The following is a 56,984-nucleotide window of genomic DNA, read 5'->3' as shown; positions in this document are numbered from 1 at the left end:
TCCACGAGGTGCGGTGCCAGGCGGGCTTCGTGTTTCAGGATCCCGACGACCAGCTCTTCTGCCCGACGGTGGCCGAGGACATCGCCTTCGGCCCGCTCAATCTCGGCAAGAGCAAGGATGAGGCGCGTGCCATCGTCAATCGGGTGCTGGACCAGCTCGATCTTGCCTATCTGCGTGACCGGATCACCTACAAGCTGTTGGGCGGTGAAAAGCGGCTGGTTAGTCTGACCTCCGTTCTTGCCATGGATCCGCAGGTGCTGTTGCTCGACGAGCCGACCAATGCGCTGGACGAACGCAACGAGGCGCGCTTGCGGGAAATCCTGAAAGACCTGCCGCAGGCGATGGTCATCGTCTCGCACGATGCGGATTTCAGAGAGAACCTCGGCACCCGTGCCCTCCACATGACGGGCGGCGTTTTGCAGCCGATCGCCTGATGCGGGCCGCGGCCACCAAACAATTCCGGTCACAGGCCTTCTATGTGCATTCGTCGTTCAGGACTTCGACCAAAGCGTTGTGAAATGGCTCTTCTCTTATCCCATCTCAGGGGATAGGATAGCCATATGAAACACGCCACGCACGATGACATCGTCAAGCGCCTAAAACGGGCGTCCGGCCATCTGACCAAGACCATTGCGATGATCGAGGCGGAACGTCCTTGCGTCGACGTCGCCCAGCAGTTGCATGCGGTCTCGCGCGCCATCGAACAGGCCAAGCGCGCCTTCATCCACGATCACATCGACCATTGCCTTGAAGGCAGCGCCGGGGAGGGCGCGGATCGGGCCGATCTCGTGGCTGAATTCAAGGAAATCTCGAAGTATCTGTGAAGGTGGGGGAGGCTTATGGATCTGAGCGAAGCGATCACGCGCGGCAGCGCCAATCCGGTCTTGCTCTTCGCCATGGCGTTCGTGCTCGGCGCGCTGCACGGGCTAGAGCCGGACCATTCCAAGACCATGATGGCGGCCTACATCATCGCCATCAAGGGGACGGTGTCACAGGCCATGTTGCTCGGTCTCTTCACCGCGACCTCGCATGTCACCATCGTCTGCGTGCTGGCCATTCTCGGGCTGAAATACGGGAACGAGCTGATCGGCGAGGATCTGGAACCCGTGCTGATGATCGTATCCGGCGGGATCATCGTTGCGATCGGGGTGTGGGTGTTTACTCAGGCGTGGTGGCAACCGCGGGCGAAAGCCGAACTGCGCGCGCGGGATCATCACCATCACGGCCATTCTCATGGTCATGAACACGCGGCCGTCCATGCGCATGATCATGATCATGATCATGAGTACGCCGTCCCTCACAGTCATCACCATGATGCGCATGACCATCACATTTCCGGCGATGCGCATGCCCGCGCTCATGCGCGGGAACTCGAGGCGTGGGTCGGCGACGGTCGGACCTCAACTCTTCAGACCGTCTTTTTCGGATTGTCGGGTGGGTTGATCCCGTGTCCGGCGGCCATCACGGTGCTGCTGCTATGCCTGCAGCTCAAGAAGATGGCGCTCGGGCTGACGCTGGTGAGTGCGTTCAGCATCGGGCTGGCGGCGGTTCTGGTCGCCGTCGGTGTGGTTAGTGTGGTGGGGATCCGCTTTGCGACCCGTCGGGCGCCGTGGCTCGATGAGCTTCTTGCCAAGGCGCCATTTGCCTACTCGATCCTGATCGTGCTGCTGGGGCTCGTGATGATCTTCGCGGTTGCGGCACACATGCCCCACCAGTAGGTGGCAAGGGGAAAGCGCGGTTTCCCGCGCCTCCCGTGTTCGTCCGCTCGTCGATCAGTCCGGCTTGCGGAAGAGCTGGATGCTCCGGCAAGATTTCCGGCATCGGCCGCATCCACCCAGCTCTGGAGCCCGGCGGCCATCTTGTCGAGATACTCGGCTGATGCGCCTTCGCTGCGCAGCTTGTCGTAGTTCGACAGCAGTTCCTCGCGAACCCGGAAGTAGTGGGTGCCAAGCTGGCCGACCATGTCGCGCTGTTCCACCGTTTCAAAGCCCAGCGCCTCGGCGGCCTCGCGGTAGAAGCGCGGCGAGCCCAGGCTTTTGCCGGCTTTTCCGGAATGTCCTCGAAGACGCCGTGGACGACGCGGATCCTGTCGGCAAAGCCCTTCTGGCGGTTGCGGTGACGGTTGGTGTCGTTCTGAAACTTGGAGATGTTCAGGCAGACGGCCGAGCCGCCGTTCTCGCCGATCACCTTGCGCATGGCACCGCCATAGCCCGACCCGATGTCGAGGATGGTCGTGTCGTCACCGAGCTTCGGCAGCATCTTCACCATCTCATCGATGGTCAGATCGGAGGCCGTGCGGATGTCCTTCGTCGTGTCGTAGATGCCGACGTGGAGATCCTGACCGCCCCAGACGAGGCTGTAGAAGGTGTCAGCGTCGTCGCTGTCATAGTAGCTCTCGGCCAACTTCGCGGATATCGCTTTCGCCCTCCGCGGTCGTTCCTCCGCCCCAGCGCACCAGATGCAGGCTCGATTTCTCCGCGATGTGAATGAAAAAATCGGGATCTTCCTCTGCATAGGTTTCCTGGAAATGGCCATAGGTGCGTATGCGCTCGAAGCCTGCTTCGGAGAGAAGGCGGCGCATGTCGTTCTTGCGGATCGGGCACATATTGAGCGTGTACTCTGATCCGTCGGGAAAGCTGTATTTGAAGCGGGCGAAGCCTTCGTCGATGAATTCCGGCTCAGTGGTCACCTTGTCCACGGCATAGTAATATTTGTGCTTGGAGGAGAAGCCATGATCGAACATCGCATCGTAGTTGCGCTGGTCGATGATCAGGATGCCGTCATGCTTCAGTGCGGCGTAGAACTCCGCCAGCGCGCGGCGGCGGTCCTTTCCCTCGTGCAGGTGCGCGAAGGAATTGCTGAGGCAGATGATGGCGTCGTACTTACCTTGGATGTCGCGGTTCAGCCAGCGCCAGTCGGCCTGCACCGTCTTCAGAATCATGCCGCGCTTCTGACCGTTCTCGAAAGCCTTGGCGAGCAAGGTGGCGGACCCGTCGGCCGAGGTCACGTTGAAACCGGAACGGGTCAGGCGCACGGAATGGAAACCGGTGCCCGTGGCCACGTCGAGGACCGTCTCCTTGCCGCGCGCCCGCAACACGTCGACGAAGAACTGGCCTTCGCTTTCAGCGCGCGCGTCCCAGTCGATCAGTTCGTCCCACTTCTCCACGAAGGACATGATGTATTCGCCCCGGTAAAGGTCGATCTTTCAGTCGGCGGTCGGATCCTGGCCGTAGGTCTGTTCGTCCAGTTCCAGTTCAGCGTTTTGCGAGTGATACGCTGTGCGCATGTGGGAAGCCTCCTCTTTCGAACTTCGCTTTGCGCTTGACATCGGCGGGGAACACATGTCTCCCGCCCGCCGACGACGCCGGCGGATTGAACGGGGATGTCGTCCTGTTCGCGTCCGGCCGGTAAGGCGCCGTAATGCGCACGAAATCGCCCGAAAGCCGACGGACACGTCGACGGGGTGGACCGGACGGGATGGCGATGAGAGCACGCGGTGCGCGTTCGCAAGGGGTTGCGCGAAGCGCCCGGCCGACGCCGCTGGCCGACCCGTCAAGGCGCTGCTTCAAGATGAAGCTTTGGATGGACGCCTTGATCTGCTCTCTAGCCTAGGATGCGGTGGAGGGTAACAGCCGGAATCTCAAATTCAACAGCCGCTGCGACGAGATGTCATAAATCTTCCGTTGATATGTCCGTAACTGTATGAGTTATAAAGCTAAATTTAAAAGCCTGAAAAACTTGAGACAACTTCTCTTTCTTCGAAATAAAACATATAGATCAAGGCGATAAAACATAGAAATATATTTTTATATATTAATATTATTCCCGATCTGGAATCATTTATCGTCTTAATTGTACGCGGGGCTCCGCGCCCGGTAAGGCTGCCGTCAGCGGAGGGGTGGGGGCGTCTGGACCCGTCTTTCAAGGACCAAATGGGCGTCCGTTCTCTCAAGCAGTGGGCGTGCGGAAGTATATGGTCAGAAATGACGTTGCGTAAAAATTCTTTTAAATAAATGCTAGATACAAAAAGTGACCCAACGTCAATATTTGTGTTGCTCTACCCGGATGGCGGAATTCTGCCGTGTTTGACGTAACGCAACGGAATGTCGCAGAAGGGTCTTTTGCCCATGACCGAGAGTTATGATGGGCTCCTTGTCGCGCCGGTAGTCGAGACAGGCCCGCGACGAAGTTCCGTATCTGCCCGAGTTGGTATCCACCCGAGTCAGCATATGGCTTCGTGTTCGCTTCGTCGAAAGGGTGGCGGTAACGCCATGCCGACGCTGATACCAACGAACTATGGGAGGTCCAGCAATGAAGCGAGGGATAGCATGCGAGATGGCTGCCGAGGGACTCGGCACGTTCATCCTCGTACTGTTCGGTGTTGGATCCGTCGCCGTGTCGGTATGGACCGGATGGCTCAGCCTCTGGCCTGTTTCCATGATGTTTGCTCTGGGCGTCGCTTTCGGCGTCTATGTGTCGGCCAAGATGACCGGCGGGCCACATCAACCCCGCAGTGACCATCACGATGGCGGTCTTCATGGGGTTCCCCTGGTCGAAGGTTGCTCCCTACATCATCGCTCAGTTCATTTGCGCCATGCTGGCGGCTGCAGCGATCTACTGGTTCTACGCGGACATCATCGCGGTATTCGAGGCTGGCAAGGAGATCATTCGCGGTCAGTCCGGTAGTCAGCTTTCCGCCATGGGTTTCGGTACCTATGCGCCCAACCCCGCTTTCTTCGGATCAACACCGGAAGTGTTTGCCCAGGTCTCTCTGACGAAATGGTTCCTGTCGGAGGCCTTCACCACGGCAATTCTGGTGTTCGGCGTTCTCTATCTGACCGATCCCCACAATACGGCGGCCCCGTCGGCCAATCTGGTTCCGTTCTTCATCGGTCTTCTCGTTGCAGCTCTCGTGGCTTACGAGGCGCCGATCTCCATGACGGCGATGAACCCGGCACGCGACCTCGGTCCGCGGATCATGTCCTACTTGTTCGGCTGGGGGGAAATCGCGTTGCCCGGTCCGCGTGGTGGCTGGTGGATTCCCACCGTCTCCACGATCATCGGCGGCCTCGTCGCCGGTGCGTTCTATCACGGTTACTACAAGTCCGTGTTCGAAGCCTATGACGCGGGCGAAACGTCAGATTAGGAGAAGTGCAGATGAAAAAGCTCATCAATAACGCCGAGGACGTCGTCGTTGAACAATTGAAAGGGTTCGGAGCCGCTCATTCGGAGGTCGAGGTTCATTTCGATCCCAATTTCATGTCCGTGGCAGGCGGCATTTCGGGTCGCGTGGCGGTCATGTCGGGCGGTGGATCGGGCCACGAACCGCTGCACGGCGGGTTCGTCGGCTATGGCATGCTGGATGCTGCCTGCCCGGTATCGGTCTTCACCTCGCCCACACCCGATCAGATGTACGAGGCGGGTAAGGCGGTCAATGGCGGCAAGGGTATCCTGCAGATCGTCAAGAACTACACCGGCGATGTCATGAACTTCCAGATGGCCGCCGACATGTTGCGCGACGATGGCATCGAGGTCCACAACATCATCATCGACGACGACGTGGCGCTGAAGGATTCGCTCTACACGGCCGGGCGTCGCGGTCTGGGCACGACGGTGTTTGCGGAGAAAATCTGCGGCGGCGCATCGCTTGAAGGCTACGACCTCGACAAGCTCGCCGCCCTTTGCAAGAAGGTGAACATCCACGGCAAGTCCATGGGTATGGCGCTGACGCCCTGCACAACGCCGCAAAACGGTACGCCGAGCTTCGAACTCGCCGAAGACGAGATCGGCATCGGCATTCACGGCGAACCGGGGGTGGAGCGCACCAAGATCAAGTCGGCCGACGGGATCACCGAGACCCTGCGCAAGCACATTTTCGAGGACGAGGCCTATACGCGGCAATTGTCCAAATGGGATGTGGAAAAGGGCGACTGGGTGGACACCGAGGTCAAAGACATCACATTTGAAAAGGGCGATGAAATGATCGCTCTGGTGAATGGCATGGGCGGCACGCCCGTGTCGGAACTCTATACGGTGTACAACAAGCTGGCCGAATTGGCCGGGGGTCATGGCGTGAAGATCGTCCGCAATCTTGTCGGCAACTACATCACGTCGCTGGAAATGGCTGGCATGTCGATCACGTTTCTGAAGGTGGACGACGAACTGCTCCGTCTCTACGACGCTCCCGTCAACACGCCGGCGCTGCGTTGGGGAGTGTGAATTGATGACGGAAGTGCTTACCGGTGCCACCGTTCGCAAGTGGATCGAGAAGACGGCGGAAGTGATGGCCGAGAACCGCAGCTATCTGACGGAACTCGATTCAGCCATCGGTGATGCCGACCACGGCAACAACATGGACCGCGGCTACAAGGTTGTGGTCGAGAAGTTGCCCGAGGGCGATGACATCGGGGCGCTTTTGAAGGCGGTGTCGATGGCCTTGATTTCCAAGGTTGGTGCCGCCGCCGGTTCGCTCTACGGCACCATGTTCCTGCAGGCCTCTAAGCCTCTCATCGGTAAGAGCGAAATCGGCTTCGAGGAGACGGCGCAGTTCTTCGACGATGTGGTGGCCGGCGTGAAGTTGCGCGGCAAATCCGATGTAGGCCCGTGCCCATCGCGGCGGCAGGCGGCATCGACGGCCCGTACGCGCCGCTCGGCACCGATGCGATCCGCATCATGGATGCGATCCATGAGGTGATGAGCGATCAGGGCGTGCTGATCTTCACCGATCTCGGATCGGCCACGCTGAATGCGGAAATGGCGCTCGACCTGCTCGATGACGAAGAGCGGGAAAAGGTGCAGATCGCCGAGGCCCCGCTGGTCGAAGGCGTTCTCGCCGCCACAGTTCAGATTGCCTCTGGCGGCGACATGGCCGCAACGATTGCGAAGGCACGCGCGACCGCGCGTGCCTTCGTGGATGAGGCTGCCGGTGCCGGTGAACCTGCCGCAGAGGCGGGGGCGGATGAGGGCGCCACGCGCACCTTCCGCATCAAGACCGTGCACGGGTTTCACGCTCGCCCGACCGCGCTTTTCGTGCAAACCGTCAACTGTTTCGACGGGGCGGTGAGCCTCACCAACCTGACCAAGGCCAAACCGGCGGCGAACGCAAAATCCATCAATGGGGTCATGCTGTCGGAGGTTGGTGGCAACGACGTCATTCGCGTGACCGCCGATCCGTCCGTGGCCGAGGATCTCTTTTCTGTGATCAAAGACCTCGTCTCCTCCAACTTCGGCGAGGCAGAGCGCGCGCCCGATGTCCCGGACGAAGAGCCGGAAGCGGCCAGTGCAGCCGAACCCACGCCCGAGTCTGAAACGCTTACCAGCGGCACGTTGCAGGGCGTAACGATCGCCAAGGGCTTTGCGCATGGGCCGATCCGCCAGATCCGCCGCGCGTTGCCCGATGCAATTGAGGCGGTGCCGGTTGAGGACAAGGACGCCGAAATTGAACGGTTTCATGCCGCGCTGTTGGCGGCGGAAAGCGAACTTCGCGCGGCACTCGATGCCAAGGGTGACGGCATTGCCGCTTACGACCGCAAGATTTTCGATGCGCACATCGCGTTTCTTCAGGACCCCGCGCTTCTGGAGCCGGTGAAGACCGGCATTCGCGACCGCGGTGTTTCGGCCGCTGCACTCTGGCGCGATGCGGTGGAGGATCTGTCGAAGACCTATCGCGGGCTCGGCGATCCGATCCTGAAGGCGCGCGGCGAGGACGTGATCGACGTCGGGCTTCGCGTCCTGCGCCATCTCAATGGTGAGGCGGGCGAGGGAACGGATACGCAGGAAGCGACGATCCTGGCCTTTGACGATCTCAGGCCTTCGGATGTTCTGACGCTCGATCCGGATAAGGTGCTGGGCATCGCCTCGGTCTATGGCGGCAAGACCTCGCATGCGGGCATTCTGGCAAGTGGCCTGCCGATCCCGGTGGTCTTCGGTCTCGGGATCGATCTCACCGGCATTGCCGACGGCACGGATGTGCTCATCGACGGCGGCAAGGCGGAACTCACCGTCGCGCCTGATGCGGATCTTCTTGACAGGATCGAGGAAGAGCGCAAGCGGCTTGAGGCGCGCCGGGCCGAGGCCCAGGCCGTCAAGAACGATCCGGCGGTGAGGAAGGACGGCGAGCGCGTGTGCGCGGCCGCCAATCTCGCCTTGCTGGAAGAGCTGGAGACGGTCGCAAACAGCGGGGCGGAGGAAGTCGGGCTGTTACGCACCGAGTTCCTGTTCATGCGCCGCGAGACGGCGCCGTCGGAAGACGAGCAATGCGATATCTACCGGCAGATGGTGGAAGGACTGAACGGTGGCGCGCTCACGGTTCGTACCGTCGATATCGGCGGCGACAAGCCGGTTGCCTACATGGATCGGCCAGACGAGGAGAACCCCAATCTCGGCTGGCGAGGCATCCGCTATTCGCTGGACGAGCCGGATCTCTTCGAGAGCCAGTTGGCCGCAATCCTCAGGGCGAGCGCACACGGTCCGGTGCGGATCATGTTCCCGCTTGTCTCCACGCTTGCCGAAGTGACAGCCGGAAAGGCGGCGGTGAAGACGGTCAAGGCGAGGTTGAAGGAGCGTGGTCAGGCTTTCGATGAGGCAATAGAGGTCGACATCATGATCGAGGTGCCAGCGGCGGCCGAACGGGCCTCGCTGCTGGCTTCCCACGTCGATTTCTTCTCCATCGGCACCAACGATCTGACGCAATACGTGATGGCGTCGGACCGAGCCAATCCGAAGGTGCAGAAGCTCTGCGATCCCTTCGATCCGGCGGTGCTGGCGATGATCGACCGGTCGATCGGTGCGGCCCACAAGGCCGGTATCTGGATCGGCATGTGCAGCGCGATGGCGGGCGATCAGCTGGCCGTGCCCGTTCTGCTGGGGCTGGGGCTCGACGAGTTCTCCATGGCAGCGGCCGATGTCGCGGAATTCAAGCTGATGCTGAAGGGCTTGAGCCGGGCGGAGTGCGAGGCGCTGGCGAAGAAGGCGCTGACATAGGAAAGCGCTGCGGCGGTGCGGGAGCTTGCGGCCGAAGCTGTATGATCTGCGGCGCCGGGGGATTTGAAAGTCGTGGCCCATCCTTCGAGACGGCTCTTCGAGCCTCCTCAGGATGACGTTATCGTGTTGTTATTTCGGCGAAATCATCAACATTCACAACGTCATCCTGAGGAGCCGTCGCAACAAGACGGCGTCTCGAAGGATGGGCCGCCTCGTTTGAGCGCGCACGTCAGCGTAAATCCCTCCACCGTCATCCCCCGCCGAAGGCCGGGCAATGACGGCGGGAAAATGGGGGCGGAGTCATCAGACCCCGCTCCTACTCAGGTCATTTCATCACTTCGGTCCAGATCGCGGTGTAAATTTTCTGAACCTTCGGCGGGCAGGTCGGCAGGAACTGGCCCGTGCTTGCCAATTCTTCAAGCACGTTAATTTCCGGTGCTGTCTTCATTTCTTCGGGCATGAATTCCTGCGAACCGTCGATGCCGTTGGCGTAGCCTGCGAAGGTGGAGATCATCGCGGCGTTTTCCGGATCCATGATGAAGTTCATGAAAAGCTTGGCGTTTTCGACGTTCTTGGCGTCCTTGAGGATGGCCGCGGAATCCATCCTCACCGGATAGCCTTCCTGTGGTAGCCGTAGGCGACGTCCGGGTTCTTCAGGCGCACGCGGTAGCTCGAACCCGACCAGTTGACCGAGGTTAGAACGTCATTGTTCGACATCTTTTCGGTCATGCCGTAGTTCATCGACAGCCATTTCGGCTTCGCGGCGACCAGCAGGTTGCGCACCTTCTTCAGAACCGTCTTGTTTTCGGTGCAGACGCCGCCGCCTGCATACCAGACGGCCATCGCCATGACGTCCGACATTTCCGGGATCACGTTGACCTTGCCAACGAGTTCCTCCGGCGGATCCATGAATATGGCCGAGGTGTTGATGTCGCCGGAATAGGTTGTCTTGTTGACGGAAACGCCGGTGGTTCCCCATTGCCAGGGCGCGGAATAGTGGCGGTTCGGATCCCACGGCACGTCCTGCCAGCGCTTGGAGACGTTCTTGAAGTTCTCCATTTGGTCGGGGCGTGATTCCAGCAGCAGGTCCTTGCCGACGAAGATCGGGACGTAGTTGGCGGAGGGACGACGATGTCGAAGCCGTGTCCGCCCGCTGCCACCCTGGTCAGTGCGGTCGTGTTGGAATCGTAGTCCGTGATGGTGACCTTGACGTCGAACTTTTCCTCGAACTTCTTGATCAGGTCGGGGCTCGTGTAGTTGCCCCAGTTGTAGATGTTCAGTTCGCCCTCTGCATGGGCGAGGCTCGTTGCTGCGAGCAGGGCTTCGGCAGCGATCAGCAGGGAACGGTAACGCATTGTCTCTCTTCCTCCATTGGTGTGGGGGTCAGGTAGTCTTGTTTCGCTTGCGGGTCAGAATGAAGAACAATGTGAGCAGGGCGACGGTGATGGCGAGCAGCACCGTGGAGATCGCGTTGACTTCGGGTGTGATCGAGCGCCGCAACTGGCCGAACATGTAGGTGGGCAGGGTGTCCTGGCCCGCCGACTTGACGAATTCGGTGATGATCACGTCATCGAGCGAAAGCACGAAGGCGAGCATGGCGCCGGCTGCGATGCCCGGCGTCATCAGGGGCAGCATCACCCGTCGGGATGCCCGCCACGGCGTTGCGTAGAGATCGGCGGCTGCCACCTCCAGCACCGTGTCCATGCCCTCAAGACGCGCCCGGATTGGCAGATAGGCAAACGGCACGCAGAAGGCGGCGTGCGCCGCGATCAGGTAGCCAAGTCCCGAATAGCCGGTCGCGACCCGGATCATGGAAAAGAAGATCAGCAGCGCCACGGCCGTGACGATCTCCAGCACCGTCAGCGGCTGGTTGATCAGCAGGTAGATGGTCGTGATCAGTCATAGGGCTTCTCCCGCGACGTGACGCGCACGTAGAACATCAGGCCGATGCCGACGATGATGAGCAGCAGCATCGACAGCGATGCGCCGAGCGGCCAGTTGCGTCCCTGTCCGAACTGCAGCTCGATGAAGCTGCCGATCATCATGTGCTTGCCGCCGCCGAGCACGCGGGGCGTCACGTAGGCGCCGAGGGAGGGCATGAAGACGAGGATCGATCCGGCGATGATGCCCGGTTTGACGAGCGGCAGGATTTTACCTTGCGCAGAACCATCCATCGTCCCGCGTAAAGGTCGTACACCGCCTCCACGAGACGGAAGTCGAAGCGCTCTAGCGAGGCGTAGAGCGGCAGCACCATCAGCAGCAGGTAGACGTAGGCCATGCCGATGAGGACGGCGGTGTTGGAATAGAGGATCTGGATCGGCTCCGCGATGAGCCCCGCCTTCATCAGCACCGCGTTCATCAGGCCGTTGTTAAGGATCACTTCCATGATCGCGAAGGTGCGGATGAGGAGGCTGGTCCAGAACGGGATGGTGATCAGAAAGAGCCAGATCGCGCGCTGGCGCGTGGCGCGGGTGGCGATGAAATAGGCGGTCGGAAAGCCGAGCAGGAAGGTGATCAGCGTTGTCAGTAACGAGAGGCTCGCCGAGCGCCAGAAGATTGTGAGATGGGCGTCAGCAAGACCGAGCGTGTCGTCGAAGATATCCCGGGTGAATAGGATCTCGATCCATGCGTCGAATGTCGGGATCCATTTGACGCCGCTGTAGTCGCCGGGTGTGAGGAACGAATAGATCAGTACGATCGCCAGCGGGCCGGAGGCTGCAAACAACAGCAGGATCACGGCGGGCAGCGACAACAGCCAGTTGCGCTTCGTGCGCGCGGCGTTTGCCTGGGCCTCCTGATCCTCGGCGGCGGTGCCGGATATCTCGATCGCGCTCATGGCATCTCCCTCAGCACCTGCACCGAGCCCTCCCAGAACTGAACGCCGACGCGCGTGCCATTGGCGAATTCTTCCGAATGGGCGAGCGTTTTCTGGAACTGCGCGACGACTGTTTCTCCGTCATCGAGCAGGAGATGGGTGTGCGTGTCGGTGCCGAAATAGACCGTGTCGGTCACCGTTACGGGGATGGCGTTGGTCTCGGTCTCGTCCACGAGGCGGACCTGTTCCGGCCGGATCGCGACCGTCACCTTGCCGGAGCGTGGCCCGTCGGCGGGAAGCACGGCTTCCATGTCGAGCCTGCCGCCGATCAGAACGCGGGCGGTGTCCGCGACGGCGGAGGTGATCGCGGCGGTGAGGAAATTGGATTCGCCGATGAACCCGGCCACGAAGCGGTTTGCCGGGCGATCGTAGATCTCGCGCGGCGTGCCGACCTGCAACGGTTTGCCGGAACTCATCACCGCGATGCGGTCCGACATGGTCAGCGCTTCTTTCTGATCGTGGGTGACGAAGACGAAGGTGATCCAGGTCTCGATCTGCAGGCGCTTCAGCTCGCGCTGCATTTCTTTGCGCAACTTCAGGTAGAGTGCGGAAAGCGGTTCATCGAGGAGCAGAACCTTCGACCTCGGTGCAAGGGCGCGGGCAAGCGCCACGCGCTTTTGCTGGCCGCCGGAAATCTCGCTGGTCTTGTGGTGGGCCATCGTCTCCATGCGCACCATGGCGAGCATCTCGTTGACGGTCGCGGAGATTTCCGCCTTCGGCCTGTCGAACATTTTCAGCCCGAAGACGATGTCCTGGGCGACGGTGAGATGAGGAAAGAGCGCGTAGCTCTGGAAGACGGTGTTGACGGGCCGTCGATAGGGCGGCTCGTTCGATATGTCGTTGCCGTAGAGAAGAAGCTGACCGGATGTCGGCGCCTCGAAGCCCGCGATCAGCCGCAGCAACGTGGGCTTGCCGCAACCCGATGGCCCGAGGAGCGTGAAGAACTCGTTCTCGCGGATTTCCAGCGAGACCTCGTCGAGCACCCGGACTTCCCTGTCGCCGGACCCGAATATCTTGGAGATTTTTCTTGTTTCGATCGCTGCGGCTGGCACCAAAGCTCTTCTGAAACGGACCTTGCCGTATTCCGGTTCACATGGAGTGGTTGCGCTTTCTTGACCCTGTTGTGATGGGATTTTCAGGGTTTAACGTCTGATGTGATAGCGGACTTGCGGAGTATCTGTTCACGTGAACTGGAAGGTGTTCCGTTCCAACCTTTCTCGGTTGTTGTTCTGACGGATAAGCGCGCGCAGCCTTGCCGAGGCCCGACTACTAATTCCATCGTTATTTTTAGATATACTAGGCCAACTTAGCGTCAGAAGACCAGCCTATTATTCCGACGCTTTGCGATTAATGCGGAGGCACATTCCCGATGCAGGAAGGTTTCTTCCGAGACGCGCCGAACGTGCGATGTGGGAGACGCGTGGCAGGCAGTATTGGGAAGTCGTCATCTTCGCCAATTCCCGCTCGCTGTTACATGAATATATTGTTACGTTAAATAACAAAACGAAATTCCGCAAAGGAATACCTAAAAATACCCGGAGAAGGGAACGTTCGTGAATATGATCAACAGAATGATTCTGACTGCCGTTCTGGCGGCAGCCACCTCGCTCGGTGCGCTGACGATGGCATCTGCGGTCGAGCTTCATCTCGCCCATTGGGTGCCTGCGAGCCACCCGATCCAGAAATTCGGCATCGATCCGTGGGTGAAGGCGGTGGAGGAGGCGTCGAACGGGCGTATCCACATCACCATCTTCCCCGTCCAGCAGCTGGGGGCTGCGCCCGATCACTACGACATGACGCGCGACGGCATTGCCGATATCGGCTACGTCAATCCGGGCTACACGGCCGGACGATCCCCGATGGCCTCGCTGATCGAGATCCTGTTCCTTGCCAACAACGCCAAGGCCGGGGTCCATGCGATGCACGAGTGGTATCTCGACTACGTCGAAAAAGAGATGTCTGAGGTCAAGCTGTGCGTGATGAACCCGCACGATCCCGGCACGATCCATTCCCAGACGCCCGTGCACGTGCCTGCCGACGTGAAGGGCATGAACGTGCGCCCCGCCAACGCCACCATTGCCCGCTTTTCGTGCATCTTCTGGGCGGTGCGAGCGTGCAGGTCTCCGCACCGGAGGCGCGCGAGGCGCTGGCCAAAGGGACGGCGGATGCCATCACCTTTCCGTGGAACTCGATCTACATTTTCGGCATCGACAAGGAGACGACCCATCACCTCGACATACCGTTCTACGAGTCCCTGCAGACCCTGGTGATCAATCGCGGCATCTATGAGGGGCGCTTGCGCCGGAGGACAAGAAGGTCATCGACGAGCACTGCACGCCGGAATGGTCGGAGAAGTTCTCGATCGGCTGGGCCGATAACTAGGCGAGCGGCCGACAGAAGATGATCGAGTCCGAAGAGCACACGCTCTACAAGCCGAACGATGAAGAGGTCGCGCTCTGGAAGGCAACGGCTGCGCCGACGCTCGACGAGTGGAAAAAATCGGTGGCCTCCACCGGCATCGATGCCGACAAGGCCTATGCGGATTACATCGCCACGCTGAAGAAATACGACTCGCTCTTTCAGTAGGGGCCGGCAATCGAAAATCAGAGCCCGGGTCCGAGATAAGTGCTCGGGCCTTTTTCATTTTGAGGCAGAAGATGGTTGCGTGCGTTGCCCATCCTTTGAGATGGCCCTTACGGGCCTCATCAGGATGACGTTGTGTATGTTGATGGTTTCATAGACCCAACAACCCGATAACGTCATCCTGAGGAGGCTACGAAGCAGCCGTCTCGAAGGATGGGCAACACACGCTCTGGTAATACTGAGCCCGCCTCGTCACCTCCCTCAGGCCGTCGGGTGAATGAACGGCCAGGGCGGGATTTCCTCGGCCGAGTCGGCCATCATCTCGATCAGGGCCAGAGCATCGTTCGCGATGGCCTCGCGCAAGACCGGGCGCAGTTCTTCCGGAGACGAGATCTGGTGGCCTGCCATGCCGAAGGAATGTGCCAACTCCATGAAGTCCGGGTTCTCCAGCTTCGAGGCGATGTCGCGGCCTTCAAAGCCCGTCTGCTGGTCGCGCAGCACGTTGCCGTAGACGTTGTTGTTGAAGACGATGGTGACGACGCCGAGCCCGTATTGTTTTGCGGTGGCAAGCTCCTGCACGCCGAACAACAGGCCGCCGTCGCCGGTGACGGAGACGACCGGCCGGTCCGGATTGGCGGCCTTGGCGCCGAGCGCCGTCATGAAGCCGAAGCCTAGCGTGCCCTGGAACCCAGCCGAGATGAAACTGCGCGGCCGCAGCACTGGGAAGGCGAAATAGGAGGTGAAGCCCGCCTGGCACAGCTCCTCCACGAATATTCCCTCAAAGGGAAGTTCCTCGCGGATGACATGCAGATAGTCGACATGCGGGCGAATGCTCGCAGTTTCCGTCGCCGCGCTCAGCTTGCCGGAGGCGACGGCCTCCGGCACCGTGTGGGGCTTGTGACCGGAATGGCCCAGCGCCGTCAACAGCGCTTCCGTAGCTTCCTTGGCATCGTCGACAACGGCGGTGTGCGGCTTCAGCCGGTTCATTTCCGCCGGATTGATGTCGATGCGGATGAGGTGCGGCGGGGCCTCGGGGGCATCGATCAGCTTGCCCATGCCGGACCAGCGCATGTCGGGCATCTCAAGACGAGAACCGATGCCGATGAGGAGATCCGTCTCCGGCTAGTAGCGATAGGCGGCATAGGAGGAAAGCTCGAGCGGGCGATTCTCCGGTATGATGACCCGGCCGGAGCGCAAGGCTGCCACGGGCGTGCCGATTTCCTCGGCCAGTGCGCGTACGGTGGCGGCCGCGTGCTGGGCGCCGCCACCAACCATGATCATCGGCCGCTTGGCCCATTTGATCCGCTCCGCGGCCTCCGCGATGGCTTCGGCAAGCGGCGGGACGGGATCGTCCGGCTCAGTTCCGTCCATTGGGTAGACGCGCTCGCTGGAGGCCATCGTGTCCCAGGCCATTTCGACCGTGACCGGGCCGGGACGTCCGGACAGCATCTGCCGGAATGCCTCGTTGAGGATATGCGGCGCATCGGCGGGGCGCTTGATGCGGGTGGCCCATTTGACGATCGTGCGCAGCGTTCCGAGTTGGTCGGGCAACTCGTGCTGGTGACCGCGGCCGAGCCCGATGAAGGGCGTGGGAATTTGTCCCGTCACCATCAGTACCGGGGCGTTGCAGCCAGCGGCCGTGCACAGGGCACCCATGGTGTTGAACGCCCCGGGGCCGGGCACGACGAAGAAGACGCCGGGCTGTCCCGTTGAACGGGCGTGCCCGAAGGCCATGTAGGCGCAGGCCTGTTCATGCCGCGCGCCGACGGTGCGGATGCGATCGCTGTGTTTGTAGAGGGTATCGAAGAGCGGATACATCTGCGCGCCGGGCAGGCCGAAAACCGTGTCGACGCGGTTGGCAAGAAGCGCGGAAACGATCGCTTCGCCGCCGGTCATGATGCGTCCGTCAAGGGAATGGGTCACGGATGTTTCTCCCGGAAATGATTGGGCCGATTTGATCCGCCCGGGGCCAGTGTCGTCAATCCGCCGGATGTCACACGCGGGCGATGATGCGGACGGAGGGCGCGCGACGGGCGGCGTACCGTCATTCACTGCGAAATACCGAACAGGGCGCGGAATCGGTCAAGGTTCTCCTCGGACGGTTTCATTGGGTCCGTAGCCGGGTTCCGGCAGCGGCTGGACCAGGTCCCAATGTTCTCCGCCATCAGGCCGTCGGCGTTGAAGCGCATGAAGTCGGCGATGACGACCTGCGGTAGGAGCTTGTGCAGGGTGACGACATCGCCGCTGGCAAAGAGCTGGATCGCCCGCCACTCGCGCCAGCCGGGGCGCTTGTGGGCGATCTGCGTGATGTAGGCGCGGAGACCTTCGCGCCCATGTCCGATGCCTGGCGTGTGTTGGATGTAGTCCGGGGCCACCATCGTATCGATCAGGCTCAGATCTCCGCCGTGCATGCACTTGTCCATGAAGGTCAGCAGCGCATGCTCGTTGGCGGTGAGGTCGGTGCGTGCGAAGGGATCGTACGGGTTGGGATAGGCCATGGACGCTCCCGTCACGGTGCGATGATGGGCTGGGCGGCGAGCGTCGAGGGCACGGGCTCCACGTCGGTGAAGAGGCTTCCCTCCTCAAACCAGCTTCGCGGTGCCGGCGCTCCCCACAGGGTCTGGCGCTGCGGGTCCTTCAGGTCCCACTTGATCGGCTCCAGATCCGGATCAACCGTCTGATAGTTCGGAGCAATAGATCTCGATGCGGTGGCTGTCGGAATCTCGGACATAGAGGAAGAAGGCGTTGGAAATGTCGTGCCGCCCCGGTCCGCGCTCGATATTGGCGAGGTAACCGGTGGTCGACATCAGATCGAGCAGGTCGATGATGTTGAGCGGCGTGGGCACCCAGAAGGCGGTGTGATGGAGGCGGGGGCCGCGTCCGTTGGTGAAGGCGATGTCGTGCACGCCGCCCTTGCGGTGGGTCCAGGCGGCCCACAGTTTCTCCATCTCCTCGTCCTCGGTGTATTCGGTGACGCGGAAGCCGATCTTGTCGACATTCGGCGAGAAGGTGTTAAAGTGACCGATGCGCAGCGGCTTCACGCCCTTGTAGAGCACGTATTTCTGATGGATCGGTGGCAGACGATCCATCTGCACGTAGGATTCCAGCGGAATGCCGTGTGGATCTTAGGTGCGCAGCGTGCGCGACTGGAAGGGCCGTTCCACCCAGGTGACGGGAAGTCGCCGGTTGCGGAAGAAGGCTTCGGCCATGTCGAGATCCTGCTCACGGTAGAGCTTGAAATCCAGATGATCGGCGCGCGGGTCGTCGCCCTGCTTCAGGATGATGCAGTGGTGGCCGCGTTCCTCCATGGCGCGCAGGTAGATCTCGTCGTCGTCTTCATGGGTGACCTGAAGGCCGAGCGTGTCGACATAGAAGGCGCGCGAGGCGGCAAGGTCCGTGACGATGAATTCAACATGGCTGAGCCGCACGATGTTGAAGGGCGGATAGAGGTTCGGCGTGGGTATCGGCATCTGGTCCTCCCGGAGACGGCCTCTCCCCGCGGGCCGTCGCGATCTGTTTTTGGCGGGCCTTTGAAGAGGCCCGCTTCTGTTTCCAACTATGGGCAGATACGCGGATGTGACGTTGTGGAATATTAAAGGTGCAAGGTGAGGGCGGGCGCGATGACAAGGCGGGGTGGGCGGCAGGCTCAGCTTTCGTCGCGCAGGCGGGCGTGCATGGTGTTGCGACGCCAGCTCAACGGGCGGCCGATCTCTCGGATTTCAAGTGACAGGGCGAAATGTGGGGTCTTGAACAGCGGCTCCAGATAGGCCTCGACGGCGGCGAAAACCGCCTCGCCGATCGATTTCTGAATTTCTTCGGGGCGCAGAACCATGTCGAGGAAGGCATTCTGGGCCATGCCGTCGGCAATGGCGTAGACCTCGCACCGGATCGCGCGCACCCGGATCGCGCCGGGCTCGAAGATGCCCGTGGCCAGTATGGTCGTGCGAACCTCCTCGCACAAACCCACCAAATCGATGCGCCGATCCAGATTGGCGGAATATTCGATCGTGAAATGCGGCACGAAACGACCCTCCCAAATCGCCTCAACTTCTTCAGTTTCAACCCTACTGTAATATTAACAATATGCTTATGCCACTTACTGCGCACGACTATAGTCGTAACGCGGATCGACGGCCAGAATGCGATTGCCTTAGGGGAAGGATATCAGGCGTCTTCGTCCCTGACCAACGGCGTGCAGCTCATCGGGCGGGGAAAACTGCGCGCAGTGATGCGGTCGTAGCATTCGCAGTAGAAGCTTCTCAGCTTGGCGCGGTCGCTCACCGAGATCATGCCGCGCGAATAGCGGATCGCATCGTTCTTGAGAAGCTGCGAACAGGCGGCGCTGACAGTCGCCCGACGTAGGCCCAGAACCTGTGAGAGCGCTTCCTGCGTCAGGGGGAAGTCGGGCCCGTCCATGCGGTCGTCGGTATGCAGCAGCCACCGGCTGACGCGCTGGGTGGCGGAATGCAGGCTGTTGCAGGCCACCAGCTCCATCAACTGCGAGATCTGCGCCTTGGAATAGTAGAGCATCGCATCGCATCGCGGACGCAGACGAACGTGTCCATCGCCTCGTCGAGATCGCTCATGCGCAGGAAGGAGGCGTAGCCGTCGATCTGCACCACGGTCAGACCGATCGCTCCCATGCCGCCCATCAGGTAGGTGAAGCCCAGAAAGCCCTCGTTGCCGAGCGAGGCCTTTTCCACGGTGCGCCCGTCTTCCATCCTCGCCAGCAGGGAAATGACGCCGCGGTGGGGAAAAATCGCGTGGTCGAAGGACTGGTATTCTTCGTAAAGAACATCGCCTGCCGTCAACTCACGCATGGTGAACCTGGCGGCCAGAAATTCCTGAGCTTCCACTCTTGTTGAGAGGAGTACGCGATTGGTTGTCGGTAAACGCAGTTGTTCGGACATGTTTGTATCGTACCAACATATGCGCGGAACTTACATTGTCGCCATGGCCACACGGCGTTAATTTACAATTAGCTCCCCATAAGTACGTTTCCGTACATAAGGAAGATTACGAACCCGCGAGCGATATTCGTATTTCGGAGATGGTCGGGGAGTATCGGGACAAGTTTACCTGGGCGGACACTGCACCTGCGGCCGATAACAAAGCCTTACCAACGCTCAGATGCTGGGCAGAAGAGGCGATAAGAATGCAAGACGCAAGGTCTGCTGGATCTCAGGTTTGTCTCGATGGCGAGGGTCATGATGCCAAAGGTCATCATGATGCCAAAGGCCATGATGTCGCAGGTCAGGACGTTCGTGCGTCTTCGGTGAGCGAATCTCTCGAGCTTTTCTAGATGCTTGACTATGCGGATGTCTCCGATCCGGAAGAATTGCGCGACGCTCTGAGGGCGGAAATCGCGCGCCGGCGTCAGGCGGAAGCCTTGTTGTGGGATATTGTGGAAACATTGCCCGAGGGTATTGCCGCCTTTGACGGGGACGACCGCCTGCTTGTCTACAATTCCGCCTATCTCGACACGTTCCACGCTCTGGGAGATTTGGTCGAGGTTGGGGCCTCGTTCGAGGCGATCCTGAGAAACGCTGTGGAGTCGGTGGATTTCGTTCTGCCGTGCGAAGGCGAGGTCGATCGCGAGGCGTGGATCGAGCAGCGTCTGGAAGAGCATCGTACGCCGGGGCGGCTTTCGGTTTAGCAATTGAGCAGTGGGCGCTGGCATGAGGTTCAGGAACGCCGCTCGCGCTCCGGCTATGTCGTGGGCGTGCGTACGGATATCACGGCCCTGAAGGAGGCCGAAAAGCGCATCCGCACTCAGGCGGAGCGCGATCCGCTGACCGACCTTTTCAATCGCACCGTGCTGGTCGACCGGCTTGCCGAGCAGATGGAGAACCACAAGCGGTTCAACAAGAACGGTGCTCTGGTCCTGCTCAATCTGGTGAAGTTCAAGGAAATCAACGACACGCTCGGTCATGCCGCCGGCGATGCGCTTCTTGTGGAGGTGGCGTCGCGGTTGGTCGGATCGTTGTGTCGCGAGGACGGTGTGCTGCGTCTGGGCGGGGACGAATTTGCGCTGATCCTTCCCGGGTTGGATACGCCGGAAGCGGTCGAGCGCATTCTCTCGCGTTTACGGGATCGTCTGGGTGCGCCGTTTACGCTTCACGGGCGCACGATCCATCTCGAGGCCACCATGGGCGTTTGCCTGTAGCGAGGATGCGGCGGAACTTCTGAAATTCGCCGACAACACGCTCTATCAGGCCAAGCAGCGCGAGCGCGGACGGCACTGTTATTTCAACGCTTTACTGCGCGACGGCATGGAGCGGCGCGGGTCCATCGCCGATACGCTGCGCGAGGCGCTGGAGATCGGCGAGATCGGCATCACCCTGTAACCGCAATTCGCCATTGCCGACGGCACGCATATGGGATTTGAGGCGCTGGCGCGATGGTGGGGGAGGGATCCGGATATCTCCCCGGTCGATTTCATTCCCGTGGCCGAGGACACGGTGCTCATCGTTCCGCTCGGCCGCCATGTGCTTGACCGGTCACTGGCGACGGCCAAGCAATTGTGGGATGCGGGGTTGGAGCCGGGCGTCATGGCGGTCAATGTCGCCGCCGCTCAGCTCAAGAGCCCGTGCTTCGTTGATACTGTGGCGGGGCTGCTGAAAAAGCACGACCTGCCCCCGCGCATTCTGGAACTGGAGATAACGGAGAACATGCTGCTCGACCGCTCTTCGGAGCGGATCGAATGGTGTTTGCGTCATCTGCAGGAGAGGGGGGGGTGCGATCGCGCTGGACGATTTCGGCACGGGGCATGCCTCGCTCGCCCATCTCAAGCGCGTGCCGGTGGACCGGCTGAAGATCGATCGCTCCTTTGTTGCCGGGATCGGCGAGCGGCCGGAGGACGAGGTCATCGTGTGCACCGTCGTCAGCCTGGCACACAGGCTGGGCAAGTCGGTTGTGGCGGAAGGGGTTCAGACACAGGCACAACGCCGATTCCTTGCGGAACTGGCCTGCGACGTGGGGCAGGGCTTTCTGGTTTCCCGCCCCCTGCCGCCTGAGGAAACGGAAGCCTATCTGCGCGGTTGTACGGAAAGCTCCATTCTCAGGTTTGCCTAGAAACATCCGCTGCTGCGGATCCGACCCCAGTCGCGCGCACAATCCGCCGCAACTGTCGTGGTCTGATGGCGCGCCGAAACCCGTCTCAGGTCAAGACCAGTCTCTTTTCAGGTCCCGTCGTTGCTTCTATGTCGAAGAATATCTTTGGCGTAAGGTTCTATTTCACGCCGTAATGTTAGTATATATGTCGTATTGTCACATAATTTGTTTGTAAAGTTTCAATTTTACAGAATTTCCAGTGTGTTTATCGGCCATGTCTGGCCGTTTCGTCAGATTTCTCACAGTTGTATTCAGAATTTTTACATCAGTTTTATTTTTTCGGATCATAGACGCGATGTGCTTGCAAACTTTGCGGGATACCGGGCGACACGGGAGGACGTCGCCACAGGGGAGATAAGGAGCTTATTTTGAGAAATGATGATGTAAACGTCGCCCGGCGTTTAGCTTTTCACAAGCTGGGACCGGCCGAGGTGACAGTATTGCGCGACAACAAGGATGCGATCCTGAAGGCTGTCTCCACTGTGTTGGACACCTTTTACAAGCACGTCGGCTCCTTTCCTGAATCCGCGTTGTATTTCCGCGATTTCAACCATCGCGAAGTGGCGAAGGCCGCGCAACTTCGGCATTGGTCGCTTGTTGCGGAAGGCCGTTTCGATGAGGCCTATGTGGCGTCTGTGCGGGCGGTCGGCGAAACCCATATGCGGATCGGCCTCGATGTTGGCATCTATGTCGGCGGCTATTCCCTGCTGATCACCCTGCTCAATCAGCGCTTGCTGGAGCAGTGTCTCAAGGGACTGCCCGTGGCCAGGAAACGGCGCCAGCTTGCGGCGCTGCAGACGGCGTTCACCCGCGCGGCGATGCTCGATATGGATATCGCCATATCCGTCTATCTTGATGCGGGGCTGCGCGAGCGGCACGAGACGCTGGCCGATCTGGCGGGCAAGTTCCAGGACGGCATCGCCGATGTCATGAACAATGTTGCGCAGGATGCGGGCGGGTTGCAGGGCGTGTCGCGCAGCCTGTCGTCGGTAGCCGAGGAGGCCGTCCAGCAGACCGGCGCTGTCTCGGATGCTTCCGACAAGGCGGCGGCCAACGTCCAGGTGGTTGCGAGCGCGGCCAAAGAACTCGCCTCCTCGGTCAGCGAAATCGCGCGTCAGGTGGAAGAGGAGGGCCGCATCAATGCGGAAGCCGTCAGCGAAGCCGAACAGGTGACGCAGAAGGTGCACACGCTCGGTTCTGCGGCGCAAACGGTCGGTGAGGTCGTCCGGTTGGTCAACGACATTGCCGAGCAGACCAACCTGTTGGCGCTGAACGCCACGATCGAGGTCGCCCGGGCCGGAGAAGCCGGAAAGGGCTTCGCTGTGGTTGCCTCCGAGGTCAAGCAGCTCGCCAATCAGACGGCTTCGGCCACCTCGGAAATCGGCGATCAGATCGAGGCAATCCAGTCAGTGACCAAGGATGTGGTTGCAGCCATCGAACGGATCGCCGCCACGATCGAGGCCATGAACAACGTTTCCACGCAGATTGCCTCCGCCTTCAGTCAGCAGGACATGGCTACGCGCGAGATCGCTCACAACGTGACCGAGGCCGCCCGCGGTATGCGCGCCGTTATCGAGACGATCCACGGTATAAGCGCGGCTTCAGGCAATACGGGGCGGACGTCCGATGAGGTGCGCGCTTCTTCCGAACGGCTGGCCGAGCAGGCGAGCCGCTTGCGTGAGGAAGTAGCCCACTTCATCGCGTCGCTGGAAGCCGCCTGAACGGACGCGATGCGCCAGCCCGTGCCTGCGCGATTGTACGGGGCCGAGGGCTTGTGAAAACGGCAGGGGCGGATCTGGTGTCGTTCCTTGCCGCTTTTTCCGCATGCCGCGAGTGTCTGTTTCTACCGGATGCGGTGCAGCAGCTTCTCGTCGGGATAGCAGGTTGCCGTCTCGCCATGCCGTTCCTGCCATTTGCCGATGGCGGTGCGGGTCTTGAAGCCGACGAGACCGTCGGCTCCACCGACATCGTAACCGGCGGCGATCAGGCGTTCCTGCATATGCTGGGACCGCGCGGCGCGAAAAATTGTCCGGATCGCGCCAGGGGGTGACCAGCGGCGTGTTCGTATAGGCCAGCCGATCGCCCAGATGGTCGATGAAAAGCGCGTAGGCGTCGGATTCATTGTAGGCCTTGAGCACATAGAAATTCGGCGTGGCGATGAAGGCGGGCCCGTAGCGCCCGGCGGCCATCAGCAGCTAGCCCGTGCGGGATCTTTCGTGCGCGGGGAAGGGGCGGCCCGATGTGCCCGTAGCGCCCGCGCCGATTCATGTGCTGATCGGCCGACCCTGTTCGGGGCCTTCCAGCGTGCAGGAAATCTTCTGCGGAATGGTGGCCTCGAAGCCCCAGTCGCGGCCCGTCTGCCAGTCATGTGCATGCAGGTAGTTGGCGATGGGAGGCCAGGGTGTCGGGCGTTGAATTCCAGATGTCGCGCTTACCGTCGCCGTCGAAATCGACCGCGTAGCGCAGGAATTTGGAGGACAGGAATTGCGGGTCGCCGAGTGCTCCGGCCCAGGAGCTCTTGAGCGCGGTGCCGGGGAAGTGGTCTTCTTCCAGAATTGACGAGTGCGGAGAGCGTTTCTTCCTCGAAAATGGCCTTGCGACGCCCCATGAACGCCTGCGTCGCCAGCACTGCCAGCGCATTGTGCGGCAGCTTTGCCCGTCCATAGTCGTTCCCGTCCCCAGATGGCGACGACGATGCGGGCTGGAACACCGTAGCATGCCTCGATCCGACGCAAGGTGTCATGCCAGCGCCGCATCTGCGCGCGGCCGAGCGAGACCAGGGTGTTCAGATTTCCTTCCGAAAAATAGCGCGCCGGCGAGCGGAATTCCGACTGGCGTTGCTTCTTGGGCTGGGTACGCGGGGCACCAGGAGGCGCGAGATCGGGAAGTTTCCATTGCAGCCGGACGGGACGCATGGCGTTTTCGAGAGTGATCCGGCTCACACCGCGTGCGCGCGCCTTCGGCCATAGATCGCGCTCGATTCAGCTATGGAAGGCGCGTTCCGTGGCCGGCTTGTCGACCGCTGCATGGGCGCACAATGTGGGCGTAAGGAAGAGCAGCATCGCCATGACAAGCGAGGCAAATGACGGCAGGCGTCGGATCATCGCTGTATCTCGGGTTTGAACTTCGGCCTCAGCCGGTGTTTGGGCGTTCGCTGAGGATAAGTGACTCGCCGCAGTTGGAAAACAAGGGCGCGGACGGAGCCTTCCTGTCGGCTCATGTATTGTCAATAGTATCATGACCAACGTCTTATGTATTTTCACCGAATAGATATAAATATCCATTCATATCATTTGGTATATCATTTTTTTGTCATAAATAACTAGATGTATTAAAGTTATCGTAAGTTGAAACGTTCGTATTATTTTTCAGCTTCATTTTACATTAAGAGCATTTCGAAAATAAGATAAGTCTTCCACTGCGACAGGTGGGCAATCTTATGGACTGATTTACAAGGATAAATTTGATCCGGTGCGGGCTTGTGGCGCCGATCGCGCCGGTGGAGTTGCAATGTTCGAAGTATCGTTGAAGGAGCGTCTGACCTTTCTGTGTATCGATCCTCAGGACGAGGAGGCTATCCGGCGGTCCTGGGCGTTGATCGAGGGCAATCTGGACGCGATCATGCGTGACTTCTATGCCCATATCGCCGTGTTCGAGCGCGTGGCGTCCCTGGCGGGCGGGCAGGAAAGGCGGCTGGCGCAGGCGCAGAAGGCCCACTGGACGCGTCTGTTCTCGCTCCGCTTCGATGATGACTACGTTCAGAGCGCCCGCCGGATCGGGCGCGCTCACGTTCTCATAGGGCTGGAGCCGAACTGGTATATCGGCGGCTACGCCTTCATCATGACCCGGCTCGTGGAAATCATCGGGCAGAAGCAGCGCCTGTCGGGCATAAAGATCGCGCGCATGATCGCGGCGATCAACAAGATCGTCATGCTCGACATGGACATGGCGCTGTCGACCTATCACGACACGATGATCGAAGAGGCGAAGGAACGCCGGGAGAGCATCCAGGCGGCGGTGCGCGAATTTGACGGGGTCGTTGAATTGGCGACGAACTCGCTGGCGGAAGCCTCGCAGCGCCTGGAGGGCACTGCGGGTGGATTGATGGATGTGGCGGGGGAAACCAATTCCCGCGTCGCGGCCATGGAATCGAGCGCGGCGGAGACAACGGATGGCGTGCAATCGAGCGCGGCTGCGACAGAGGAAATGACCGCCTCCATCGCTGAGATCGGCCGGCAGGCGACCAAGTCGCGCGATGTGGCGCGCTCGGCCGTGGACGGTGCACGCAGGAGCGATCAGTCCATCCGAAGCCCGGCGGACGCCGCGGAGACGATCGGCTCCGTCATCAGCCTCATTTCGGAGTTTGCGGAGCAGACCAACCTTCTGGCGCTCAATGCCACGATCGAGGCCGCGCGTGCGGGCGAGGCGGGGCGCGGTTTTGCCGTGGTGGCGACGGAAGTGAAGGAGCTTGCCGGTCAGACCACGCGGGCGATGAAGGAGATTTCGGAGTAGATCGAGGCCATCCAGAAGGCCTCTCGGCAATCGGTGGAGGATATCGAGACGATTTCCGGCACCATCGACAAGGTGTCCGAAATCGCCACGGCCATCGCCTCCGCCGTTGAGCAGCAGACGGTCGCCAACAGCGAGATTTCCGTGAACTTTCAGACCGCAGCGAAAAACACCGCCGAGGTCTCCAGCGGCATGACCCATATCCGCGACAAGACCGAGACGACCCGATTGGCCGCCGAAGGCATCACCTCGGAAGCGTTCGGCTTTAAGCGCCAGGTCGACCAGTTGCGCACCGATGTCAAGGCGTTCTTCGACAAGGTTCTGGCGGGATAGGTTATCCGGCAGACGGGGGCGGACGACGCCACGAAAAAAGCCGACGGAGCGATCCGTCGACTTTTTTCATGTCATGTCGTATCGGACTTTGCGATCAGCAGTTCGGATGGTTCGGTCCGAGGTTGATCTGGCACTCGTTGGTCCCCGCGCCGATGACCGCACCGCCTGCCGCACCGACCGCGGCTCCGGCGAGAATGGGAGCGCCCGCGATGGCCGCAACGCCTACGCCTGCGGCAGCACCGATACCGCCGCCTGAGGCCGCGCGCTGCATCGGCGTCGAACCGCAGCCGGCAAGACCTCCTGCCACCGCAAGGATCACGATGAATTTCGCGCTTCTACGCATGGCTCATACTCCTTAACTCACGGATCGCTGACTTGCCCCGAGGTGGGGACGGACACGGGCTTTTCGTGTCTGCCGGTCGTGCGATCCAGTCCGCACTAGGGTGAACCCGGTGTTTAAAGAATCGGTAAAACTGGAGAAACATAAGGACAGGCCGGCGCCCACGCGGATGGTGCGTCTTGGAAATTCGCGCAAAGGCCCCATTTAGTAGGCCCGAGGCGGGACGCAGGGCTTGTCGGCCGGGGCCGTCTGACCTTGGCCTGAGCGATGCGCGGCCGTTGCGCAATCATTGCTCTGGCATTGCTCTGACGCCCGGCTTCGCGTATTGAGGCCGCCAGACAGCTTTCCCTGATTTCACGGATACGGAGCACCGTCCAGACCATGGCGCGCCAGTTCATTTATCACATGCACGGACTATCCAAGTCCTATGACGGGGGCAAGAAGGTCCTCGACAACATCCATCTCTCCTTCTACCCGGACGCCAAGATCGGCATTCTAGGCCCCAACGGCGCCGGTAAGTCGACGCTCTTGAAGATCATGGCCGGGCTCGACAAGGAGTACACGGGTGAGGCTTGGGCCGCCGAGGGCGCCAAGATCGGCTACCTGCCGCAGGAGCCGCAGCTCGATCCGGACAAGACCGTGATGGAAAACGTCATGGAAGGCGTTTCCCACAAGCAGGCGAAGCTCGACCGCTACAACGAGCTGATGATGAACTACTCGGACGAGACCGCCGAGGAGGCATCCCAGCTTCAGGACGAGATCGACGCCCAGGACCTGTGGAACTTGGAAAGCCAGGTTGAGATGGCGATGGAAGCGCTGCGCTGCCCGCCGTCGGACGCCAACGTCGTCAACCTGTCGGGCGGTGAGCGCCGCCGGGTGGCGCTGTGCCAGCTTCTGCTGTCCGAGCCGGATCTGCTGCTCCTCGACGAGCCGACCAACCATCTCGACGCCGAGACCGTCCATTGGCTGGAACGGCACCTGCGCGAGTTCAAGGGCTCGGTCCTGATCATCACCCACGACCGCTACTTTCTCGACAACGTCACAGGCTGGATTCTCGAGCTCGACCGCGGCCAGGGCATCCCTTACGAGGGCAACTACTCCGTCTATCTGGAGAAGAAAGCCAAGCGCATGGAGCAGGAGGGCCGCGAGGACATGGCCCGCAACCGCGCCATCGCCCGCGAGCGCGAATGGATGGGCATGAGCCCGAAGGGCCGTCAGACCAAGTCCAAGGCGCGTATCAAGGCCTATAACGACCTGCTGACCGCGCAGGAGGAGCGCCAGCCCTCGATCGAGCAGATCCTCATTCCGGTGGGCGAGCGGCTCGGCGCCAACGTCATCGACGTGGATGGTGTCTCCAAGGGCTTCGAGGATCGTCTCTTGATCGACAATCTGTCGTTCAAGCTGCCGCGCGGCGGCATCGTCGGCGTGATCGGGCCGAACGGCGCGGGCAAGTCGACGCTGTTCAAGATGCTGACGGGTCAGGAAAAGCCGGATCAGGGCACGGTGACCGTCGGCGACAGCGTGCATCTGGGCTACGTGGACCAGTCGCGCGATGCGCTCGGCCCGGACAAGACTGTGTGGGAAGAGATTTCCGGCGGGGCGGAGGTGATCTACCTCGACGACAAGGAAATCAACTCGCGTGCCTATTGCTCGTCCTTCAACTTCAAGGGCCCGGCCCAGCAGGCCAAGGTCGGCAACCTGTCCGGCGGTCAGCGCAACCGGGTGCATCTGGCGAAGGTGCTGAAGACTGGCGCCAACGTGCTGCTGCTCGATGAGCCGACCAACGATCTCGACACCGAAACGCTGGCAGCGCTTGAAGACGCGCTTGAGAACTATGCCGGTTGCGCGGTTATCATCTCGCATGATCGTATGTTCCTCGACCGCCTCGTCACGCACATGCTCGCCTTTGAGGGCGACAGCCACGTGGAGTGGTTTGAGGGCAACTTCGAGGACTACGAGAAGGAAAAGGTCCGCCGTCTCGGGGCGCATGCCGCCGACCCGCGCCGGATCAAGTACAAGCCGTTGACGCGGTAAGGACAATCGCCCCACTGCGGATACGGCGGGTAATTCGATAGAATACAGGACGGCGGTTTACAGAAGTGGGCCGCCGTTTTTTTTAATATTGTTTTTTATTGTTTTTTGTTCCAAGAAAATAAAAACTCATTTTCTTTTTAAGATTTAGTGTATCCCCCAAGGTAAATAGTATGCGCAAAACGGCGTAGATTTCCTGCAGAAGTGATGAATTCGAGGCAATTATTCGCAAACACTGCAGAATGTATATCATCGCTACGAGCAGGCGTTTCATTATAAATTCCGCGATAAAAATCTGATACCATTATAGTATCTCCACATTCTGAGATCAATCTCGGAATATCATCCGGCAATTGCTGGCGGGCCGCCTCCCGCGCTCCTTTATCAAATAGATATACAGCGTTCCGGTTTCATGCGAGGGGTCATATGACAACATTCGAAGCCCAGCACGTCTGAAATGAGCTTACCAGCACGTCTGAAATGAGCTTACTGAGTACAATTCTCATGCAGGATATCATTGTATACCTGTCGCGCTTTGTAACTATTGGCGAAGTGCATAAACCAATACCGCCAACCGTCGGAATTGTTGATAGAAAAAGATATGACAAACGGCGCGCACTTGCCGAAGTGATCGAATACAACTCGTTCTGCGGCTCCAAGCCATTTATTTTTGCTTGTAATTGCATCAGAAAAATTTAACGCTTCTGGTTTTAAGATTAAATATTCGAGATTCTCTGCAATTGCATTAGGGTTTTTCTATTAAGGAAATTTAATTTTTCATCCTTTATCTTTAACTAATAAAGTAGATGTATTTTCTCTGAGTTTTTGAACTGCGTCAGGGGCCGCATCATTGAGAATTATAAAGCAATCGACATCAATTGTCGGCATTTCCTTTGCCGATCTTTCGATGTTAATTTCTTTAATGGCGCTTACATAGCGTTTCTATGAAAATAATCGAGGATCCAGGGCTTTCGTCTTCATATCGCCCACCTCCTGCGAAACCATCAATGATTTCTAGACGAAACTTACGACTAATTGGATTTTTGCAGCGTTCCAAAATATAACGTACTAAATTACTCGCGCAAAATCTTATGTTTTTGTCTTGAATGTTCGGAAAGGGAAGCTCCCTCTCCCCAAAGATATGGCTTTTCGACCAAACCGCTGCACCCTCAAATAGAGTTAATAGAAGGCATTTCGTCCCAAGTTTGTCCTCTATAAGTACGGCCATTCTGCTTTTTAGATCGGCGTTGGTTGTTCTTGCCCCAAGTCCCCCATTGTTTGAAAAAGAACGCAGTGCCATAGTGGCGACATGCGTCGTGGACTTCATCAATCCATGGTTCTCGGATTGGGCGGGCTCTCGGGCCACTCTCTCCTCCTACTATTGCCCAGTTAATATTGTTCAGATTGACTTTGCCCACCGGGCCTATAAGCGGCTCAAATGAAATGAATCGTACCGCCGCCTTAACGCCCCGAAGTTGATCAATTCGGTGGACAACTCCCTCATTTTCGACGCTGGTGCCTAGCCAGACATTCAGCAATTCTGCGAGAAACCCTGACGCTGATAGCTCTGCCATCCCATTCGGGTGCTTAGTCAAGATTTGGTAACTATGACGTTGTGTTCTCTCCATTACGGACCAAACTTTAGCTATAAAATCGGATGAGACCGACGTGTGAAATAAATCACTCATTGAATTTACGAAAATTTTTCGAGGCTTTTTCCATCTAACCGGGATCTGAAGCGCGTCAAGATCTTCACGAATAACAACATTCCATAGTGTTCTCGGCCCGGATTTACGCGTAAGGCCTTTGTACTTATCAACTCCCATCGCTTCCAATCAGTGGGCCATCTGCATCGCGTAGCAGTTCGTGCAACCTGCAGATATTACACTGCAGTCAGCAACCGGATTCCAAGTAGAGTCAGTCCATTCGATGGTTGTTTCACTCACGCCGGGCCTCTCTAATAAGAACTCTACGCGAGATGGAACATAATGGAAACATTATACGGCGATTTTAAGATTCGATCTTTTGTCTAATGTTACTGGGTTGCCGAACTTCACGTTCTCTTGGCCTGATAGAAAATACATCCTTAGGGAAGTTTCTAGTTCCCGAAGTCAAGTCACCCCAGCCGCCACTCCTGACGCCCAAGCCCACTGAAAATTATACCCACCTAACCACCCCGTCACATCCACTGCTTCGCCGATGAAGTGCAGGCCCGGGACGGCCTTCACCTCCATTGTCTTGCCGTCGAGTGCCTTTGTATCCAACCCGCCCAATGTCACCTCGGCTGTGCGGAAGCCTTCGGTGCCGACGGGTTTGACTGTCCAGGCGTTCACGGCGTTGGCGAGGGCGTGCAGGTGCTTGTCCGACAGGGAGCCGAGCGGGGCTTCCGTTTGAAGGCGGGCCGCGAGGCCTTGGGCCAGGCGTTTGGGTAGGAATTCGGCGAGCGCCGTCTGCGGGGCCTGCTTGCCGGATTGGGCGCGGGGGGCGCGTAAGGTTTCGAAGACGTCGATGCCCAGGGCCATGTCCACCGTGATGACCTCGCCCTCGCGCTAGTAGTACGAGATCTGCAGGATCACCGGGCCGGAAAGGCCGCGGTGGGTGAAAAGGACCGCCTCGTCGAAATGCCGCTTGCCGCAGGAAACCCGCGCATCGACCGAGACGCCCGACAAGGCCTTCGTCGTCTCCAAAAGATCGGGTTCGAAGGTCAAGGGCACCAGTGCGGGGCGGGTTTCGGTGACGGGCACGCCGAATTTGCGCGCCACCTCGTAGGCAAAGCCGGTTACGCCCATTTTCGGGATCGACTTGCCACCGGTCGCCACCACCAGCGAGGCGCAGGAAACGACCTCGTCGTTTGCCAGAAGCGTGAAACCATCCCCATCGCGCGCGGTCGTTGAAAGCCGCAACTCCACGCTCGCCTCCGCCATCTCGGTCAGGAACATGTCGACGATCTGGCTCACCGGGTCGTCAAGGAAGAGCTGGCCGAGCGTCTTTTCGTGCCACGCGATGCCGTGGGCGTCGAGCCGTGCGATGAAATCCTCCGGCCGGTAGCGTTTCAGTGCGGAAACGCAAAAGCGCGGGTTCTCCGACAGATATCCGCCCGTGCCTTGGGTGATGTCGTCATTGGCGTGCAGGTTGGTGAAGTTGCAGCGCCCGCCGCCCGAGATGCGGATCTTCTCGTCGGGCTTGGCCCCATGCTCGATGACCAGCACCCGACGGCCCTGCCTGCCGGCTTCCACCGCGCACATCATGCCCGCGGCGCCCGCGCCGATCACCACCACATCGTATCGCGTCATGTTCTTCCGTTCCGCATGGCTCGTCGCGAAAGTCCTTAGGGCTTATCCCATCGAGTCAACACCGTTTCCATGTCGGCCACGACGAAGAAACGGGCGGCATCCGGGTCGTACCCCTCGGCGAAGAGTGCGTCGTAGTCGATCTGCGCGTGGCGGATGTGGGTGGTGGTGGCGAGCCAGACGGCGATGCCGGGGGGAAGGTGGCGCAGGTGCCCGGCCTGGGCGACGGTGAGGATCGCTTCCGCGTCCGACAGGGCACGCGGTGGATGAGCGCGCGCAGCGCCTTCCGGATGTCCTTTTGCCGTTTCGTTCCGCTGCTCATGGGGGCCACCTTAGCCCGCTCCCCGGCAATCGAAAACCGCACGGTGGAGCTGTTTCCCATGACGGAGCCGTTTTCCGAGGAGGCGGGGTTGAGAAGTTCTGTTACGTAATCTTACCTTGCGTCGCATTGCCGTAGCGACCAAACTGAAGCGCCTTCACGAACGTATCGGGGACGGGATGGGAGCGATAATGACTGGTTCACAGGGCGCGATAGACGAAGAAAACCTGAATACGACGCTCCAGGATAAGGTTTCCTCAGCGGGGCTTTTCATTTCGTCATGATCAAGCCCACGCATTATGACGATGACGACTATCCGATCCAGTGGTTGCGCTCCGCGATCCCCTCCAACACGCTCGCCTGTTTCAACGGGCTGACTGAGGATGCGCGCAGTCGATCGGTTCTGGGCGAGAATGTCGAGATCCAGCTCCACACCTATGACGAGACCAACCGGCGGGTGCGTCCGGAAAAGATCGCCGCGATGATCGAGCGGGCCGGGGGCAAGGCACTGATCGGGCTTGTCGGGGTGCAGTCGAACCAGTTTCCACGTGCGCTCGATCTGGCGCGCCGTTTCCGGGCGCTCGGCTTTCCGGTGATGATCGGCGGCTTCCACGTGTCGGGCTGCATCTCCATGCTGCCGGAAATGGTCGCGGTGCAGGAAGAAGGCATCTCGTTTTTCGCCGGAGAGGCGGAGGAACATCGGCTCGATCAGGTGTTTCGCGATGCCTGGGCGGACGAGATCAAGCCGCTTTACGACTACATGAAGGACCTGCCGGGCCTTGTCGGCGAGCGGACGCCGATCCTGCCCTCCCCAGCATATCGTGCGCACGGCCGGGTCCCATTCTTCGTTCGATCTGGGGCGCGGCTGTCCCTATCAGTGCTCGTTCTGCACCATCATCAACGTGCAGGGGCGAAAGGGCCGGTTCCGTTCGCCGGGCGATCTGGAGTGGATCATTCGCGACAACCTCGCGCAAGGCATCAACCGCTTCTTCATCACGGATGACAATTTCACCCTCAATCGCGAGTGGGAGGCGTTTTTCGACCGGATGATCGCGCTGAGGGAAGGCGAAGGGCTGGATATCAAATTCATCATCCAGGTCGATACGCTTTGCCACAAGATCAAGAACTTCATCGACAAGGCGACGCGGGCGGGCGTCAACCGGGTGTTCATCGTGCTTGAGAACATCAACCCGGAAGATCTGCTCGCGGCCAAGAAGCGGCAGAACAAGATCACCGAATATCGGGACATGCTTCAGGCCTGGCGCGAACGGGGCGCGACCCAACCTATGCGGGCTGCATTCTCGGCTTTCCGGGCGATACCCGCGAGACGATCCTCGCGCGACATAGCTATCATCCGCAAAGAGCGGCTGCTCGATCTGCTGGAATTCTTCTTCCTGACGCCGCTTCCCGGTTCCGAGGATCACCGCCTCTACACGAAGGGCGAGTGGATGGATCCGGATCTCAACAAGTACGATCTGAACCATCCGTCGCCCATCACGGCAAGGTGTCGGATGAGGAGTGGGAACAGGTCTACCGCGAGGTGTGGGACGCTTAATTACTCGCCCGAGCACATCGAGACAGTGCTGAAGCGGGCAGCCGCGCACCCGAAGGGGCGGCCCGGCAACAAGCTTTTTCTCATGCTCTGGTTCTACCTGATGGTGAAGTACGAGGGTGTGCACCCGCTGGAGGTCGGCTATTTCCGCCTCAAGCGCCGCCGCAACCGGCATTCCGGTCTGCCGCTGGAAAACCCGTTGATCTTCTATCCGTGCTTCGTGGCGGAGACGATCAGAAAGCATCTAGGCTACGGCAACGACCTGCTGCTGGCCTACCGGCGCTATCGGCGGGTGAAGAAGGATCCGAACCGGCGCGCCGATACCGACCGGGCGCTGTCGACCTCTGGAAGAACTGGAGATATTCACCCAGACCTCGGGCGGCGTCGCAGCGGTTGAGAAGTCCCGCCGAGACAAGGAACTGCGCAAGGCCGCAGGCTCAGGGGTTGCTGTGGAGTAGGGCGGGCGCGGGTTCGCCCATAGTCGTTTGAGGCCCATCCTTCTAGACGCGGTCTGCGACCGCTCCTCCGGATGACGTTATCTTTTTGATTTTTCTGAAGAAGCGCGCAACACGCACAACGTCATCCTGAAGAGGGCCGCAAGGCCCGTCTCGAAGGATGGGCCGTGCATTCAATCCCGCCCCTCTCTCCCCGATACCCGCTCACGCGGCCGCGAGCAGGCTCTCCTCTGTCCGGCCTTCCCATCAGTCCCTGTTGAGCAACAGATTGTCCGCCGCCGACCAGACATTCGGCGAGATATCGCACGTGGCGCCGGTCTGCCCCACCTGATACTTGCCGTCGTAGATCGGGCAGGAGCAGGTCGTCAGCCCGCCATCGGCCGCCGTGCAGGCGGCGGTCATGCAGGCGGCGTTAAGGGGCCCCGGGTTATCATCGGCGCAGTCGGTCGAGCCGAAGGGGTGGTTGAAGGAATAGGTGAAGGAGAAGGTGGAAATCAGCTTCACGTTCGGGCCGTCGTCGAAGCTCTGCGGCGTGCCGTCCTTGATGGAACCCAGGCTGTCGCACACCTTCGCCGTCTGGCAATGGGGCTGGGACGGGTCCTGACGGCAGGAATTGGGGTTCTTCATGTTGAGGAAGTTGCGCCCCAGCGGCCCGCATTGCGCGATCGTCTCCTCGTGTAGCCTGTCATTGAGGATCGAGCCGATCAGCACGAAATTGGTGTCGAGCGGGCCAACCTGTTCCTCGGTGATGGCGTAGCAGACGCAATCGGCGGAGGTAACGTCATCGCCGTCCACCGTGCATGGCAGGGCTGTGGCCGCTACATTGTCGTAGCGCGGGGTAGGGTCGTTCGGGCCGGAATAGTAGCAAAGCGCGTAAGGATTGCCCGAGCAGGCCAGAAAGGCGGTCGGCGAGGCATAGCATCCTTGGTCGGAGGGCGGAGATCCTGCGCCGTTGCTTCGCCGAAAAACAAGCAGGCGGCGAGGACCGCAAGCGACAATCGAAACATTGAATTTCTCACGGAAAAAGCGCGGCCCTTGTTCGTCGGGCCTGCAAAAATGCTCAAACTAACGTAGCGGCAATTTACCGCATGGTGCCATGATCGTGCAATGGCGAGGGGACAATCCATGCGCGGCTCGACAGGGGCGTGCGGGGCGGATAATCCTCTTTCAGCCCATCCCTCTCTGCCGCCGCCGAAGGAACCGAGCCTATGACCGTCGCCGTTTCACCTGACGATGCCTTGCAGATCCGTCCTGCACGAAAGATCTCCGGCACGGTCTCGCGACTGCTGGCGGCGGAGGGCGACACGTTCGTCACCGGCCGGGTCGAGACGCTCGATCTTACCTTCGATGGTATTCCGGGAGATGTTCATGCGGGCACGACGCGGCGCTCGGGCGGGCGCGAGCCGTGGTATCCGCGCGGAACGGAAATGCGCAATGAGCGTCAGATCTCCATTCTTGCATCCGACGAACTCGCGGAGGTCGCGCGGCGGATGGGGATCGACAGGCTAGAGCCGGAATGGATTCGGCGCCAACATGGTGCTGGACGATCTGCCCAATCTTTCCATGATCCCGCTGCGCACCCGTCTGGTGTTTGAAAACGGAGCGGTGCTGCGGGTTGACAGGCAGAATGCCCCGTGCCGGGTCTCGGGCCGGTCGATCGCGGCGCAGCTTCCCGATCGAGAGGGGCTCGATCTCGCCTTTCGCAAGGTCGCGGCCCGTCTGCGCAGGCTGGTTGCCTGGGTGGAGGAGCCGGGAACCGTCCATGACGGGGAGGCGGTTGTCGCCTATATCCCCGAACAGTGGGTTTATGCCGGTTGAGGAGATCGTCTCGGGTTTTATGCGCTCTCCGAACTCTCCGCATTCGGGCGTGAGACGCGCGCGACCGAGGTGCACGGTGTTACCGGGATCTCTGTCGCCGGGGGCGCGTGCCGTGGTGCTTTTCGGCCTCCACGATCAGGTGGGCAAGCGCTTCGAAGTCGTGCTTTCGCGGTGAGGTCTTGCGCCAGGCAAGGCCGATGGTGCGTGCGGGCTGGGGCTCGGTGAAGCGCAGCAGCGCGATGCGTTCGTCGCGCACTTCCACATCGGTGCAGATTTCCGGCAGCAGCGTCACGCCGTAGCCGGCGGCCACCATCTGCATGACCGTGGTCAGGCTGGTCGCGCCGAAATTCGAAAAATGTCCCATGCCTAGCGGCGAGCAATAGGTCAGCGCCTGATCACGCAGGCAATGGCCTTCCTCCAGCAGCATCAACTTGTCTGCTGCCACATCTTCCGGCGCCACCCGGCAGCGTTCGTCGAGATCGGGCGTCGATTTCGTTGCCAGCAGGAAGCGGTCGTTGAACAGCGGCTCGCACTCGACGTCGGCGTGACCCGCAGGAAGCGCCATCAGCACCACGTCGAGATCGCCCCTGACTAGTTCGTCCACCAGCGTCTCGGTGAGCGTCTCGCGCAGGCGAAGATCGAGATCGGGATATTCGCGCTCCAGAATTGGCAGCACGCGGGGCAACAGATAGGGGGCAAGCGAGGGAATGATGCCGAGCCGCAGCGAGCCGTTCAGGACGCTCGCCGTATGGCGGCCGCAATCCATCAGGTCGTGCGCTTCCGAAAGGATGACGGCGCCGCGCCGCGCCACCTCCCGGCCTTCGCGGGTCAGCCGAACCTCGCTCGGACGCCGTTCCACCAGGGTTATCTCCAAGGACGCCTCCAGCTCGTGGATCTGCATGGAGAGCGCGGGCTGTGTGACCGCGCAGGCGCGCGCTGCCTTGCCGAAATGGTGGTGGCGGGCGAGGGCATCGAAATAGCGCAACTGTTTCAGCGTGATCATGATCGATAAGGTAATCTTATCGGAACCGGCATGCAAACGAATTAGAATTAATCGAAATTGCACGACATACTCCTGTCGAAAGTGACCTAGAGAATGGATTTTCCGGTGCCGCTTTCCTGCGCTGGATGTTTGCTCGGACAAGATGTCATATCGTAATTTAATTGTTGTTTTGGCACTGATTTTTTCTTATTCTGATGATTTCCTTCCATCTTGGCGATCAAGCGTTGAACGGGCGTACGTAGGGTTTCTTGAATTTGTCGACCGGTTCGGGCGGCGTTTTCAAAAATAATCGGTTGCCGGAGAGTGATCCAGCGAATGGGACAGGAGAGGAAGATGGACGCAAAGCTTAAAGATGCGAACGGTGGGGGCAAATGCCCGGTCATGCATGGCGGCAATACGGCCTCCGGCGCAACCGTGATGGAATGGTGGCCGAATGCGCTCAACCTGGACATTCTGCACCAGCACGATACCAAGTCCGATCCGATGGGCGAGGACTTCGACTATCGCGAGGAGCTGAAGAAGCTCGACGTGGCGGCGCTCAAGAAGGACCTTTGGGGCCTGATGACCGACAGCCAGGAGTGGTGGCCGGCCGACTGGGGGCACTATGGCGGTCTGATGATCCGCATGGCCTGGCACGCGGCCGGCACCTACCGCATTGCGGATGGTCGCGGCGGCGGCGGCACGGGCAACCAGCGCTTTGCGCCGCTCAATTCCTGGCCGGACAATGTCAGCCTCGACAAGGCGCGGCGTCTGTTGTGGCCGATCAAGAAGAAGTACGGCAACAAGGTCTCCTGGGCCGACCTCATCATTCTGGCCGGCAACGTCGCCTATGAATCCATGGGCCTGAAGATCTTCGGATTCGCCTTCGGCCGCGAGGACATCTGGCACCCGGAAAAGGACATCTACTGGGGCGCAGAGAAGGAATGGCTGGCGCCGTCCGACGAGCGTTACGAGGACGTCGACAATCCCGAGACGATGGAAAGCCCGCTGGCCGCCGTGCAGATGGGTCTGATCTACGTCAACCCGGAGGGCGTGAACGGCGTTCCCGATCCGCTCAAGACCGCGGCCCAGGTGCGCGAGACATTCGCCCGCATGGCTATGAACGACGAGGAAACCGCCGCGCTCACCGCCGGTGGCCACACCGTCGGCAAGACCCACGGCAATGGCGATGCGGGATTGCTGGAAGCTGAGCCCGAGGTCGCCGGTATCGAGGCGCAGGGTCTCGGCTGGGCCAACCCGGAACAGAAGGGCCTGGCGAGCCGGGCCATTACGTCCGGTCTGGAAGGTGCCTGGACGACCCATCCCACGACCTTCGACATGGGCTTCTTCGATCTTTTGTTCGGCTACGAATGGGAGTTGAAGAAGAGCCCGGCTGGTGCGAACCAGTGGGAGCCGGTCGACATCAAGGAAGAGGACAAGCCGGTCGACGCCAGCGATCCCTCAATCCGTCACAACCCGATGATGACGGACGCCGATATGGCCATGAAGATGGATCCGACCTATCGCACCATCTGTGAGAAGTTCATCGCCGATCCGGAGTACTTCAAGGATACGTTCGCCCGCGCCTGGTTCAAGCTGACCCACCGCGATATGGGCCCGAAGGCCCGCTATCTCGGTCCGGACGTGCCGGCTGAAGATCTGATCTGGCAGGATCCGGTTCCCGCCGGTTCGACCCAGTACGATATCGGCAACGTGAAGGCGAAGATCGCCGCCAGCGGTCTGTCGATCTCCGAGATGGTGTCTACCGCCTGGGACAGCGCCCGTACCTTCCGCGGGTCCGACATGCGCGGCGGCGCCAACGGCGCGCGTATCCGTCTCAGCCCGATGAAGGACTGGGAAGGCAACGAGCCGAAGCGTCTGGCGAAGGTTCTCTCCGTGCTCGGCCCGATCGCGGCCGAGGTCGGGGCAAGCGTGGCCGACGTTATCGTGCTGGCCGGTAATGTCGGTTTGGAACAGGCTGCCAAGGCTGCCGGGTATGACATCTCGGTGCCGTTCCTGCCGGGCCGTGGCGACGCCAGCGCGGAGATGACCGACGGGGATTCCTTCGAACCGCTGGAGCCGATCCACGACGGCTACCGCAACTGGCTCAAGAAGGACTACGTCGTCAGCCCGGAAGAGCTGATGCTGGACCACACGCAGCTCATGGGGCTGACCGCTCCGGAAATGACCGTCCTGGTCGGTGGCATGCGCGCTCTCGGCACCAATCACGGCGGTACCAAGCACGGCGTGTTCACTGATCGCGAAGGCGCGTTGACGACCGACTTCTTCGTCAACTTGACCGACATGGCGAACAAGTGGATCCCGGTGGGCGATGGCACCTACGAGATCCGCGATCGCAAGAGCCGCGCGCTCAAGTGGACCGCGACGCGCATCGATCTGGTGTTCGGATCGAACTCGATTCTGCGGGCCTATGCGGAGCTCTACGCTCAGGACGACGCTCAGGAGCGTTTCCTGAAGGACTTCGTTGCCGCATGGACCAAGGTCATGAACGCCGACCGGTTCGACGTCGCCTAGAGCCTGGGCTTGAAGGTCAGGCCGCGGCCCGATTGAGGGCAGCGCGATAAGAAAACGGGCGGACGGGGCTGAGGTCTCCGTCCGCCCGTTTTGTTTCTAGTGAGGGAAACGGGCCCGTTTCTCTGTTGCTGTCATCTCCGCGTAGGCGGGGATGACAATCGTGCTTGCCTCGCCGGTTTGCAGATCTCCGGCTTTGTTTCAAGCGTCCGCCCCATTGTCCTTCTTCACATGGCTCGGATAGGGCGCGTTCTCGCGCCAGGCGACGCGGGCTTCGGGGCGGGCGTCGGTCTCGGAGAAATAGGACTTGATGTTGATGAGCGGCGTGCCGTCGACGCAATCAAGGCCGCGCACGTCCAAGTCGGTTTCGTCGATCTTCAGGAGATCGACCACCGACAGGGCGATCGGATTGGGGCGGACGGGTGAGTGCAGGGCAAAGACGCCGTGGGTATGTTCGGCATCGAAGGAGGGCGACTGGATGATCAGGTTCCGGGGCGCCTCGTGCATCCAGTAGAGAATGTAGAGGTGTGAGCAGCCTTCCACCGACTTCAGGCCAGTGCGGAACGGTTCATCGAGTTCGATGCGACAAACCTCCTGGTTTCCCGCGCCGCGGCGGGGGCAATCGCTGCGATTGTTCCAGGGGGCCGGATGCGATCGATGAAGATGACCGACGCATCCCGGGCGATCTCCGCCGGGTCGAAGGGCAGGGCGATTTCGCCGGGGCGCTTTTTCATGGAGATATGTGAAATCCGTTTCGAATGGGGCGGGGTTAGCAAAATAGAAAATAGCATTGTCGCGGGGCGGGGCTGCAAGCCTTTCATTTGCCGCAAGACGCAGCGGGGCGCGGACGCGATTCAACGGGGTTGTACTTCTGTTCGCAAAGGCGCCGGCACCCCCTCCGAGGGTCGGTTTCTCGATGGAAAAGTGATCCAAATCAGCGGGTTGGTGCAGGGGGTAGTCGGGCTTGTGAAATTCAACAATAAGTTGTCGGAAACAATTGGATAAAATTTGAATCAAATTCATTTCCAATTTTCGACGTGGTTTAGAAAAAGGCGATGAAAATTTCTCTCAATTTCTCGCATGCCGTAGGGCGAATATTTAATCCGTTCCATCTTAGAAAGCCGTTGGAATGACACTAAACACCCGCGGCAGAGTGTACCATGAGCGAGTCGATCCAAACGGAACTGGTGAATTTCTCGATGCTCGAGGAGGCGGCGACCCAGGAGCAGCGCGAAGAGCTGACCCGAAATGTCGTTAACCTGTACTCGCTGACATCGGCGACCTGCTCCAAGGAGCAGATGGATATCTACGATGCCGTGTTGATGCGGTTGGCGGATCTGGTATCCGACGACGGCCGCACGCATATGGTGAAAACGCTATCGAAGCTGCGCCGGGCGCCCGAGGCGGTCGTGCTCAAGCTCGCCGGCGACATCACCGATGTCGCGCGTCCGCTTCTGGAAAAGTCGACCATTCTGCGCGACGCGGATCTGATCGATATCGCGAAATCCCGGAGCGAGGATCACATGTACGCCATCGTCGGGCGCGACGTGCTGGTCGACAAGGGCGGCAAGCAAGTGAAGCGCCGGCTGGCGGGAAACCACGGCGCCGCGTTCTCCGATCAGAGCGTCAACACGCTGCTGCATGCCGCGGAGGACGATCAGGAGCTGCAGCTCAATCTCGGCCTGCGCGGGGATCTGCATGACGACTATATCGTCCGCCTGATCGCGATCGCGTCGGAGAAGGTGCGTCGGCGTCTGGTGGAGCAGGGCGAGGGCGGAACCGCCTCGCGCATTCCGCAGGACGCCCGTCTCGCCGCGCAGCGCATGTCCAACGAATATTGGCTGGAGAGCTACGACTTCGAGACTGCCCAGGAGGTCGTGCTCGATCGCTTCGGGCGCAACGGCCTGTCGGAACAGCTTCTGCGCCGCTTTGCGGAAGAAGATCGCTTCCCCGAGGCAGTGGTCACTTTCGCCTGCCTTGCCGGGATCGGTCTTTCGGAGGCGATGCACTGGATGGTGCGTGTCGATACGCAGCCCTTCGTCGTCATGGCGCGGGCGTGCGGTCTGACGCCGATGACCGTTCAGGTGCTTCTGAAGATCGATCCTTGGTGGCATCGTCTGTCGGCGGATATGCGCATGGAGACCTTCAACCGGTTCCATTCGCTCAATCGCGACAAGGCACGCCGGATGATCGCCCTGTGGCGCGACCAGCGCATGGCGAGCTGAAGATAAGGCTTGCACAGGCCCGCATATTATTAGAAAGTGCACATGTTTCAACGGCCCGCAGGGAACCTCTTTCCCCGAGCGGGCCGTTTGTTTATTGGTGAACCATGCGCCTCGATATTAGTGAACTAACTCAGATATTTCCCGAATTCTGTGTAGCTGCCGTCATGGTGGGCGGTGCGTCCATTCAACCGCGCAGTGCGGATCTGGCACAGGAAATCGCATCCCGCGGAGCGGAGTTCCGCAACCAATGGGGCGCGGCGCCGCTTTCCGAAATTCCGGGCATCAAGGTCTGGCGCGCGGCCTATCGCGTCTTCGGCATCAAGAAGACGAGCTATCGCTGCTCGGTGGAATGGCTGGCCAAGAACGCGCAGGCCGAGCGCCCGATGCCGGAGATCAACGCCTTCGTCGATGCCTATAACGCGGTCTCGCTCAGCCACGTGATGCCGCTGGGGGCGGACGATCTGGATTGTCTGAGCGGCGACATCGCTTTCCGCTATGCGCGCGAGGGCGACGATTTCCGAAACATGGGCGTGAGCGACGAGAACGGCAATCCCGGTCCTCGATCCCAGTCGAAGACGAGCGAGGTCGTCTATGCGGACGGCGAGAAGATCCTGTGCAGGCGCTGGAACTGGCGCCAAGACGGGCGCTCGCTGGTGACCGCGAAGACCTCGCGCGCCGTGGTGACCGTGCAGCTCAACGGGGCGGGCGTGCTGGAGGACGCGGTGAGCGATCGGCGCGACATGCTGCAGCGCCATTGCGGCGGCACAAGCGTGGCCGTCATCGCTGACGCCGCCAATTCTGTCGTGGACCTGCCCGGAATTTGAGGCTGGGCGCATTTCCGGCCGCGCGCGAGTTATGCCTGTAAAAGGGTGGGCGGGAATGAACGCTTCCCGTCCTCACGGGCTCTCACTATCTAAATCTCATGACGCGCAAAATGGATTCGGCATAGCTCGATATCAGTCGAGAGTCGGGTCTTGAGGGCGAAATCTCTCGAACCCGATAGCTTCTGCTGGTGCGGACCGGCGGTCGCAGCGCTGCCGTCGCAACATTTTTTCCTGAAAAATATTTTCCTCAACGCTTGAGCGCCTTGTCGGAATTCCGGGATTCTCGCACCCCGCTCGCGCCTGTGCAGGCCGCACTTGCCGTTTGGGCACCTATTCACCCTTGCAACGAGATCGACATCAGGTATAAAGATATCTCTATATCCACCTATGGAATGGATTGATGGTTTCCCGAGACCTGACCCTGTCGCTTGACGATCTTCTGAACGGGCTGCGTGCCGCCGGCGAGGCGACGCGGGTGCGTTTGCTTGCGCTGCTGACACAGAGCGAACTGACCGTGAAGGATGCAACGACCATTCTCGGTCAGAGCCAGCCGCGTATTTCGCGACATCTGAAGCTTCTCACCGAAGCCGGGCTCGTGCAGCGTTTTCCCGAAGGGTCGTGGGTCTATTACCGGCTCGCCGACAATGCCCAGGGCGGTCTAATCGAGGCGCTGCTGTCGCGGCTCGATACTTCCGACTCGATGGTCGAGCGCGACCGTGAACGCCTCCAGGCGATCAAGCGCGCCCATGCGGAAGCGGCCGCCGCTTACTTTCGCGCCCATGCGGAAAGCTGGGACAGCCTTCGCACGCTCTACATTGCAGAGGATGCGGTGGAAAAGGCCATGCGCGAGGCGTTGGGCAAGGGTCATTTCGGCCGGATGCTCGACCTCGGGACGGGCACGGGGCGTGTCCTGGAGCTGTTCTCCGATCTATATGATAGCGGCCTCGGCGTCGATACCAGCCACGACATGCTGCGTGTTGCCCGCGCCAATATCGAGCGGGCGGGCATGCATGCGGCACAGGTGCGCCACGGCGACATCTATTCGCTGCCCGTGGCCGGACAACGGTTCGACGTTGTCACCTTCCATCAGGTGCTTCACTATCTTGAGGATACCCCTGGTGCCATTGCAGAAGCGGCGCGGGCCCTGAAGCTCGGCGGTCGATTGCTCGTCGTCGATTTCGCGCCGCACGAACTGGAATTCCTCAGAACCGACCATGCGCATCGCAGGCTCGGTTTCTCGCACGAGCAGATGGCCGGCTGGCTGGAGACTGCCGGACTTGAGCTTGTTTCCGTACGTGACCTCTCGCCCCCGACCGATCGGCCTGCGGATGCGGGAGATCCGCTGACAGTCACCCTCTGGCTTGCCCGTGACCCGAATGCCGCCTCCTACGGCGATGCCACTGCCGAGCCTGTCAAGGAAGTCGCCTGACATGATCGAACACGCCAACGAACGACAAGCCCGGCTGACCGGCGAAAACGATATCGCAGTCTCCTTCGAATTCTTCCCACCTCAAAATGAGAAGATGGAGGAGGCATTGTGGCAGTCGATCACCAAGCTTGCGCCGATTTCGCCGCGTTTTGTTTCTGTGACCTACGGTGCCAGCGGCTCCACGCGTGAGCGCACGCACAACACGGTCGCGCGTATTCTGAAGGAAACCAGCCTTCAGCCCGCAGCGCACCTGACCTGCGTCGACGCCTCGCGCGACGAAGTGAACGAGGTCATCCGTTCCTACTGGAATGTCGGCGTGCGCAACATCGTGGCGCTGCGCGGGGATCCGGTGGGCGGTATCGGCACGGCCTACGAGCCGCACCCGGACGGCTACGTCAATGCGGTCGATCTCGTCGGCGGCATCAGGAAGATCGCCGATTTCGACATCTCGGTTGCCGCCTATCCGGAGCGCCATCCCGAAAGCGCTGACTGGGGCGTGGAACTGGACAATCTGAAGCGTAAGGTCGATGCGGGCGCGGCGCGCAGCATCACCCAGTTCTTCTTCGACAACGACCTGTTCGAATCTTATTTGGAGCGTGTGTGGGCGGCGGGGATCAATATCCCGATCCTGCCGGGCATCGTGCCGATCCATTCCTTCAAGCAGATTGCAAGCTTCTCGGAAAAGACCGGAACCAGCGTGCCGGACTGGCTCGCCCATCGTTTCGAGGGGCTCGACGAGGACCCGGAGACGCGCAAGCTCGTGGCGGCGACGGTCGCTGCGGAGCAGGTGATGGACCTGGTTGACCGGGGTATCACGGATTTCCATTTCTACACGATGAACAAGGCGGATCTGGTTTTCGCGATCTGTCACATCCTCGGTCTGCGCCCGACGACCCCCGAACAGGAGGCCGCTTGAGCGGTTGTAATCTAGCATGGCAAAAGATAATCCGACGCTGTCGCGCCTGAAGGCGCTGGCGCAAGAGCGCATCCTCGTGCTTGACGGCGCGATGGGGACGATGATCCAGGCGCTCAAGCTTGAGGAAGAGGACTTTCGGGACGAGCGTTTTGCCGACTGGCCGCATGATCTGAAGGGCAACAACGATCTGCTCTCCATCACCCGGCCTGCGGATATCGAGCATATCCACTGCCAGTATCTCGCCGCCGGCGCGGATATCGTGGAGACCAATACCTTTTCCTCCACCACCATCGCCCAGGCCGATTACGGCATGGAGGAGCTGGCCTACGAGCTGAATTTCGAGGGCGCGAAGCTGGCGCGGGCCGCCTGCGACCGGATGGAGCGCGAGGATCCTTCCCGTCCGCGTTTCGTCGCCGGCGGCATCGGCCCGACCAACTGTACCGCCTCCATCTCGCCGGACGTGAACGATCCGGGCTTTCGGGTCGTGAGCTTCGATGATCTGGCCAAGGCCTATGGCGAGGCGGCGCGCGGACTGGTCGACGGCGGCGCGGATCTGATCCTGGTGGAGACGATCTTCGACACGCTCAATGCCAAGGCGGCGTTGTTTGCGCTTGAGGAGGTGTTCGAGGAGAAGGGTAAGTGGTTGTCCGTCATGATCTCCGGCACCATCACTGACATGTCGGGCCGCACCCTTTCGGGTCAGGCGTCGACGGCCTTCTGGTATTCGCTGCGCCATGCCGAGCCCTTCACCATCGGGTTGAACTGTGCGCTGGGTGCGAAGGAAATGCGTGCCCATATCGACGAGCTGTCGCGCAATGTTTCCGCTTTCGTGTGCGCCTATCCCAATGCGGGCCTGCCGAACGAGTTCGGCGAATATGACGAGAGCCCCGAGGCGATGGCGGAGATGCTGGGCGAGTTCGCCGCCTCCGGTCTCGTCAACGTGGTCGGTGGGTGCTGCGGCACGACGCCGGATCACATCAAGGCGATCGTCGAGGCCGTTGCTCCGCACAAGCCCCGCAAGGTGCCGGAGATCCCGCGCCAGATGCGCCTGTCGGGGCTGGAGCCCTTCGTGCTGTCGCCAGAGGTTAACTTCGTCAATGTGGGCGAGCGTACCAACGTCACCGGTTCGGCACGCTTCCGCAAGCTCATCAAGGAAGGCGACTACGCCGCCGCCCTCGATGTTGCGCGCAATCAGGTGGAAAACGGCGCCCAGGTCATCGACGTCAACATGGACGAGGGCCTGCTGGATTCCGAGCAGGCGATGGTGACCTTCCTGAACCTGGTCGCGGCCGAGCCCGATATCGCGCGCGTGCCGATCATGATCGACAGTTCCAAGTGGTCGGTCATCGAGGCGGGACTGAAGTGCATTCAAGGCAAGGGCATCGTCAACTCGATCTCGATGAAGGAGGGCGTGGAGCCCTTCATCCATCACGCCAGGCTGGCGCGCGCCTATGGGGCTGCGGTGGTCGTCATGGCGTTCGACGAGACGGGGCAGGCCGATACGAAGCAACGCAAGATCGAGATCTGCCAGCGGTCCTACAAGATCCTGACGGAGGAGGTGGGCTTCCCGCCGGAAGATATCATCTTCGATCCGAACGTCTTCGCCGTCGCAACAGGCATCGAGGAACACAACAACTACGCCGTCGATTTCATTGAAGCGACCAAGTGGATCCGCGAGAACCTGCCTTACGCGCACATTTCGGGCGGGTTGTCGAACCTATCCTTCTCCTTCCGCGGCAACGAGCCGGTGCGCGAGGCGATGCACTCCATCTTCCTCTACCATGCGATTGCCGTGGGCATGGACATGGGCATCGTCAATGCGGGGCAGCTCGCCATCTATGACGATCTCGATCCGGAGCTGCGCGAGCGCGGTGAGGACGTGGTTCTGAACCGTCGCAACGATGCTACCGACCGCATGCTGGAGATTGCCGAGAAGTATCGCGGCAAGGGCGGTAAGCACCGCGAGGTCGATCTGTCTTGGCGCGAGCAGCCGGTCGAAAAGCGGCTGGAATATGCGCTCGTCAACGGTATCACCGAATATGTGGAGGCCGATACGGAAGAGGCGCGGGCGAAGGCCGAGCGTCCGCTTCACGTCATCGAAGGTCCGCTGATGTCGGGGATGAACGTGGTCGGCGATCTCTTCGGCGCGGGTAAGATGTTCCTGCCGCAGGTGGTGAAATCCGCCCGCGTGATGAAGCAGGCCGTGGCCTATCTGATGCCGTTCATGGAGGCGGAGAAGCAGGAGGGCGACCGCTCCAACGCCGGCAAGGTGCTGATGGCGACGGTGAAGGGCGATGTCCACGACATCGGCAAGAACATCGTCGGCGTCGTGCTCCAGTGCAACAACTTCGAGGTGATTGACCTCGGGGTCATGGTGCCTGCCGCGAAGATCCTGGAAGAGGCCAGGAAGGAAAAGGTCGATCTGATCGGCCTGTCGGGCCTCATCACGCCGTCGCTCGACGAGATGTGTCACGTGGCGGCGGAAATGGAGCGCGAGGGCTTCGACGTGCCGCTGCTGATCGGTGGGGCGACGACTAGCCGTGTTCATACGGCGGTGAAGATCCATCCGAATTACGAGCACGGTCAGGCGATCTATGTCACCGATGCCAGCCGGGCCGTGGGCGTGTGCTCGCGGTTGATGGGCAAGGGGCGCGACGCTTACTACAAGGAAATCCGCGAGGATTACGCCAAGGTCGCCGAGGCGCATGCGCGTGGGCAGAGCTCCAAGCAGCGCGCCACCATCGCCACGGCGCGCGAGAACCGCTTCGTTCCCGACTTCACCGACTACACCCCGGTGAAGCCGAGCTTCCTCGGCACCAAGGTGCTTGAGGACTACCCGCTTGAGGATCTGGTTCCGGTCATTGACTGGACGCCGTTCTTCCTGTCCTGGGAGATGAAGGGGACCTATCCGGGCATTCTGACCGACAACACGTTCAGTCCCGCCGCGCGCCCTCTCTTCGCCGACGCCCAGTGCATGCTGGAGGAGATCGTCGAAAAGAAGCTTCTGAAGGCGCGGGCCGTTGTCGGCTTCTGGCCGGCCGAGGCCGAGGGCGACGACATCGTGCTCTTCGAGGATGAAGAGCGTTCGCGCCAGCGGGCCACGCTGCATACGCTGCGCCAGCAGATGATGCGCTCGGGCAGCAAGCGTCAGAACCTGGCGCTTGCCGATTTCATCGCGCCGAAGGACGCGGGCGTTGCCGATTATATCGGCGGGTTCGCGGTCTCGGTCGGGTTCGGCGAGGAGGAGCTTGCCAAGTTCTACGCTGACAAGCATGACGACTATTCCAAGATCCTGTCGCAGGCCCTGGCCGACCGGTTGGCGGAGGCGTTCGCCGAACGTCTGCATCAGCGCGTTCGCACCGAATACTGGGGCTATGCGCCGGAGGAGAACCTCTCCAACGAGGAGCTGATCGCCGAGCAGTTCCAGGGCATCCGTCCCGCGCCCGGCTATCCCGCCCAGCCCGACCACACGGAAAAGGCGAAGGTGTTCGATCTTCTCGACGCGGAAGCGGCGACGGGGATCAAGCTCACCGAGAGTTACGCCATGTGGCCGGCATCGTCCGTCTCCGGGCTCTATTTCGCCCATCCCGGCGCCAGCTATTTCGGCATCGGCAAGATCGAGCGCGATCAGGTGGAAGACTATGCGGCTCGCAAGAGCTGGGATCTGGACGTGGCCGAGCGCTGGCTGGCGCCCATCCTCAACTACAACCCGCATGCCCGCGAGGCGGCGGAGTAGGCAAGATCAGGGGGAGGGGAGCGCCGCGCTTTCCTCCCCGGTTTGCGATGCGGTCGGCGCGTTGTGATGAGCGTGCCGAGCACATCATCCCCTCACCGTCGTTATCCCACGGCTTTATCCGGGAGATCCATCGCTTTCCGCATTTGCCGCTGCTGCTGGAGTGCCCGGACAAGGCCCGGCCATGACGGTGGAGATTCCGCAGCGTCCTGCCAGCCTCCAACCTCTTCCCTCTGCCTCCATCTTCTCATCGGCATCCTTCTTCCCTCGTTCAAAAGGGCAGTGTGAACGCTGTGTTCGAAGGACGAGGTCTTATGTTGCGATGCGAAATAGCTAAACTGGTCGTTTGAACCAAGCCCGTCCCAAGCGGGTCAAACGGAAAAGAAGCTAATGTCTCTCACGATTCTCAAAGTTGATTCCTCCGCTCGCAGCGAGGGATCCATCTCCCGCGCCCTCACCAAGCATTTCGTTGATGCGGTCAAGGCGCGTCGCAGCGATACCAAGGTCATCTCCCGCGACGTTGCCGTCGATCTGCCGGTGGTCAACGAGAGCTGGATTTCCGCGAACTTCACCGATGCGGACGAGCACAAGGCGGCGCTGGCGCTGTCGGATACGCTGATCGGCGAGCTGCGCGCGGCCGATGCGGTGGTCATCGGCGTGCCGATCTACAATTTCGCCATTCCCGCAGCGCTCAAGGCGTGGGTCGATCTGGTGTGCCGGGCGCGCGAGACGTTCCGCTACACCGAAGCGGGGCAGGAAGGGCTGCTCACGGGCAAGAAGGCCTATCTGATCGTGACATCGGGCGGCGTGCCGGTGGATTCCGAGGTCGATCTCGCGACCCGCTACATGCGGCATGTGCTGGGCGTCATCGGTTTGAACGACGTGACCGTGATCAACGCGGGCGAGCAGCTGTTCAAGGCGGAGGAAGTTTTGAAGGCCGCGCACGATCTGATCGAGGAAACCGTGGAAGCGCTCCGGCAGACCGCCTGAGACCGCACTGCGGACGCGTGAGCTGACGGCTTCAATCAAATGAAAAGGAACGCCCTCGCTCCGAGGGCACTCCTGAAACTCGATTTCCGATTTGAGACGAACTCTCCAGGCCACTAAAGAACGCCGATTACAATTGCGACGATGAACGTCAACGCGGCGCATACGATGATTAGACCAACACTGCGGTCGAGAGTCATTTCAAAGCCTCCCTGTCGGACGTCTTACGACAGCCAAGAGTAGGTATAGAAAACACCGTTGAGAAGCAGAAATGATGCTGCTGTGCAGCAACGACGTTGGAAACCGTGCTCGCGACGACAATATGCTTCGGGATTCAAATCATTGTAGAAAATGTCGCAGGCCCGGTTTCGGGCGATTTTGCCGTGCGGATTGCGCCTGAAAAAACCTTTATCGGTGTTAATCCTTCCTGAAGCCATTGGGTTTATCTTCGAGTCTCCGAACCCGGCCCCGGCATGCGCTCCATGGTACCGACCATGATGGTTTTTGGATGAGTGCGACGGGCGATGTACCTGATACGGATTGGGAATGCAGGCACTTGAAGGTTTGACGGTGATGATCGAAAAGGGCGAGGAGGTTGACCGCAACGCCCTGATCGACGTCTTGACCGACCTATTCCTGGCCGTGGAGGGATCCAAGGCTGAGGACCTGGCGAAGGTTTTCGGAAACGTCGTGCTGGGCTTCTTCAACCGACTGGAGGATTCCGCTCACCTTGAACTGGCTGAGCGGGTCGGCGATCACAAGCTGTTGCCGCGCGAGCTGGCGTTGCGGCTGGCCGATGACGAGATCCTCGAGATTGCCCGTCACATCCTGGAAGGCTCGCCGGTGCTCGAGATCGACAGTCTGGTCGATTTCGCACAGCGCAAGCCTCAGCCTCACCTCAAGGCTCTTGCCTCCTGCCTCAATCTGACCACGCCCATCACCGACATTCTGGTCCGGCGCGGAACGAACGATGTCTTGCGCAAGGTCACCGACAATCGGTCGACTGTGCTTTCGCAGGACAGTTTCGACGCGTTGGTTGCCAAGTCGCGCAAGGACGAGGAACTGCAGGAGGCGCTGGTGCGCCGCCACGATCTGCCACCGGATCCGGCGCGCCGGTTGATCCAGCTCCTGCGTGCGACATCCATGATCGGCTGGACAGCATTGCCGGACATCCGGGGCTGACCCAGCTTCTGACGCAATGCATGCAGGATGAAGTGAAAGCGCAACTTCGCGAACTGGGCGCTTCCCAGACGCAGACCGAGAGCGCGATCAGCGCCGTCAAGGAAGGCAAGGCGACGCTCGACGAGGTCGCGGTCTTCTTCGCCAAGAACGACAAGCCGGTCTATCTCGCGCTGCTGTTCTTGCGCATCGGCAACGTGGCCGAGACGGTGACGACCCGGCTTGTGCTAAAGGGGGACGATGCGCTGCTCATCCTGTTGTGCCGGGCGCTGAAGCTTTCGCCCGATGCCTTCAACCAGATCGTGCGCATGCGCTCCCGCCGTCTGCGGTTGACCGGTCAGCAGGCTCAGGAGAGCCTTGCGCGCTACGAGGAAATGAGCCCGGAAAAGGCGCGCAGCATTCTCGCAGGCGGCCACAGGGCGGCCGAGTAGGCCTCAGCACAGTTCCCACATTTCAACGTTGGTTGCGCTCAATTCGCGCGGCCGATCCTCCGAGACGCGGTCTGCGACCGCTCCTCAGGATGACGCTGTGTGTGTTGCCGGCTTTGACGGCGGCTCGGTGTTGGATGGCGCCTTGCGTGGAACTATCACCACGATAACGTCATCCTGAGGAGGCCCAAGGCCGTCTCGACGGATCGGCTGCAGGCTTCAGAGCCACTACTCGTCCGCCTCGTGCTCGTATTCCACTCCACATCTTTCGGCTCGTCGACTTCCGGCGTCAGGTACTGCTCGGCCTTGCTCATCGGTTGGCGCGGGAAGCCCTTCAGGCCCGCGTGCTCCTTGGCGTCGCGGCGTATGGCGACTTGGCTCAGCGCGAAGCAGGTGGTCAGTTCCACCAGCGAGCGCAGGGCGTGGAAGTGAATGCGCTCGTAGCCGTGGCTGGCATCCACGCCGAAGGTGATCAGCGCCATGCGCACATCCGCGCCCGCCTCGATCGCCGAGGCCGCATCCGAGCGGTAATGCGGAAGACGTCCTTCTGGTAGCGGATATCGTTGTCCCGGCAGAGCTGCACCAGCTTGCGGGTCAGGTGGAAATCGAAAGGACCTCTCTGGTCCGCCAGGGAGATGGTGGCGCCGAACTCGTCGGAATTCTATCCCGGCGCGGTGGTGCCGTTGTCGATGGCGATCAGCGAGGCGATGTCGGGCGTGAGGATCGAAGATGCCCCGTGGCCGACTTCCTCCGCGATGGTGAAGATCCAGAAGATATCGACCGGCGGCTTCTCGCCTGCATCCACCAGCGCCTTGATGGCCGCCAGCATGATGGCGACGCCCGCCTTGTTGTCGAGATGGCGGGAGACGAGGAAGCCGTTGTCGAGGAATTTCGGCTGGGGGTCGATGGCGACGATATCGCCCACATCGATCCCCAGATGCGCCACGTCGTTGGCATTGCACGCCAGGGCGCGTCGACACGCAGCTCCACGTGCTTCCAGCCGATCGGGGCCTCGTTCACCTCCTCGTTGAAGGTATGGCCGGAGGCCTTGGGGGGGGGGGGGCAGGATGGTGCTGCGATAGGTGCCCTTGTTCGGTGAAGATCGTCGTGCGTGCGCCTTCGGCGAACTGGGCCGACCAGTGACCGATCGGGACCAGTTCCAGCCGACCGTTTTCCTTCAGGTATTTGACCTGCGCGCCGAGCGTGTCGACATGGGAGACGAAGGCGCGCGCCAGGCGGCGGCTGCGGTCGGGCAGGACGGCGCGCACCGCGCCGTGCCGGGTCAGCTCGTAATCGAGGCCGAGGCGGCTCAGTTCCTCACAGACATGGCGGGCGATGGCGTCGGTATAGCCGGTCGGGCTCGGGATCTTCAGGAGATCGCGAAGCGACTTGGCAAGATAGTTCATATCGACGGCGAGCAACGTCATGGCGGTACAGTTCCTTTGATTCCTGTAGCGTCATGATGGGGCAGATGCCCTGCTTCGGCTAGGGTGTGGCTTTTGCCGCTCCCATCGCGGGGTCCGGGGAGGGGCGCTTCGGCGGTGACCTTTCAGGTGGTCCATCCTTCGAGACGCGGTCTGCGACCGCTCCTCAGGATGAGGTTGAATGTGTCGCTCGCATTTTTGGGGAGCCAACAACACGATAACGTCATCCTGAGGAGGGCCGTTAGGGCCCGTGTCGAAGGATGGGCCACTCGAAGATCCTTTCCCCCACGCCTCTTCCCTGCTCTCCTTATTTCCTCCGTGCCTCGCGGCTTGCCTGCGGGATTGATAGCGGGAACAGCAGGTCGACGAAACGTTCCGCCGTCGGCTGCAGCTCGTGGTTGGCCAGCCCCGGGCGTTCGTTCGCCTCGATGAAGCGATAGTCGGCCAGACGCGGGCTTTTCACCATCAGGTCGATGCCGGTGACCGGGATCTCGATGGCGCGCGCGGCATTCACCACGGCCTCTATCAGCGCCGGGTGCACGCGCCGGTCACATTATGAATGGTGCCGCCTGTGTGCAGGTTGGCGGAGCAGCGCACGATCACGTCGGTGCCTTCCGCCAGAACCTCGTCGAGCGAATGACCGGCCGCCGCAAGGCAGCGTTCGGCTTCCTCATCGACCGGAATGGTGGATTCCCTGCCCGTCGCCGCCTGACGATGACGGCTCTGCTTGGCGATCAGCTCCGCAATCGTGGAAACCCCGTCGCCCACCACCAGCGGCGGACGGCGCATGGCGGCGGCCACCACCCGGTAATCGATGACGAGGAGACGCAGGTCGTTGCCCTCGACGAATTCCTCCAGAATAACCTGGTCGCAGAGCTTGCACGCGCTCTCGATCGCACCGTGAACCTCTTCCTCGGTGGAGAGAGATCGATGGCAACGCCGCGCCCCTGTTCGCCACGCGCCGGTTTGACGACCACCGATCCGTGTTCCTTGAGGAATGCATCGGCCGCATCCAGCGGTTCATCCAGCCCGATCTCGATCTGGGCCGGGACCTGAACGCCCGCATGGCTGACCACCCGGCGCGTCACGGCCTTGTCGTCGCAGATGGAGACCGCCACACCGGTGGTGAATTCCGACAACGCCTCGCGGCAATGGATGGAGGGGCCGCCATAGGTCAGGTGGAAGAAGCCGCCCTCGGCATCGGTCACCTCCACATGGATGCCGTGCCGCTGCGCTTCGTTGACGATGATCTGGGCGTAGGGGTTCAGATCCTCCTCGGTGGTGGGACCGGCGTAGAACTTCTCGTTGATCGGGTTCTTGCGCTTGACCGTGAAGAAGGGCACGCGCTCGAAACCGAGCTTTTCGTAAAGCGCGATGGCCTGGTCGTTGTCGTGCATCACGGAGAGATCGAGATCGGCGCAGCCGCGCGCCTGGGACTGCTCGATCAGGTGTGACGCACGAGTGCCTCGCCGATGCCGCCGTGGTGCGCCTGCGGAGCGACCGTCAGACACCACAGCGAGCAGCCGTTGCAGGATCGCCGGAGGCATGGCGGTGGTCGACGCCGTAGACCGTGCCGATGATCTCGTCGGTTTCCGCATCTTCCACCACCAGAACGGTGATCGTCTGGGCGGAGCGCTTGGACCAGAAGAATTCCGGCGGAACCTGCACCATGCGGCGCGACTGGTAGATGACGTTGACGGCCTGGGCATCCTGCTCGATGGCAAGTCGACGGATGTGGAAGCCCTTGTGAATGCGCCGTGCGGGCCGGTAGGTGGAGAGATCGACCCGGTAAAAGTATGAGAGGGGTCGAGAAAAAGTTCCTGCGGGGCGCAAGCCAGCAGCACATGCGGATCGCGCACGGTAGAAGGCGATGTCGCGCCGGTCCGGCCCTTCATCGCGCAAGGTGGCGGCGAGTTCATCCGGGTTGTCGAAGGTCTCGGCGAAGATCAGCCGACCTCAGCCGCAATCGATGGAGGCGTTCTTGCGCATCTCCGTCGTTTCCAGCGGAGGTTTTAGACCCTGGTCGCGCATGCGGCGCAGCCTGTGATCGTAGGTAGGAGGCCTTGGCGCGCCGCTGCGGTCTTTTCCTGCTCCGTCATGCTCAGACCCCCTGTGCCTGCAGCCACATCTCCAGAAGGGCTACCTGCCACAGTTCCGATCCTCGCAGACGGGTGATGTGCTCGGTCGGATTGGCGAAGAGATCATCCAGATAACCCTGCTGGAAAAGCCCGCGCGAGCGCGCCTTCTCGTTGGTGAGCGCGTCGCGCACCATCTCCAGGTAAGACCCCTGAATGTATTTCAGGGCGGGTACCGGGAAGTAGCCCTTCGGCCGGTCGATGACCTCGGAGGGGATCACCTTGCGCGCAGCTTCCTTCAGCACACCCTTGCCGCCCTGATCGAGTTTGAACTGCGCCGGGATGCGGCCCGCCAGTTCCACCAGCTCGTGATCGAGGAAGGGCACCCGCGCCTCAAGCCCCCAGGCCATCGTCATGTTGTCGACGCGCTTGACCGGGTCATCCACCAGCATGAGGTTGGTGTCGAGCCGAAGCGCCTTGTCGACCGGATCGTCCGCGCCGGGACGGGCGAAATGCTCCTCCACGAAGGCGAGGCTTTCGTCGCGGTTCGCCATCACGTGCGGCTGGAGGTAGCGGGCAAGTCGCTCGTGGGTACGGTCGAAGAAGGCGCCCGCATAATCGGCGACCGGATCGATGGAACCGGCCAGCGGCGGATACCAGTGATAGCCGCCGAAGACCTCGTCCGCCCCCTGACCCGACTGCACCACCTTGATGTGCTTGGAGACCTCGCGCGACAGCAGGAAGAAGCCGATATTGTCGTAGGAGACCATCGGCTCTGACATGGCTGCAATCGCCTTCGGCAGGTTCTCCATCATCTCGTCGGACTTGATGAAGATCTTGTTGTGCTCGGTGCCGTAGTGCTTGGCGATGAGATCGGAATAGACGAACTCGTCGCCCTTCTCGCCATGCGCTTCCTCAAATCCGATGGAGAAGGTGGTCAGCCCCTTCTGTCCGGCCTCCGCCAGAAGGCCGACGATCGACGATCATGGAGCTGTCCACGCCGCCCGACAAAAGCACGCCGATCGGCACGTCGGCGACCATGCGGCGGTCGACGGACAGGCGCAGCGCATCCAGCACCATGTCGCGCCATTCCTCGGCCGATCGACGCATGTCTTCGTCGGAGCGCACGAAGGTCGGTTCCCAGTAGGTGTGATCGCGCGACGTGCCGTCCGGCTCGATCACGCGGATCGTGGCGGTGGGCAGCTTGCGCACGCCCTTCAGGATGGTGCGCGGGGCGGGAACGACCGCGTGCCACGTCATGTAATGGTGAAGGGCTGTGGGATCGATGTCGGTGTCCACATCGTCCGCTGCCAGCAGTGCGGGCAGGGTGGAGGCAAAGCGCAGGGTCTTGCCCTTCTCCGCCAGATAGAGCGGCTTGATGCCGAAACGGTCGCGCACCAGCGACACCCGGCCGCTCTCGCGCTCGTGGATGGCGAAGGCGAACATGCCCTGGAGCTTCGGCACCGCACCCGGGCCCCACTGGGCCCAGCCTTCAGGATCACTTCCGTATCGCCGGTGGAGGCGAAGACGTGGCCCTTGGCCTCAAGCTCGGCCTTCAGCTCCTGGTAATTGTAGATGCAGCCGTTGAAGGCGATGGTCAGACCCAGTGCGGTATCGACAAAGGGCTGGGCCGCCTTTTCCGACAGATCGATAATCTTCAGACGGCGGTGTCCGAGCCCCACCGGACCCCGCGTCACGACGCTGGCACCGTTCGGCCCGAGCGAGGCCATGGCATCCGTCATTCGTTCCAGCCGGGCCGCGGAGGCCGGGGCACCGTCGAAGTGAATCTCGCCGCAAATACCGCACATGGTTGATCAGGCATCTCTCGATTTCGTTTGACGCGATATAGTTAGAGGCATATCGATTAGAGTTCAAACGATATATGGAATTTTACCGTGACGACGTCCCGCAATCCGACCTCTCGAGACCTGCGCTCCTCCGAGGATACGCGCGCCTCCAAAGGTCTGCGTAATGATCCCGCAGGGTCAAGTCTAACCGATACGCTTGACGAAGCGGCACGCATGTTCAAGGCCATTCGCCGCATTGTGCG

At 60.7% G+C, this 56,984-nt stretch carries 49 protein-coding genes and 13 pseudogenes (1 of these 62 running past the window's edge); 33 read left to right on the top strand and 29 right to left on the bottom strand.

Annotated elements, in window-relative coordinates; translation table 11 throughout:
* From QNJ43_RS12490 to QNJ43_RS12480, 3 genes are all read left to right on the top strand, one after another.
* Positions 1-434, top strand: partial view of an ABC transporter ATP-binding protein gene (locus QNJ43_RS12490; RefSeq protein ID WP_300470454.1) — the 3' portion only. 283 nt of this gene lie to the left of the window's left edge; the window shows 434 of its 717 coding nt (coding positions 284-717); the start codon falls outside the window, past its left edge; its stop codon occupies positions 432-434.
* Positions 435-560: 126 nt separating this feature from the next.
* A complete protein-coding gene (locus QNJ43_RS12485; RefSeq protein ID WP_300470452.1) occupies positions 561-824 on the top strand; it encodes a metal-sensing transcriptional repressor in 264 nt (87 codons plus the stop codon).
* A 15-nt stretch (positions 825-839) separates the two neighbouring features.
* On the top strand, positions 840-1,718 hold the full coding sequence (locus QNJ43_RS12480; protein WP_300470450.1) for a nickel/cobalt efflux transporter: 879 nt from the start codon (positions 840-842) through the stop codon (positions 1,716-1,718).
* Here QNJ43_RS12480 and QNJ43_RS12475 read toward each other — a convergent pair.
* On the bottom strand, positions 1,646-1,963 hold the full coding sequence (locus QNJ43_RS12475; protein WP_300470681.1) for a hypothetical protein: 318 nt from the start codon (positions 1,961-1,963) through the stop codon (positions 1,646-1,648). The two genes, QNJ43_RS12480 and QNJ43_RS12475, sit on opposite strands and share 73 nt — an antisense overlap.
* Here QNJ43_RS12475 and QNJ43_RS12470 point away from each other — a divergent pair.
* A complete protein-coding gene (locus QNJ43_RS12470; protein ID WP_300470679.1) occupies positions 1,940-2,119 on the top strand; it encodes a hypothetical protein in 180 nt (59 codons plus the stop codon). The genes QNJ43_RS12475 and QNJ43_RS12470 overlap by 24 nt on opposite strands.
* Here the strand turns inward: QNJ43_RS12470 and QNJ43_RS12465 are convergent.
* Together QNJ43_RS12465 and QNJ43_RS12460 are read right to left on the bottom strand one after the other, a co-directional pair.
* Positions 2,104-2,403 (bottom strand): annotated as a pseudogene (locus QNJ43_RS12465) (SAM-dependent methyltransferase); the annotation flags it as partial. The gene QNJ43_RS12470 and the pseudogene QNJ43_RS12465 sit on opposite strands and share 16 nt — an antisense overlap.
* Complete coding sequence (locus QNJ43_RS12460) at positions 2,384-3,175, bottom strand: class I SAM-dependent methyltransferase (RefSeq protein ID WP_300470448.1); 792 nt, start codon at positions 3,173-3,175, stop codon at positions 2,384-2,386. The pseudogene QNJ43_RS12465 and the gene QNJ43_RS12460, both read right to left, overlap by 20 nt.
* Before the next feature lie 1,326 nt (positions 3,176-4,501).
* On the opposite strand from QNJ43_RS12460, the gene QNJ43_RS12455 reads away from it, so the two are divergent.
* Genes QNJ43_RS12455 through ptsP form a run of 4 tightly spaced genes read left to right on the top strand, consistent with a single transcriptional unit; the run spans position 4,502 to position 8,982 of the window.
* Entirely contained in the window at positions 4,502-5,146 is a 645-nt protein-coding gene (locus QNJ43_RS12455) for an MIP/aquaporin family protein (protein ID WP_300470657.1), read from the top strand.
* A gap of 11 nt (positions 5,147-5,157) precedes the next feature.
* Entirely contained in the window at positions 5,158-6,219 is a 1,062-nt protein-coding gene (dhaK, locus tag QNJ43_RS12450; protein WP_300470445.1) for a dihydroxyacetone kinase subunit DhaK, read from the top strand.
* A gap of 4 nt (positions 6,220-6,223) precedes the next feature.
* Positions 6,224-6,694 (top strand): DAK2 domain-containing protein, encoded by a 471-nt coding sequence (locus QNJ43_RS12445; protein ID WP_300470443.1) that lies wholly within the window; start codon positions 6,224-6,226, stop codon positions 6,692-6,694.
* Positions 6,604-8,982 (top strand): phosphoenolpyruvate--protein phosphotransferase, encoded by a 2,379-nt coding sequence (gene ptsP, locus QNJ43_RS12440; protein ID WP_300470440.1) that lies wholly within the window; start codon positions 6,604-6,606, stop codon positions 8,980-8,982. The genes QNJ43_RS12445 and ptsP overlap by 91 nt, the downstream gene beginning before the upstream one ends.
* A 325-nt stretch (positions 8,983-9,307) precedes the next feature.
* Here the strand turns inward: ptsP and QNJ43_RS12435 are convergent.
* The 4 genes and pseudogenes from QNJ43_RS12435 to QNJ43_RS12420 all read right to left on the bottom strand — a co-directional run bounded on the left by QNJ43_RS12435 (position 9,308) and on the right by QNJ43_RS12420 (position 12,840).
* Positions 9,308-10,337: pseudogene (locus QNJ43_RS12435) on the bottom strand (extracellular solute-binding protein).
* Positions 10,338-10,365: 28 nt separating this feature from the next.
* Positions 10,366-10,904: pseudogene (locus tag QNJ43_RS12430) on the bottom strand (ABC transporter permease); the annotation flags it as partial.
* Positions 10,905-10,907: 3 nt separating this feature from the next.
* Positions 10,908-11,818, bottom strand: a pseudogene (locus QNJ43_RS12425) (ABC transporter permease); the annotation flags it as partial.
* Positions 11,815-12,840 carry an ABC transporter ATP-binding protein gene (locus tag QNJ43_RS12420; protein ID WP_300470437.1) on the bottom strand — a complete coding sequence of 342 codons (1,026 nt, stop codon included), beginning with the start codon at positions 12,838-12,840 and terminating at the stop codon, positions 11,815-11,817. The pseudogene QNJ43_RS12425 and the gene QNJ43_RS12420, both read right to left, overlap by 4 nt.
* A 576-nt stretch (positions 12,841-13,416) precedes the next feature.
* Between QNJ43_RS12420 and QNJ43_RS12415 the strand changes: the two genes are divergently transcribed.
* Together QNJ43_RS12415 and QNJ43_RS12410 are read left to right on the top strand one after the other, a co-directional pair.
* Complete coding sequence (locus QNJ43_RS12415; RefSeq protein WP_300470436.1) at positions 13,417-14,127, top strand: hypothetical protein; 711 nt, start codon at positions 13,417-13,419, stop codon at positions 14,125-14,127.
* 130 nt (positions 14,128-14,257) lie between these two features.
* Positions 14,258-14,443, top strand: a complete 186-nt coding sequence (locus QNJ43_RS12410) for a hypothetical protein (protein WP_300470433.1) — start codon at positions 14,258-14,260, stop codon at positions 14,441-14,443.
* Positions 14,444-14,701: 258 nt separating this feature from the next.
* Here the strand turns inward: QNJ43_RS12410 and QNJ43_RS27135 are convergent, their stop codons facing one another.
* The 7 genes and pseudogenes from QNJ43_RS27135 to QNJ43_RS12380 all read right to left on the bottom strand — a co-directional run bounded on the left by QNJ43_RS27135 (position 14,702) and on the right by QNJ43_RS12380 (position 19,260).
* On the bottom strand, positions 14,702-15,511 hold the full coding sequence (locus QNJ43_RS27135; protein ID WP_346432963.1) for a thiamine pyrophosphate-dependent enzyme: 810 nt from the start codon (positions 15,509-15,511) through the stop codon (positions 14,702-14,704).
* A gap of 51 nt (positions 15,512-15,562) precedes the next feature.
* Positions 15,563-16,363 carry a thiamine pyrophosphate-binding protein gene (locus QNJ43_RS27130; protein ID WP_346432962.1) on the bottom strand — a complete coding sequence of 267 codons (801 nt, stop codon included), beginning with the start codon at positions 16,361-16,363 and terminating at the stop codon, positions 15,563-15,565.
* Positions 16,364-16,488: 125 nt separating this feature from the next.
* The gene (locus QNJ43_RS12400) at positions 16,489-16,938 is read right to left on the bottom strand and encodes a nuclear transport factor 2 family protein (RefSeq protein ID WP_300470431.1); all 450 of its coding nucleotides are present in this window, start codon (positions 16,936-16,938) and stop codon (positions 16,489-16,491) included.
* Between the two features lie 11 nt (positions 16,939-16,949).
* A pseudogene (gene hpaD / locus QNJ43_RS12395) lies at positions 16,950-17,910 on the bottom strand (3,4-dihydroxyphenylacetate 2,3-dioxygenase).
* Between the two features lie 176 nt (positions 17,911-18,086).
* The gene (locus tag QNJ43_RS12390; RefSeq protein WP_300470428.1) at positions 18,087-18,461 is read right to left on the bottom strand and encodes a 5-carboxymethyl-2-hydroxymuconate Delta-isomerase; all 375 of its coding nucleotides are present in this window, start codon (positions 18,459-18,461) and stop codon (positions 18,087-18,089) included.
* Positions 18,462-18,604: 143 nt separating this feature from the next.
* Complete coding sequence (locus QNJ43_RS12385) at positions 18,605-18,970, bottom strand: helix-turn-helix domain-containing protein (RefSeq protein ID WP_300470426.1); 366 nt, start codon at positions 18,968-18,970, stop codon at positions 18,605-18,607.
* On the bottom strand, positions 18,934-19,260 hold the full coding sequence (locus tag QNJ43_RS12380; RefSeq protein WP_300470423.1) for a hypothetical protein: 327 nt from the start codon (positions 19,258-19,260) through the stop codon (positions 18,934-18,936). The genes QNJ43_RS12385 and QNJ43_RS12380 overlap by 37 nt, the downstream gene beginning before the upstream one ends.
* 482 nt (positions 19,261-19,742) lie before the next feature.
* On the opposite strand from QNJ43_RS12380, the gene QNJ43_RS12375 reads away from it, so the two are divergent.
* From QNJ43_RS12375 to QNJ43_RS12355, 5 genes are all read left to right on the top strand, one after another.
* On the top strand, positions 19,743-20,096 hold the full coding sequence (locus tag QNJ43_RS12375) for a PAS-domain containing protein (protein WP_300470420.1): 354 nt from the start codon (positions 19,743-19,745) through the stop codon (positions 20,094-20,096).
* Between the two features lie 3 nt (positions 20,097-20,099).
* Positions 20,100-20,606, top strand: coding sequence for a GGDEF domain-containing protein (locus tag QNJ43_RS12370; RefSeq protein ID WP_300470418.1), 507 nt, complete (start codon positions 20,100-20,102; stop codon positions 20,604-20,606).
* Entirely contained in the window at positions 20,542-20,787 is a 246-nt protein-coding gene (locus QNJ43_RS12365) for a hypothetical protein (protein ID WP_300470415.1), read from the top strand. Before QNJ43_RS12370 ends, QNJ43_RS12365 begins: the two co-directional genes overlap by 65 nt.
* Before the next feature lie 370 nt (positions 20,788-21,157).
* Positions 21,158-21,514 (top strand): EAL domain-containing protein, encoded by a 357-nt coding sequence (locus QNJ43_RS12360; protein WP_300470654.1) that lies wholly within the window; start codon positions 21,158-21,160, stop codon positions 21,512-21,514.
* Positions 21,515-21,921: 407 nt separating this feature from the next.
* Entirely contained in the window at positions 21,922-23,274 is a 1,353-nt protein-coding gene (locus QNJ43_RS12355) for a globin-coupled sensor protein (RefSeq protein ID WP_300470413.1), read from the top strand.
* Between the two features lie 122 nt (positions 23,275-23,396).
* On the opposite strand, the gene QNJ43_RS12350 is transcribed toward QNJ43_RS12355, so the two are convergent.
* From QNJ43_RS12350 to QNJ43_RS12330, 5 genes and pseudogenes are all read right to left on the bottom strand, one after another.
* Positions 23,397-23,552, bottom strand: coding sequence for a peptidoglycan-binding domain-containing protein (locus QNJ43_RS12350; RefSeq protein ID WP_300470411.1), 156 nt, complete (start codon positions 23,550-23,552; stop codon positions 23,397-23,399).
* A gap of 139 nt (positions 23,553-23,691) precedes the next feature.
* Positions 23,692-23,883 (bottom strand): annotated as a pseudogene (locus QNJ43_RS12345) (lytic murein transglycosylase); the annotation flags it as partial.
* A 34-nt stretch (positions 23,884-23,917) separates the two neighbouring features.
* Entirely contained in the window at positions 23,918-24,193 is a 276-nt protein-coding gene (locus QNJ43_RS12340) for a lytic murein transglycosylase (protein WP_300470651.1), read from the bottom strand.
* An 89-nt stretch (positions 24,194-24,282) separates the two neighbouring features.
* Positions 24,283-24,468 (bottom strand): annotated as a pseudogene (locus tag QNJ43_RS12335) (lytic murein transglycosylase); the annotation flags it as partial.
* Between the two features lie 66 nt (positions 24,469-24,534).
* Positions 24,535-24,657: a hypothetical protein gene (locus tag QNJ43_RS12330; RefSeq protein ID WP_300470408.1), complete on the bottom strand. Its 123-nt coding sequence runs from the start codon at positions 24,655-24,657 to the stop codon at positions 24,535-24,537.
* 406 nt (positions 24,658-25,063) lie between these two features.
* On the opposite strand from QNJ43_RS12330, the gene QNJ43_RS12325 reads away from it, so the two are divergent.
* Together QNJ43_RS12325 and QNJ43_RS12320 are read left to right on the top strand one after the other, a co-directional pair.
* On the top strand, positions 25,064-26,065 hold the full coding sequence (locus QNJ43_RS12325; RefSeq protein WP_300470406.1) for a globin-coupled sensor protein: 1,002 nt from the start codon (positions 25,064-25,066) through the stop codon (positions 26,063-26,065).
* Positions 26,066-26,098: 33 nt separating this feature from the next.
* The gene (locus QNJ43_RS12320) at positions 26,099-26,395 is read left to right on the top strand and encodes a hypothetical protein (RefSeq protein WP_300470405.1); all 297 of its coding nucleotides are present in this window, start codon (positions 26,099-26,101) and stop codon (positions 26,393-26,395) included.
* 94 nt (positions 26,396-26,489) lie between these two features.
* On the opposite strand, the gene QNJ43_RS12315 is transcribed toward QNJ43_RS12320, so the two are convergent.
* Positions 26,490-26,738 (bottom strand): hypothetical protein, encoded by a 249-nt coding sequence (locus QNJ43_RS12315; protein WP_300470403.1) that lies wholly within the window; start codon positions 26,736-26,738, stop codon positions 26,490-26,492.
* A gap of 378 nt (positions 26,739-27,116) precedes the next feature.
* Here QNJ43_RS12315 and ettA point away from each other — a divergent pair, with 378 nt between their 5' ends.
* Together ettA and QNJ43_RS12305 are read left to right on the top strand one after the other, a co-directional pair.
* The gene (gene ettA / locus QNJ43_RS12310; RefSeq protein WP_300470401.1) at positions 27,117-28,769 is read left to right on the top strand and encodes an energy-dependent translational throttle protein EttA; all 1,653 of its coding nucleotides are present in this window, start codon (positions 27,117-27,119) and stop codon (positions 28,767-28,769) included.
* Between the two features lie 501 nt (positions 28,770-29,270).
* The gene (locus QNJ43_RS12305; RefSeq protein ID WP_300470399.1) at positions 29,271-29,465 is read left to right on the top strand and encodes a hypothetical protein; all 195 of its coding nucleotides are present in this window, start codon (positions 29,271-29,273) and stop codon (positions 29,463-29,465) included.
* Between the two features lie 470 nt (positions 29,466-29,935).
* Here the strand turns inward: QNJ43_RS12305 and QNJ43_RS12300 are convergent.
* From QNJ43_RS12300 to QNJ43_RS27125, 3 genes and pseudogenes are all read right to left on the bottom strand, one after another.
* Positions 29,936-30,712: pseudogene (locus QNJ43_RS12300) on the bottom strand (DUF5131 family protein).
* 165 nt (positions 30,713-30,877) lie between these two features.
* Positions 30,878-32,059 (bottom strand): annotated as a pseudogene (locus tag QNJ43_RS12295) (NAD(P)/FAD-dependent oxidoreductase).
* A gap of 35 nt (positions 32,060-32,094) precedes the next feature.
* Positions 32,095-32,265: a DUF2293 domain-containing protein gene (locus QNJ43_RS27125; protein WP_346432974.1), complete on the bottom strand. Its 171-nt coding sequence runs from the start codon at positions 32,263-32,265 to the stop codon at positions 32,095-32,097.
* Here QNJ43_RS27125 and QNJ43_RS27120 point away from each other — a divergent pair.
* Together QNJ43_RS27120 and QNJ43_RS12285 are read left to right on the top strand one after the other, a co-directional pair.
* The gene (locus QNJ43_RS27120; protein ID WP_346432961.1) at positions 32,206-32,487 is read left to right on the top strand and encodes a hypothetical protein; all 282 of its coding nucleotides are present in this window, start codon (positions 32,206-32,208) and stop codon (positions 32,485-32,487) included. The genes QNJ43_RS27125 and QNJ43_RS27120 overlap by 60 nt on opposite strands.
* Positions 32,488-32,655: 168 nt before the next feature.
* Positions 32,656-34,385 (top strand): annotated as a pseudogene (locus QNJ43_RS12285) (radical SAM protein).
* Between the two features lie 243 nt (positions 34,386-34,628).
* Here QNJ43_RS12285 and QNJ43_RS12280 read toward each other — a convergent pair.
* Positions 34,629-35,177, bottom strand: a complete 549-nt coding sequence (locus QNJ43_RS12280) for a hypothetical protein (protein ID WP_300470397.1) — start codon at positions 35,175-35,177, stop codon at positions 34,629-34,631.
* Between the two features lie 413 nt (positions 35,178-35,590).
* Here QNJ43_RS12280 and QNJ43_RS27115 point away from each other — a divergent pair, with 413 nt between their 5' ends.
* Complete coding sequence (locus QNJ43_RS27115; RefSeq protein WP_346432960.1) at positions 35,591-35,977, top strand: hypothetical protein; 387 nt, start codon at positions 35,591-35,593, stop codon at positions 35,975-35,977.
* Positions 35,946-36,200, top strand: coding sequence for a hypothetical protein (locus QNJ43_RS27110; protein ID WP_346432959.1), 255 nt, complete (start codon positions 35,946-35,948; stop codon positions 36,198-36,200). The genes QNJ43_RS27115 and QNJ43_RS27110 overlap by 32 nt, the downstream gene beginning before the upstream one ends.
* Positions 36,201-36,279: 79 nt before the next feature.
* Here QNJ43_RS27110 and QNJ43_RS12270 read toward each other — a convergent pair whose 3' ends face one another.
* Positions 36,280-37,203, bottom strand: a complete 924-nt coding sequence (locus QNJ43_RS12270; protein ID WP_300470395.1) for a hydrogen peroxide-inducible genes activator — start codon at positions 37,201-37,203, stop codon at positions 36,280-36,282.
* A gap of 333 nt (positions 37,204-37,536) precedes the next feature.
* On the opposite strand from QNJ43_RS12270, the gene katG reads away from it, so the two are divergent.
* Positions 37,537-39,717, top strand: coding sequence for a catalase/peroxidase HPI (katG, locus tag QNJ43_RS12265; RefSeq protein WP_300470393.1), 2,181 nt, complete (start codon positions 37,537-37,539; stop codon positions 39,715-39,717).
* Positions 39,718-39,915: 198 nt separating this feature from the next.
* Here katG and tsaA read toward each other — a convergent pair whose 3' ends face one another.
* Positions 39,916-40,737, bottom strand: coding sequence for a tRNA (N6-threonylcarbamoyladenosine(37)-N6)-methyltransferase TrmO (gene tsaA, locus QNJ43_RS27105; RefSeq protein ID WP_346432958.1), 822 nt, complete (start codon positions 40,735-40,737; stop codon positions 39,916-39,918).
* Positions 40,738-40,874: 137 nt separating this feature from the next.
* Between tsaA and QNJ43_RS12255 the strand changes: the two genes are divergently transcribed.
* The 9 genes from QNJ43_RS12255 (at position 40,875) to QNJ43_RS12215 (ending at position 51,438) form a co-directional block, all read left to right on the top strand.
* Positions 40,875-41,939, top strand: a complete 1,065-nt coding sequence (locus tag QNJ43_RS12255) for a DUF2336 domain-containing protein (RefSeq protein ID WP_300470390.1) — start codon at positions 40,875-40,877, stop codon at positions 41,937-41,939.
* A gap of 104 nt (positions 41,940-42,043) precedes the next feature.
* The gene (locus QNJ43_RS12250; protein ID WP_300470387.1) at positions 42,044-42,763 is read left to right on the top strand and encodes a phenylalanine--tRNA ligase beta subunit-related protein; all 720 of its coding nucleotides are present in this window, start codon (positions 42,044-42,046) and stop codon (positions 42,761-42,763) included.
* A gap of 400 nt (positions 42,764-43,163) precedes the next feature.
* A complete protein-coding gene (locus QNJ43_RS12245) occupies positions 43,164-44,192 on the top strand; it encodes a metalloregulator ArsR/SmtB family transcription factor (protein WP_300470385.1) in 1,029 nt (342 codons plus the stop codon).
* Between the two features lies 1 nt (position 44,193).
* On the top strand, positions 44,194-45,108 hold the full coding sequence (metF, locus tag QNJ43_RS12240; protein ID WP_300470383.1) for a methylenetetrahydrofolate reductase [NAD(P)H]: 915 nt from the start codon (positions 44,194-44,196) through the stop codon (positions 45,106-45,108).
* Positions 45,109-45,124: 16 nt separating this feature from the next.
* Entirely contained in the window at positions 45,125-48,844 is a 3,720-nt protein-coding gene (gene metH / locus QNJ43_RS12235) for a methionine synthase (RefSeq protein WP_300470381.1), read from the top strand.
* A 387-nt stretch (positions 48,845-49,231) separates the two neighbouring features.
* Entirely contained in the window at positions 49,232-49,831 is a 600-nt protein-coding gene (locus QNJ43_RS12230; RefSeq protein ID WP_300470379.1) for an NAD(P)H-dependent oxidoreductase, read from the top strand.
* A gap of 293 nt (positions 49,832-50,124) precedes the next feature.
* On the top strand, positions 50,125-50,259 hold the full coding sequence (locus QNJ43_RS12225) for a hypothetical protein (protein ID WP_300470377.1): 135 nt from the start codon (positions 50,125-50,127) through the stop codon (positions 50,257-50,259).
* A 115-nt stretch (positions 50,260-50,374) separates the two neighbouring features.
* Entirely contained in the window at positions 50,375-51,010 is a 636-nt protein-coding gene (locus tag QNJ43_RS12220) for a DUF2336 domain-containing protein (protein ID WP_300470375.1), read from the top strand.
* Positions 51,011-51,042: 32 nt separating this feature from the next.
* Positions 51,043-51,438, top strand: coding sequence for a hypothetical protein (locus tag QNJ43_RS12215; RefSeq protein WP_300470373.1), 396 nt, complete (start codon positions 51,043-51,045; stop codon positions 51,436-51,438).
* A 266-nt stretch (positions 51,439-51,704) separates the two neighbouring features.
* On the opposite strand, the pseudogene QNJ43_RS12210 reads toward QNJ43_RS12215, so the two are convergent.
* From QNJ43_RS12210 to QNJ43_RS12200, 3 pseudogenes are all read right to left on the bottom strand, one after another.
* A pseudogene (locus QNJ43_RS12210) lies at positions 51,705-52,862 on the bottom strand (osmoprotectant NAGGN system M42 family peptidase); the annotation flags it as partial.
* 304 nt (positions 52,863-53,166) lie between these two features.
* Positions 53,167-54,809, bottom strand: a pseudogene (ngg, locus tag QNJ43_RS12205) (N-acetylglutaminylglutamine synthetase).
* 151 nt (positions 54,810-54,960) lie between these two features.
* Positions 54,961-56,742: pseudogene (locus QNJ43_RS12200) on the bottom strand (N-acetylglutaminylglutamine amidotransferase).
* Positions 56,743-56,984: the final 242 nt, after the last annotated feature.

The organism is Breoghania sp. (assembly GCF_030066895.1).
GTDB lineage: Bacteria > Pseudomonadota > Alphaproteobacteria > Rhizobiales > Stappiaceae > Breoghania.
This window is presented reverse-complemented; position numbering and strand designations above follow the sequence as displayed.

Excerpts from the sequence above, each read along its gene's own strand:
- QNJ43_RS12485 (WP_300470452.1), top strand. The coding sequence starts at position 561 with ATGAAACACGCCACGCACGATGACATCGTCAAGCGCCTAAAACGGGCG.
- QNJ43_RS12480 (WP_300470450.1), top strand. The coding sequence starts at position 840 with ATGGATCTGAGCGAAGCGATCACGCGCGGCAGCGCCAATCCGGTCTTG.
- QNJ43_RS12475 (WP_300470681.1), bottom strand. The coding sequence starts at position 1,963 with ATGGTCGGCCAGCTTGGCACCCACTACTTCCGGGTTCGCGAGGAACTG.
- QNJ43_RS12460 (WP_300470448.1), bottom strand. The coding sequence starts at position 3,175 with ATGTCCTTCGTGGAGAAGTGGGACGAACTGATCGACTGGGACGCGCGC.
- dhaK (WP_300470445.1), top strand. The coding sequence starts at position 5,158 with ATGAAAAAGCTCATCAATAACGCCGAGGACGTCGTCGTTGAACAATTG.
- QNJ43_RS12445 (WP_300470443.1), top strand. The coding sequence starts at position 6,224 with ATGACGGAAGTGCTTACCGGTGCCACCGTTCGCAAGTGGATCGAGAAG.
- QNJ43_RS12415 (WP_300470436.1), top strand. The coding sequence starts at position 13,417 with ATGATCAACAGAATGATTCTGACTGCCGTTCTGGCGGCAGCCACCTCG.
- QNJ43_RS12410 (WP_300470433.1), top strand. The coding sequence starts at position 14,258 with ATGATCGAGTCCGAAGAGCACACGCTCTACAAGCCGAACGATGAAGAG.
- QNJ43_RS27135 (WP_346432963.1), bottom strand. The coding sequence starts at position 15,511 with ATGCGCTGGTCCGGCATGGGCAAGCTGATCGATGCCCCCGAGGCCCCG.
- QNJ43_RS12400 (WP_300470431.1), bottom strand. The coding sequence starts at position 16,938 with ATGGCCTATCCCAACCCGTACGATCCCTTCGCACGCACCGACCTCACC.
- QNJ43_RS12385 (WP_300470426.1), bottom strand. The coding sequence starts at position 18,970 with ATGCTCTACTATTCCAAGGCGCAGATCTCGCAGTTGATGGAGCTGGTG.
- QNJ43_RS12380 (WP_300470423.1), bottom strand. The coding sequence starts at position 19,260 with ATGCGTGAGTTGACGGCAGGCGATGTTCTTTACGAAGAATACCAGTCC.
- QNJ43_RS12375 (WP_300470420.1), top strand. The coding sequence starts at position 19,743 with ATGCTTGACTATGCGGATGTCTCCGATCCGGAAGAATTGCGCGACGCT.
- QNJ43_RS12350 (WP_300470411.1), bottom strand. The coding sequence starts at position 23,552 with ATGCAGGAACGCCTGATCGCCGCCGGTTACGATGTCGGTGGAGCCGAC.
- QNJ43_RS12340 (WP_300470651.1), bottom strand. The coding sequence starts at position 24,193 with ATGCGCTGGCAGTGCTGGCGACGCAGGCGTTCATGGGGCGTCGCAAGG.
- QNJ43_RS12330 (WP_300470408.1), bottom strand. The coding sequence starts at position 24,657 with ATGATCCGACGCCTGCCGTCATTTGCCTCGCTTGTCATGGCGATGCTG.
- QNJ43_RS12325 (WP_300470406.1), top strand. The coding sequence starts at position 25,064 with ATGTTCGAAGTATCGTTGAAGGAGCGTCTGACCTTTCTGTGTATCGAT.
- QNJ43_RS12315 (WP_300470403.1), bottom strand. The coding sequence starts at position 26,738 with ATGCGTAGAAGCGCGAAATTCATCGTGATCCTTGCGGTGGCAGGAGGT.
- ettA (WP_300470401.1), top strand. The coding sequence starts at position 27,117 with ATGGCGCGCCAGTTCATTTATCACATGCACGGACTATCCAAGTCCTAT.
- QNJ43_RS12305 (WP_300470399.1), top strand. The coding sequence starts at position 29,271 with ATGCAGGATATCATTGTATACCTGTCGCGCTTTGTAACTATTGGCGAA.
- QNJ43_RS27115 (WP_346432960.1), top strand. The coding sequence starts at position 35,591 with ATGACCGTCGCCGTTTCACCTGACGATGCCTTGCAGATCCGTCCTGCA.
- QNJ43_RS27110 (WP_346432959.1), top strand. The coding sequence starts at position 35,946 with ATGATCCCGCTGCGCACCCGTCTGGTGTTTGAAAACGGAGCGGTGCTG.
- QNJ43_RS12270 (WP_300470395.1), bottom strand. The coding sequence starts at position 37,203 with ATGATCACGCTGAAACAGTTGCGCTATTTCGATGCCCTCGCCCGCCAC.
- katG (WP_300470393.1), top strand. The coding sequence starts at position 37,537 with ATGGACGCAAAGCTTAAAGATGCGAACGGTGGGGGCAAATGCCCGGTC.
- tsaA (WP_346432958.1), bottom strand. The coding sequence starts at position 40,737 with ATGAATTTGATTCAAATTTTATCCAATTGTTTCCGACAACTTATTGTT.
- QNJ43_RS12255 (WP_300470390.1), top strand. The coding sequence starts at position 40,875 with ATGAGCGAGTCGATCCAAACGGAACTGGTGAATTTCTCGATGCTCGAG.
- QNJ43_RS12250 (WP_300470387.1), top strand. The coding sequence starts at position 42,044 with ATGCGCCTCGATATTAGTGAACTAACTCAGATATTTCCCGAATTCTGT.
- QNJ43_RS12245 (WP_300470385.1), top strand. The coding sequence starts at position 43,164 with ATGGTTTCCCGAGACCTGACCCTGTCGCTTGACGATCTTCTGAACGGG.
- metF (WP_300470383.1), top strand. The coding sequence starts at position 44,194 with ATGATCGAACACGCCAACGAACGACAAGCCCGGCTGACCGGCGAAAAC.
- metH (WP_300470381.1), top strand. The coding sequence starts at position 45,125 with ATGGCAAAAGATAATCCGACGCTGTCGCGCCTGAAGGCGCTGGCGCAA.
- QNJ43_RS12230 (WP_300470379.1), top strand. The coding sequence starts at position 49,232 with ATGTCTCTCACGATTCTCAAAGTTGATTCCTCCGCTCGCAGCGAGGGA.
- QNJ43_RS12220 (WP_300470375.1), top strand. The coding sequence starts at position 50,375 with ATGCAGGCACTTGAAGGTTTGACGGTGATGATCGAAAAGGGCGAGGAG.